The following is a 57,671-nucleotide window of genomic DNA, read 5'->3' on the forward strand; positions in this document are numbered from 1 at the left end:
CCGCCCGTCCTTTCTGGACGGGCGGGACGCCCATCCCACAAATATGTGTAAATTATTTAATTCGCGATCCTAAATTGGGCAATATAGCAATCCTCAATCATTTGCATAATTCTTGTAGGGGCAATCCCACGCCCGGTTGCCCGATAGATAGGGGGTAGGCACGGGGCACTACCCCCACAAATTTATCTGAATCATTTAGGATTGCTATATACTCGCTATTTATATGGTATATTAAATTGAGGCCTACCATCTATATTTTTTGACACCATCTCTGACTGGGATGAAAAGCAAACTGCGGCTGTTAGTATTGGTATTATTGCTATTAGGATTGTTTTTTCGCTTCGTCAACATCGACAAAAAGTTTTATTGGTACGATGAAGCATTTACTTCCCTGCGGATTTCTGGATACACGCAAACAGAAGTTCTTCATGAAATAAGCAGCGGTCAGTTAGTAGCAGCAAAAGATTTGATGAAATATCAGCGCCTCAATGCGACCAAAAATTTTGGCGATACTGTTAAAAGTTTGGCAATAGAAGAACCTCAACTGCCACCACTGTATTTTCTGGCAGTCAAGTGTTGGGCAAAACTATTCGGTGATTCTCCTGCAGCGATCAGAAGTTTCTCAGTTTGGATGAGTTTGTTAGCGTTTCCTGGTCTGTACTGGCTGTGCCGAGAATTGTTTGCACCGCCGGAAGTGGCGTGGATAGCCGTGGGATTGCTAGCAGTTTCTCCCTTGCACGTGCTTTACGCTCAAGAAGCACGTCCCTACAGTTTGTGGCAAGCCCTGATTTTGCTTTCTTGTGCCTCTCTGCTGCGAGCACTGCGGCTGCAAAATAAGCTGAGTTGGAGCATTTACGCAGTAGCAAATATTCTGGGATTTTACACTCATTTATTTAGTCTGTTAGTTGCGTTAGGACACGGAATTTATATCGTAGGAACTCAAGGTTTTACGTCGAATAAAAAGCTAGCGAGTTACTCGATCGCAATTGCCGTGTCGTTGCTAGCATTTCTGCCTTGGATGGTAATTTTACTGGTAAATAAAAGTGCAGCATCCGGGGCGACAAGTTGGGCAAATCTAGAAAGTCAGAGGCTATCTTTAGTTAAGAATTGGGCCGGAAATATCGGTCGCGTTTTTTTTGATTTGGGGCTAACTTCTAATGCTAGATCCATATATCTTATTGGTTTAGTGGCAGCGACTTTAAGTTTATTGACAATCGTAGGGTATGCAGTTTATTTTCTGTGTTCGGAGACGAACAAACAGGTTTGGCTGTTTGTATTGACGGTGATGGCGGTGACAGCACTGGCAGTGGTGCTGCCGGATGTTATATTGGGAGGAATCCGATCGACTAAAGCTCGCTACCTATTTCCGACTTATCTGGGGATGCAAATCGCTGTTGCTTACCTGTTAGCGACTAAAATTACCGCGCTGGGCGTGCCAAGCTGGAAACGGCAAATGTGGAAAGTTCTGACAGTTGTACTGTTAACCGCCGGCTTGCTGTCGAATGCCGTTAGTTCTCAAGCCGAGACTTGGTGGACTAAGGAATGGGGTCGGGAAAATCCCGAAATTGCTCGCAGGATCGATCGTGCCCCAAAGCCGCTGCTTGTCAGTGATATCTCGGAAGTCAGTCTGGGAAATATACTGTCAATGAGTCATTTGTTAGAACCGAAAGTGCGGCTGCAATTGGTGTTGCTTGACCCGAAAGCGCGCAGTCGGGCTCAGTTGTTTGACAAACCAACTATACCCAAAATTCCTAGCGGTTTTAGCGATGTTTTTGTCTACGGCCGATCGCAGAATTTTAGTGCTAAGCTGGCGAAAATGCAAAACTTGAAAATCGAGCTGCTGTCAGAACAAAAAACCGAAACGCTGTGGCTAGGCAAGTTAGTAAAAAAGTGAGGGTTTATGGAAGATTTTGGTATTATTATTGCCTGCTGCGACCAGGATTATCTGTTTGCTAAGGGTTGCTGTGCTAGCATCCGATATTTTCTGGGAGATGTGCCGATTTGTCTGTTGATTGACGGTACGTTTTCTGTGAGTGCTTTGGAAAAGTCCTACGGGGTGCGAGTTATCGATCGCACAACCGTTTCTGAAGAGGTTCTCAGAAAAAGAAGTTTTGGTTGGGGCAAAACTAAAATGATTGCTTTCTGGGAAAGTCCTTGGTCAAATTTTATGGTTTTGGATGCCGATACGATCGTTTGGGGCGATGTTCTCAAGTTGGCTAATTTTCAAGACTTTGATTTTATTGTAGACCAACCTTGTCAGGAAAATTCGGATGCAGATGTTTCAAAATTTTTCTTTGACATTCCGGGCGTTGAGAAGCATTTCCCCACTTTTAACTGGTCGAAATATCGAGCCAATTATTTCTGCACCGGTACTTTTTTTGCAAAGCGCGGCGTTTTTAGCTTGGAAGAATACGTAGAAATTTTAGATTTTACAGCGGCAAATCCGGGGATATTTAAGTACGGAGAAATGGGGTTTTTGAACTTTATGATTTTCCGGGCGGCCGGGGAAAATCGGCTGCGGGTGCAGAGTGTGGATATGCAGTTGTTGGTGCCGGATTTTGACCGGGATTTCGTGAGAAAGCGGTTTCCGGTGGAGTCTAGCGGGCCTGCGGCCGCGAGCACTCAGGCGACTGTGATTCACTGGTGCGGGCCGAAGCCAAGTTTATCGAGTGGGAAAGTTTACTCGGAACCGATGAATTTTTGCCGCCGCAAGTGTCAGGAGGATGTTTGGAACCGCACCGGTTTGGCGGCCGAAATGTCGCTGCAAGTTGAGGATTGGCAGCGATCGATCTACGTGTATAAGAATAAGTTTAAGAAGAAGTTTCGCCAGTTGGCGGGGAAGTAAGTAAGCTGTTGTGCACCTAGATTGTTTATGGTATTAGAGGGGGAGAAGGGGAGAGGGGGAGAGGATTTGACGAGTTTTGATATGGGATCGAAATATGCAATTTAAGTGCACAACAACTTAGAATTTTTTAACCGCAGATGTCAGCGGATGAACGCGGATGCACGCGGATTTGGGCTTACCTATCCAGGGGTAAAGTTGGCCCGGCTGGGGGTAAAACTTGGCGGTGAACGCTTACTTTGTGACTTTCCCGCTGAGTTTGCATTTCGACGGCGATCGCCTCAAATTCGACTTCCATGCAGCCGTAGGGAATCTCTAACTCGATACTTGCTCGGACGTTTCCCAACCCGTTAGATTTAAATTCGGTAATCCAGCGCGGGCCGTCGAGAATCAGGTAGGTTTGCCGATCGTACACCCAAACTTTCACATAAATCCGGGGCATTAATTCCGGGAGTTGCACTTGCACTTTTACGGGCCCGCCGGCGAGGATTTCGGCGCGCGGCAATTCCAAAATCGGCATCGGTACTAACTCGTCTTCTGGCAAAACGTAGGGAATCGGGGGAGTGTCTTCTGCTGCGACAGTTGCGGTTTTTTGAGCAACTTGTTTCGGCTGCGGGGGTTCGTCAAAGACGACAAATTCTCTGGCTTCCGGGCTAGTGGATTTGGGGTCGGAAATTGTTTCGCTGGTTTCCGGTTGCTGTTGGGTGGGGCTGCTTTCTTCGACAACGGCAATTGCGTCGCTGCTATTGGCGGTGGTTTTTGCAGTGGGCGACAGGGTGGTTGCTTTCAGCCAGTCGGGGGATTCGCCGTTGCTGGCTAAGGAACTCAGCCGCGACCAAAATCGACTTTCGACGTTTAAGGTTTGAAATGCCTGTTTTGTGGGTGCTGGATGGGTTTCTGGGGCGGTTGTTTCTAATTCTGGGCTGTTTTCTGGTTTTTGGTCGATCGCTCCGATTTCCGCTGTTTTAGGGGAAGTTGGGATGTCTGAGGGTTTGGTTTGTGGGTCGATCGACTCTGCGGCTGTTCGAGGCGAATTGGAGATTTCCGACAGCAATTGCGATCGGCTGCTGTCGGGCAGTTTGTTACCGAATGCGGGCAGTTCTAGCCCGCCTGCACTTGGAGTCTGACGGGAACTCAGTTGAGGGGGTAGGGCTTCAGCGGTTGGGGTTTCGGCGGGGGATGGAGGGTCTAAAGATTTTTCTACTAGCTTGAGGAAGGATACATTTTTGGCGCTGCGAGGCGGTTTTGAGGCTGTTGGGGAGGGTTCGGCTTGATGCTTTTCTTCGATGAAATTGTCTTTAATTTCCTCTAGAAGATGCTCTAAACGGGCTGTAATTGTGAATAGTTTGGTGGCTAGGGTAATGCTGCCGCTGGTGAGAATTGCTTCTCCTAAAATTAGGCGGCTTTTGCACTCGGTTGGGATGTAGGTGACGCAGGCAAAGAGGCTGGGGGGAACTTGTTCTGGCATCGGCTGCTGGATTTCTGCGAGAATTTGTGAGGTTTGGGGGTCGCGCAGGTAAATTTGCAGTTGTGCTGAACCGATGAGTTGCTTGAGTTCTAGCGCTTCGGATTCGGGGATGAGAGTTGCTGTTTTTCTGGTTTTTTGGGGGGGTTGGGGAATGTCGATTTTGCCGGAAATGATTAAGGGGCGACCGAGTTGGGTGACGAAGGTTTCTCGATCGAGGACGAGTTCGAGTTTGACGTGGGGTTTAGGTTGGGGGGTTTGGGGAATGGGAAATTGGTAGATTTTGGTCTGCTGCGGTGCTGAATCGGCTGGTGGGATTTGGGTTGGTGCGGGGCGATCGACCGGTGCGGCGATTTTTGGTGCTGCGGCGGCAGTTGCGGCGATTTTTGGTGCTGCGGCGGCAGTTGCGGGTTCGGTTTGGTCGATCGGCGGTAGGGGTTCGGAAGTTTCCGATTCTGCGGGCAATACTTCCAACTGAACGCCGTACTGCCAAGGTTTTAGTGGTGTTGATTTGGGATCTGGCAAGCAGGAGAGTTCCCACAGTCCGGGTTTGAGCCTGGTGTAGGGAATGATCACGACTAATCCTTCGGGGTTGGTGCGGGCCGATCGGCTTTGGACTTTCCGCTGCGCCCCTTCGTCGAAGGAAGTATGGGTAACGCGAATTTCGATGTCGGTGTTGGGGTGCTGAATCCGAGCAACCACACGGTATTTGCCTTCTAGAATTTCCACGTCTGAGGTTTCTAGGGGCAACCAGGCGCGATCGCCTTCTTTCTGTAGCAAAAATTCTAATTTTTTCATCTTTCTTTCCCCTTGAAGGCTCCCGCTTGATTCGTCACAGGTTGGTGGTGGTTTGTTGAGCGACAGCTACAGATATTAAATTACTTATGTTTTATAGCCTATCACCACTGTCGGTCAAGAGGCCCACTTACCAAGGACTGCCAATAATGCTGAAAGCTGCCCAATAATACGGATGGGATAAATCTTTGCTGTCGAGTTTGGGGATGGACGGGGGCAAGGGAGTTTCGCCTCGGGAACTTCGCAGTTGACCGCCTTCGATCGTCACTTTGCCTTCGATCGCGGCAATTTGTGCTTGCCTGAGAGCTTCCGCTTTAATCATTGGAGGGTCTTTTGGCCTGCTGATTTTTAACTGTTGGTAAAACTCACTCATCAGCGCGAGAGTCCCCGCATCGCTGACGTACCACAAGCTGGCGAGGGCTGATTTTGCTCCGGATTGCAGTGCTAAACCGGCAAATCCGAGTTCTGCTTCTTTGTCTCCCAAGGCGGTTCTGCAGGCGCTTAATACTAACAGTTCAAGGGGCGGATTGTTCCATTTTAAATCTCTCATTTGATCTAGTCTAAGTTGCGTGTCCCAAAATTGAATGTAGGAGTTATTTGGGGTTCCGGGGCGGAATTCCGCGTGGGTGGCGAGGTGGATGATTCCGTATTTTTGTTGCAGTCGCTGGGATTGCAAGTTTACTATAGTGAAATCTTCGTTGAGAAAGGATTGACCGGGCCACTGTCGGGCGATCGCGCTCAATTCAAACGGCACGGCAGGCAGCGGTTCTTTGTTCGCCGTTTCTGAAAAATTTGATGCTCCCATTGCTAGGACTTGGGTGTTTGTGAGGTCGGTGTAATTGCTGTCTGTGAATTTGAAGGCGGGGATACGGGCGAGGCTGTATTTTTGGATCAGAAATTGCTGTCCGTCGTGCATTGCTGCTAGGGGTACGGTTCGCAAACCTGCGCCGACGCAGAACAGCAAGGTTTCAATTTTTGCTGTTTGCAAATCTGTTTCTAGGGGTGCAATTATCCATTTGTATAGTTGTTGGGCTGGTTCTAGATAGCTGGTGGTGTTGAGTTTTACGGGGTTGGTGATTTCGCTGCCGAATTCTTGGACTGCTGAGAGCAGTTTCTCTTGTTTGGCTTCCGGGACGCTGCGGTTAATGGGCGGGCGATCGGGCAATATTAAGATTAATTCTAGTTGGTCGGTACGCGGGATCGCGTAAATTAAAGCTGGTTTTTTCTTTGTTTGAACTGCTAGGCGGGAGAGAGTTTTTGATATTGCTTGGGCGGTTTTCGCACGGGCCATAAAGTCTTGTTCAAAGTATTTTTGATAGTCTTCTTCCCAATCTTCTTCGATTCTGGTTAAGGCTTCGGTGAGGTTTCCCCGATCGAGCAAATTTCTCATTTCTTGCCCGTTAAGTCCGCCCTCGCCTGTGTTTTGGGCAATTGTAGCGAGGTTCGCGGTGCTCCAGCAGAAAAATATTGCTATCAAGCAGTAAAAAATAGCTTTTTTAATTTTTTTATGAGTCGCGTATTTTTGGCGTTGCTGCGGGGATTGATAGTGCATGGTTTTGGGGCGGTTCAGGGCGCAGTTGGCGGCAGCAGTTGGCAAAAGTTGGGCTGTGGCTGAGAATATTTGACTGTGCTGGCGATCGCGGCACGATTTTAGCATTCAAGACCAACCGCAAATATCTACCGTAGGGCGTGGATACCAGCACCAACCGACTCCCCGCACCAAGAAATTCACCATTTATGTAAACTTTTGTACATTAAGCAGAAGTTTTGCGTAAACAGGACTTAGGCAAAAAGCCGGTTTATTCATGTAAGTCCTGTTTTTTACATAGCAGCTAGGTGCATTTAACTGAGATGTTGCACCATTCTCAATAATCATTTTATGAACAGGCTTTCCGCCCTGTTCCACAAAAAAATCATCTTTTGTGGAACGGGCCGGAGAGCCCGTTCTTAAGAATGGTGCAAGATGTGAGTTTAACCGGCATTACCTCTACGGGCGTCTTTGACTTTTTGCGGCACATCCGCACTTCTCAGGTTGAATCGGGTTTTGTCTTGGTGTTGAGTGAGGAATATCATGAATCGAGCGACCATATATTGAGTAATATTAGCAAATATATTCTCTGTATTTACTTGTTTTTAAAATAATTAGGTTTTTTCGCACCAACTTATATCGTTTCTGGTTGCACTCCTTACGATCTAGAGGACACGGCAGTGCCGTTTCCCTACCCGAATTAATTGTAGGGACACGGCACTGCCGTGTCGAAAGCTGTCGGTAATATTAATTGCGATGCTACCGGATTTGATATTACTTAAAGCTCGACTGATTAATTGTTTTGCCTCGGATACCTGCCCGGTTATTTCGTACAATTCGCAGAGACTGATTTTGACCTAAGATTTTGCCTGCAAATCTCCTAATTTTTTAGTATCATTGGCGGCGGTTGCCAAGAGTTGAGCAACATAAATTAATGCGGGTTGTTCGATTTTTTTGCATGGCACGATCGTTCGGCGGTTAAAAACTCTAAAATTTATCGCACTTTTCCCGATCCAATAAGTGTGGCATATATCACTCACACCCCTAAGTTATCAATAAAAACACCTAATTATTTAGAGGATTTTACGCTATGCTGTCGATCGCTTTTTCCTTGTTGATTCTTGGTTCTCTCGCGACGATAACTGAAGCCTGCTTCCTTCCGCTATACATTGTGTGCGATCGCACTTGGCAGCGTGCGATCGGACGGGGAAATGTGTCTTAGTATTTCTTCACATATCCTGCTTTCGGTCTATGATATATGCCTTATGGCGTATTTGTGTTTAAAGCCCGTTACCGCGTACCGCTGATGAGTCAATCAACCAATTCACCGCTATCCCAACCATTTTCTCGAAGAACCGCCCTGAAATTCCTCGGAGTCGGTGCCGCCGGCGGGCTGCTGGGCTACTCTCGATTTTCCAAGCCAGAGCCCGCCGTTTTTGTGCAAGATTCTCTTGACTTGCCGCGAATGCTGAATCAGCGCAAAACCGTTGCAGTTGTCGGGGCAGGCTTGGCCGGGCTCGCCTGTGCTTACGAACTCTCCCAGCGGGGTTTCGCCGTAATATTGCTAGAGAAATCGCCCCAACTCGGCGGCAAAATTGCTAGTTGGCCGATTCAAGTCGGGAACGAAACTTTTATGATGGAACACGGTTTCCACGGTTTTTTTCCGCAATACTACAACCTCAAAAGTGTGGTTGAAGAACTAGAAATTACCGATAACTTTGTATCTTTAGAATCCTACGCCGTTCTGTTTCGAGACGGCAAATACAAACCCGAAGTTTTCCGTCCGAACCATTCAGCTTTCCCCTGGAATATAGTTGACTTGGGGATATCTTCTCCCAATCGGCTCAAGTGGGGAATCAATCTGACAAAACCCGCTCACTGGCAAGTGTTTCGGGAAATCGGCGGTTTTCAAACTCAAAAAACTTTCGATCGCCTCGACAATATCTCAGTTGCCGACTGGGTAAAAGGTGAATTCCCGCGCGGGCTTTATGACTTGTATTTTCTGCCTTTTGCCAAGTCCAGCCTCAACGCTCCCGACGAATTGAGCGCGGGAGAATTAATGCAATTCTTCCACTTTTACTTTTTTGGAAATCCAGAGGGTTTGGCATTCAACGGCACGCGGCAAGATATGGGCACGAGTTTGGTGCAGCCTATTGCCAAAGCCATTGAAAGCAAAGGCGGCAAAGTATTGACAGATGTCGCAGTCAGTGACATTCGCTGGGAAAACGGTCAGATTGATTCTTTGACTTACCAGTCGGCAGACGTGCAAACTAAAATACCTTTTTGGGTAAAGCGAAACGCGCTGTTAACTGACAGCAACTCTACCGAATATTTCGGCGCTGGGGACAGCGTATTTGCCGCCGCACCGTCGGGTAAAGAGGCAATTTCTCTGAGCTGCACTCACCAAGGCTGCACAGTTCAGAAACAGAAAGACGGTCAATTTCACTGTCCTTGTCACGGTGCCGTTTTTGATGCCGAAGGACGAGTTGTCAGCGGGCCTGCTCAGCGGGATTTGCCTCGATTTAAGGTAGTCGATGAAAAAGCAGATGAGGTACAGTTGGTTTCCGCCGCGAACAATTCCCAGACGCAGAATTTTGCGGAAACTTTGAAGGCTGATTATTATGTTTTTGCGGCAGATGTTCCGGGGATGCAGCATTTGTTTAGTTTGGCCAGCGGTGAGGTAAATCCGCAGGTGCACAGCCGGATCGAGAGCTTAAAAATAGCCGATCCGTTTGCGGTGGGCCGTTTTTGGTTCGATCGCGATTTTCCCTGGGATCACAGCAATTTCAGTTCGCTTTCCGGCTACAAACTGACTGACAGCATTACGCTTTACCACCGAATTCAGGATCGGTTCATCGAGTGGAATCAGAAAACTGGCGGTAGTGTTGTGGAACTGCACGCTTATTGTTACAAGGAGAACGAATTTCCAAACCAGGAAGTTTTGCTGGCGACTTTTGAGCAAGAATTGTACGAAATTGTACCGGAATTAAAAGAGGCAAATATGCTGCACCGGGAATTGGTAAATCAAAAGAATTTCTCTGGATATCCGCCCGGTAGTTATGCGGAAAGACCAGAAACTTGCTGCGCTGTTCCCAATCTGTTGTTTGCGGGAGATTGGGTAAAAATGCCGTTTCCTTGCGGTTTAATGGAAAGGGCGGTTAGCAGCGGTTTGTTGGCAGCTAATGCTATTTTATATCAGGAGGGTTTGCAGAGGCGATCGCTCTTGACGGTGAATCCCGAAGGCGTCTTAAAAATCTAAGGTTTGCAGCGGGGCGGGTTTTATCAATCGTCAATTATTGGCTGCTATTCTCGGTGAAACCCGCCCCCAGCCATACCATTTGAGATTTGAGATTTGAGATTTGAGATTTTAATAATTGCGAATGACCCGCCCCAAAATGGATACCGTGCCACGTACTCCTGTCGTGGAGAGATAAAAATTTGCTATCCTACTTCAACCTCCCAGATTCATTTGTGGAGTAAATCTAAAATCTCAAATCTCAAATCTAAAATCGACTGACTGATTCAATCAGGGTTGGGAGGTTTGCTACAGTTGCATTCTTTTTTTAAGATAAGTTATGGTTTGTGGGTGTGGTTTCGGTGAGAATAAAAAGCAGAGCTTGCAAAAAAAATATCTGCGTTGAGCTGGGTGCATCTGCGGTTAAAATAGTCAATAAGTATAAAGCAATAATAGATGCTGAAGAATAACTGCAAAATTCGCAATAAATCTGTAATGTTTGATGCTTTTGCAACAGAATACGATTTCGCCGCCACTTTGCAAAGCCAGAATGATTTCTTTATTAAAAACCTATCGACTAGCAAAGGTGCAGCATTAGATATTGGCTGCGGCTCTGGAATTCTGGCTTTTGAATTAGCCCAGTATTACGATAATGTAGTCGCCGTCGATTTATCAGCAAAACTGCTGGCTATAGCCAGTCAAAAACGCTCAGCTCCTAATATCGAATACATCCAAATGGATGCCAGTAAATTAGTGTTAGACCGCAAATTTGATTTAATAGTTAGTGCTGCCACTTTCCACCACTTGCACAATCTCCCCGCCGCCCTCTCTGCAATTAAAAAAATGTTAAATCCGCACGGAAAAATCGTCTTTTTAGATAATATATCGGAAGTCGAAACACCTGCTACAATAGGCTACATATTAGGTGCAGCGAGAGATTTTATTCCTGACTGTTCCAAATACGGATTTCGCAATGCTTCAAGATTATTAAGATTTCGATTGTCGCCTGGGTGGTTGAAGCATTTAGCTAGCGACAGGTATTTGTCAGAACGGAGATTTAGAAAAATTTACGGTCGTTGCTTTCCGGGCTGTTATTTTGTAAAATTGGGTTGTTTTATGGGCGTAATTTGGGAACATTTGTAATGCAAAACAACGCGATAAAATCCGAATCTGCAAGGGGACAAAAAACTCACATCCGCCAGTTGGCCATTAATCTCGATCGCTGGTATGCGATCGCCCGCAGCACCGAGGTGCAAACTCAGCCGCTAGCTGCGAAAATCTGGAATCGGGCGATCGTACTTTTCCGCGACAGTGCAGGCAAAATCAATGCTTTAGAAGATAGATGTCCGCACCGACAAGTTAAACTCAGCCACGGCCAAGTTAAAGGCGATTTAATCGAATGTGCTTACCACGGATGGCGGTTAAATGCAAGGGGAGAATGCGCCGAAGTCGATTATTTAGCAGAAAATCAAAAGCTACCTAACTGCAAAATTCGCTCCTATCCAATCCAGGAAAAAAACGGTTTTATCTGGCTGTTTCCCGGGGACGAAACCAAAGCCGAAAAAATAGATTTATTAGATTTATCAGAGTGGGAACATCTCAATTATATTGCCACAGTTTCAGTCATCGACTGTCAGGCACACTATTCATTTTTAATTGAAAACTTGATGGATATGTACCACGGACACTTGCACGATGATTGGCAAGCTTGGGCAAATCCGGTGTTAGATACTTTAGAAGAAAACGAGCATCAAGTAACTGCTCGCTATCAGGCACAAAGTTATTACAAAATAGATAAAATTTGGTCAATTTCTCAGTTATTTTTTAAATCTCTGCGCCGACTGCACCCGGAACCGTTAGAGGTGAGCTACGTTTACCCGCACTGGGTTTCAACTTTGGGGAGCGACTTTAAGATTTACTGCTTGGTTTGTCCGGTTAGCGAGACAGCAACTCGCGCTTATTTAATTCATTTTACCTCATTAAATGCGTTTTGGCGGCTGCACAAATTGCCTGTTTGGTTTCGCAAGTTTATTAAAGATATTTGTTTCGGTGCTGCTCAAAAGTTATTAGATGGTTTGGTGCGGCAGGATGTGTTAATGATTGAAGAAGAACAGCAGGCTTTTTTGCAGAATTCAGAAAGAAAGAATTATGAATTAAATCGGGCTTTAAACAGCGTGCAAAGGTTGATGAGAAGTCAGGCAGAAAATGAATAATTCAGTCTCAGATTGAAGCCTGCACAGGCTAATATGTATATTTCACAAAAATCAGAGAAGTATAACCGAGGGAAATTCGGCTATTCCTGAACGCAGAAATTGTATTTGGATGCGTTAGGATTTAGGCTAACAGTTACATTAAAAGAAGATGAATTGGCGATCGGATAATAAAAGCAATCGCAATTCATCTACGTTAATCTGCGTTAATCTGCCCCTATCTGCGGTCAAAAAATCTAAATTCCGCCAGCACAAACTTTACTTTTTAGGCCGCTGCTGCTGGTAAACGCTGATAACTTTATCGGCATAAGTAGCAGTTGCGCCACTTTTACAAGCTGCGGAGTCCCCAGTCATCCACCAGCAAGCGGCGCGGCGTACAGCGGTTAATTCATTGTTGCTGCTAGCTTTGTATTCGTCGCGCAGCAAATCGCCCACGATACAGGTAACAATTGATTTGGCTTTTGTCGCGTCGGCCTCAAATTGTTGGGGTGTTAAATCTTGTTTGGTACAGAATTTTGCCCAGCGGGAAATATTGTTCGGTAAAACTTGCCACTGACTGTACATTCCGTCATTTGCGGCTTGTGGCGGGGCGGCTTGTCGCAGCGCTTCTACGAGGGCGGAAACTTGCGCGTCGGTGACTGCTTGCGCTGCTGCTGGAAGTGATTGCAATCCGAGGCTAATTATCAGGCTGCCGAATAGTAGATTGGTTTTTGCGATCGATTTAAAATTCATTCACAATGCCCTGTTTAATTTAAACTTTGTTCCCTCAAACAAGGTTTACTATTTTGTCGCTCGAATACCTCTGTCTTAAGTATGATTTGGTGGTTGAATGGACTGTCGATCGCCCTTACGATAGAAATTGTTAATCAAGTACGATAAAATCATGGAAGTACAACCGAGAGAAATTAGACGTTACACTACAGCAGAGGGTAGGGCACCATTCACCGAGTGGCTTGATACCATCCGCGATCGGAATGTTAGAGTTAGAATCAAATCTAGGCTTGACCGAGTTGAGCAAGGTAATCTCGGAGATTTCAAGTCAGTGGGACAAGGAGTTTTTGAACTCATAATTAATTATGGCCCGGGCTACCGCGTCTACTTCGGACAAGTCGGCTTGACAATTGTGGTAATCCTCATAGCTGGGGATAAAAGCACCCAAGAACAGGACATTCGACAAGCTATAGAATACTGGACAGATTATGAAAAACGTGAAAGCACCGACAAGTGATAGCTACCGCGAGTACCTAATTGAATCTCTCAAAGAGCCGGAAGAAGCTGCTGGTTTTATCGGGGCTATATTGGAAGAAAAAGACCCTGAACCCGCACTTTTGAGAAATGCCATCAGAAAGGTAATTGAGGCTCGAATCAGGATGAATGCTCTTTCGGAGTCAGCAAAAGAACATCACGAAAAACTTGACAAGATGTTGACCGAAAGCGGCGGTTTGAAAATTTACAGCTTTGTAGAATTGCTCGAAGCATTAGGATTTAAATTAGAAATTACTGTCGCAGATACTGAGTTGTCGGCTGAGTCGGAATCAACGGATTTTGGGGAATCATAATTATCGCCCGAACCAGCTAATTTATAGCAGATTGCAGATTCATTTCGATCTAAATAAAGGTTGATGTTGGTTATCTGTTGTGTGGGGGCGGGTTTATATAGATTGTTTGCGGGTATTAAATATTATTCGTGAAACCCGACCCTACATATCATCACAAAATCTAACAATCGGTGAGCCATTTCTAGCTTGCTGCAAGGTGCAATTTCTACTTGCTTGCCGGCGGCATTAATTAATATTGCTTGATTGGTATTGCTGCCGAAACCTGCACCTATTCGATCGATCGGGTTTGCGGCAATTACATCCAGTTTCTTCGCCCGCAATTTCTCCAAAGCTGGCTTGACAATATCTCCAGTTTGTGCTGCAAACCCGATTAATTTTTGGTGCGGCTGTTTCAATTTTCCCAACTCTGCCACAATATCCGCTACCGGTGTCAAAGGCAAACAATTCGGGAGCGATCGCTTCGGCAATTTTTCACTGCTGTACTCAGCCGGCTTCACATCCGCTACCGCCGCCGCCATCACCGTCAAATCCGCCTCTTGAAAGCATTGCAGCATCGCCTGCCGCATTTCTCGTGCACTGGTAACTGCGATCGCCCGCACACCTGAGAGCGGCAATTCGCCAGTTATACTGTGTACCAGCGTCACTGTAGCGCCGCGGTGCTGTGCAGCTTGCGCCAAAGCTATACCCATTTTGCCAGTGGAAGGATTGCCGATAAACCGCACCGGATCGAGGTGTTCCCGCGTTCCTCCCGCACCGATCAACACCCGAATGCCCGCTAAATCTCGATCGCCCTTCGCATACAACAGCGATTCAATATGAGGCAAAATCTCATAAGGTTCTGCCATCCGGCCGACACCCGCGCGATCGCACGCCAGCATACCCGCCCCCGGATTCGCAGCATGATACCGCCGATAACTCAAAACTTCCCGCCAATTCCGCTGCACCGTCGGCTGTTCCCACATATCCGTATTCATCGCCGGTGCCAGCAAAATTGGGCAAGTAGAAGCTAAGACAGTATTAGTCAACAAATTATCAGCAAAACCCCCCGCCAACTTAGCCAAAGTATTAGCTGTCAAAGGAGCAATAACAAAAACTTCCGCCCATTCTCCCAGTTGAATGTGCAAAGGGCGGCCGTGACTTGCTTGCCAAAAATCTTTGTCCGTAAAAGCAGGATGGCGGCAAAGAGTAGCAAAAGTCAAAGGCGTTACAAACTCCTCAGCCGCATCAGTAAGAATAGCTTTAACTTCCGCTCCCGCTTTCGCTAAAGTTGAAACTACTTCGCAAACTTTGTAAGCCGCAATCCCGCCACTAACGCCGATTAAAATTCGTCTGCCTTTCATGATTTTTGGTAATACAGCAACCTTCGAGGTTATGAGAACTTGATGAATTCCTGAAACCAGTGCGAATAATTGCCCGATCGCATCTCCTCATTCTTTCTTCCTTCTTCCTTCTTCCTCATTCTTTCTTCCTTCTTCCTTCTTCCTTCTTCCTTCAGCCATAAAAAAGAATCAAGAAAGAAATTAAGATAAAAACAGACTAAAATCCCTAATTCATCTGTTTAATCCGCAACAAAATATGGTGCTAACTTCTTCCTCAATTCTGTCGAAAATTTTAAGCTAGATTTTTAAGTCTATGCTTCGTCGTAGGCTTCCATATCCAGAAGGTGGAGATAAGGTTCAACCAGCTCCGGCCGCTGAAAAGCAAGCGATCGCAACAAATGCCAATCATTCAATCCCTCAAAAGGATCTGTATAATCGTCAACTTCCAAACGGACAGCCAATTCTGCCACGTCCTGAGAAGTAAGTACAGCAATATCGCGCGATGCTTTGGTTAAAGTTTTCATTTTTTTCCCCTGCCCGAGACTTCCGCCATACTATATACTAAACCTTTAATCAGATTTCGACACAGTTTCTACAACAAAACTTCGCATTACCTCTATAACTTCCGGCAGAATCTCGTGTCCCATGTTAAATTCTTGATACTGCACCGCAGCTTCCCAAGCCGTCAAACTCTCGCGCGATCGCACACCAGCACTAACGGGAACAATAGTATCTTGAGTACCGTGCACGATTAAAACAGGTGGCAAAGCACTGCCCGCAACTGGCGAAATCGACGGGTGTAAATAACCGCTCAGACAAATTAAACCGGCTGCGGGCAAAGTCAATCCCACATCTAGAGTCATCGCTCCACCTTGAGAAAAACCACCTAAAATTGTCCGAGACAAAGGCACGCCCGTGCTGCTTTCCAAAGACAGCAAAAATTCCCTCAGCAATTGTCGGCTTTCTACCAATCCCTGAGCGTCTTTGTTTTGAAGGTCATACCACATTTTGCCGCCCATTACATGGGGATGAGGAAACGGGGCATCGGGAAACACAAACTGATAATCCGGCAGATTGAAAGCCGGTGCTAAGGAAGTCAAATCCCGAGCATTAGCACCCCATCCGTGCAAAGCGACAATCAAAGCGACAGGTTTGCGATCGGTTTGTGGCGGAATGCTAATAAATTGTAAAGACATCGTAGTTAGTAATTGGTAATCTGGCATTGCTAAAATTATAAATTGTAGCGGCGGCTAAAACCCCAGATATTTGTTTTGGTGAGCTTTGACTAGAAATTAGCACGCGCTTGCCAATAACTATAACCGTTGACTGTTGACTGTTGACTGTTGACTGTTGAAAGTAGAGTGGGAAATCCGAAACTTTCCCAGGTAGAGTTCGGATAATTCACATTTTATAAACAGGAATTAGGGAGCCTCTCATCTTTGTAAAAACACTTCTTCTGGCTCCTTCTTTCTGACTCTTTCCTCCTGCCTCGGGCCCCGCAGCCTCGGGCCTCGGGCCTCCAAACTCCTATTTCTAGCTGGGCTACTTTCATTGAGATGTTCCCAGTAAGACTCAGCTAAAACCGAGATTTCTCCCGCTCATTCAAATTGACACCTACCGCAGGTGAAACCTTAGAAACAGATTGCTCGAACTGTTGCCGTATGGGTATCTCAATCCAGAATTCAGTTCCCTCTCCCGGAGCCGATACGCACCTGAGCGAACCGCGATGTTTTTCCACTATTTGATAGCCGATAGACAATCCCAATCCAGTACCTTTCCCTACAGGTTTGGTAGTAAAAAACGGCTCAAACAAACGTTTTTTTACATTTTCCGTCATGCCCGCTCCATTGTCAGCGATTCGCACGCACACACAATTAGAATTTAAAATTTCAGTGCGAATCCGAATAGTAGGTAAAAATGCCGAAGTCGATGGATTTTCCACGATGTAAAAATAATGATTTGTTTCGTCATATAAAACATCAATGGCATTAGTCAAAACATTCATAAATACCTGATTTAATTGTCCCGCCCAGCACTCCACCAAGGGCAAATTTCCGTATTCTTTGATGACCTGGATGCCCGGAAAATCAGCTTTAGGTTTCAGCCGACTATCCAAAATCATCAAGGTGCTGTCAATGCCTTGGTGAATGTCAACCGACTTCATTTCAGCTTCATCCAAGCGCGAAAAATTCCGCAGAGAAAGCACGATTTGACGGATGCGTTCAGCTCCCAAGTTCATAGATTTTAGGATTTTAGGCAAGTCTTGACTGATAAAATCCAATTCTATCTCTTTTAGTTTCGCTTGCACTTCGGGCGTTGGGTTCGGATATTGCTGCTGGTATATTTCTACAAGTTCCAGCAAGTTTTGAGTATATTCGCCTGTATGGATCAGGTTGCCAGAAATGAAGTTGACAGGATTGTTAATTTCGTGGGCAACTCCAGCCACCAACTGCCCCAAGCTGGACATTTTTTCAGTTTGGATTAGTTTAAATTGAGCTGCCTGCAAATTTTTTAGTGCTGTTTCTAGTTCAGCGGTGCGGTGTTTTAGTTGAATTGTACGATCGTACACTTGCTGTTCTACTTTTGCGGTACGTTCTACAGACATCAACAGGTAAATCGTCAAGCTGCCAGTCATCAATAGCCCGATCGCGCCAATTGCCAGCGAACCCTGATGAGTCCTCAGACTTTTGTACCCCTTTCCAGGCAAAACTAGCAGCATCCACTGGCGGTCTGCTACGTTAAATAGGCGAATGCAAGCACTCGGATATTGACAGATTGTTCCCCGCAAATTAGCTAACTCTGACTTTTCGTGTTTTGGGCGATCTATCAACTGCTTAGCTTGTGAGTCGTATCGCACCAGAAAGCGTTCTTTCTCTATAGCAGAGTTGTCATAGAGGTAAAAATTAATGTTGTCTAAATTTAGCGATTCTAAAGAGTAATCGACCATATTGGTAATCTGAAACAGACCCGCAATAACTCCCATGAGGTTTTGGCGGCTGTTGACCGAGTTATCTGCAGAATTTGTGCGGCGGGGTACTGGTAGAAATACTTGCAATCCCGGTTGATTGTTGCTGACTAATCTAATCCGCCCGGAAGCCGCTATTTTCCCGGTATTCACCGATTTCTCTAAAGCTGCTTTGCGCTCGGGGTTGGAGGCAACATCAAAACCGAGCAGTTTGTTATCTTCTTCTAGTGCTTCTCTGTAGGTAATTGGAAAATATTCCGATCGCACTTTTGCTTCGATCGGCTGTTGGTCAGGAGCTCGCTCGTAAATTTGAAATGCCGGAAAACCTTCGGCTCGAATTGTCCGTTCGTAAGCTGCTTTTTGGGCAGCAGGCACGCGCCGAATCCAGTTAACAGAATGTATAGCAGAATTTCGGGAAAGTGCAGGTTGAGCGAATTGCTTAAAATCTTGTCTGGTAACTTCAGTAGATCCCCTGTAGAATGCTTCAAGTGAGTACAGAAATTCTAAATTTTTATTGATGCTTTGCTGCAATGCCACATTCAGGCGATCGGCTTGCTGATGAAATTCAGCTTGCATTCGTTGGTTTTCCCCATGCCAAACGACCGCTGCGGCTGCCAAGGACAAGCTTGTACCGGTGCAAAGAGTCAGCGCTGCTGGAATGTAGCGACGGTGAGACAGTAAAATTTCCGTCAGCGAATTAAACCAATTGCTCGCAACATTCATATTCCCAAACCTTCTGCCACCGGAGTGTAATTCGTTTAAATACTTGTGAAATTCCTTGATAGCACGAAGGGCAGCGCAGAAACTAAATTGTCTAAAAACTTATAATCGCACGAATAGGACTTACCCTGAGAAAGCCGAGTTATACCAAAATATTGGTGTGATAACGAAAAAGCTGGGAAGAAAGCGGTTTCTTACGAATAGTGCATCCACGACTGAGGAATTGAAACCAATTGTAACTAAGTGTAACGAAGCGAGTTCCTATCTGGGCGTTCCCCAACTTCGTGTCCCGCAATAACCCAGGAACGAGAAAAATTATTTAAAATTTTGTAGGGCGGACACTCCTGGCCCGCCCTACAAAGCAAAGTTACAGCATATTCCATGTAGATTTAGATCGCGAGAAACCGGGTTTCTAGCAACAGAATCAGTAATGATGCGAGAACTGCAAAGAAACCCGGTTTCTGGGCTGTACTTCATAAACCTGGAATAGGCTGTAAATCTAGAACAGCTTACAAAACAGTCCCTATTTCCTTCAAATAAACCCGCGTAAACGGTTCATCATCGCCCAGAGTATACTGTTCGATCAATCCCTGGCGGCGAATAGAAATACTATTTCCTTCCCTCACCACCACAGTATCTTCATCAGTGCTTTCTCTGACCAAAATCATCTCCGTTTCCCCCGGATTGTCCAGCACCACCATATTGCTGCCCCGATAAAACATTCCCTCAGCTTCCAAAATATCTTCGGGATATTCAGCAATTAACAAATCGAGCTTGGGATGCCGCAGCAAACTTTGCACGTTAAGATGGTAATTTTTATTCAAAACTTTTTCAGAACGGTTGACAAAAAGTCCACCGCGACAAACAGCACCGATTGTCCAATCGGGATGCTGCAACAGAATGTGGTCGATGGTTTCTTGCAGTTCGTGCACCGAAATTCGGTTGAAAGTAATAATCGGAATTCTGGCGGATTTTCCCGATTGAAAGAAAGTTTCGATAATATGCGAAGGCACATCAACACCTTCGCCGACAGCCGGGTTGAGGTGCATGAAAATTCCCGGCGCGGCATTGATCTCGATAATCCCAAAATTGCCTGTTTTCCAAGATTTGGTGAGAGTTTCTGTTACCACATCAATCCCCAAACAAGTTAACCGAAAATGTAGGGCGATATCTTGAGCCAAAACAATGTTATCGGGGTGAATAGTGCGGGTAGCGTCGATGCTGACGCCGCCTGCGGAAAGATTAGCGACTTTGCGCAGAGACACAGTGCGATCGCCCTCTAGCACACTATCCAATGACAGCCCTTGTTCTTCCAGATACATTTCCATCGCTTCGTCGGACTGAATTTTGCTCATTGCCGAAGTTGGCGTATCCAAACGTTCTGGTTTGCGGTTTTCACGGCGGATCAATTCGCGAATTGTTGAGTCGCCATCACCTGTTACCCAAGCCGGCCGGCGTTCAGTTGCAGACACAAACTTGCCGTCAACGCACAGCAGCCTAAAATCCGATCCTTTGATGCTGTTTTCCACAATTACTCGCACCGGGTCTGTTTCGGGAATTGCCTTAACTGCTCTTTTAAAAGCTGCCTGCAATTCCTCACCATCTCGGACATCTGCTGTTACGCCAATTCCTTTATGACCGACTACTGGTTTGATAGCAACTGGGTAGCCAATTTCTCTAGCAACTGCCAGAGCTCCGTTTTCTGTGGAGACGATATCGCCTTTGGGAACAGGGAATCCTAATGTAGCGAGAAAAGCTTTACAGTCGTCTTTGCGCGTGGTAAAATCTGAGTCTAAGTGGCTGTCAGAATCAAAGGTAGTTGCAGAGCCGCGAACCAGTTTTTTGCCGTACCCGTATTGCATTAGTCCTTCATCCCACAAATAAAATGCGGGAATGCCTTTTTGGGATGCCGATCGCATTAATGAATAAACTGTCGGGCCTCCGTAAACAGACTGCCGGAACATATTTTGCAGCGCGCCCATTTGTGCTTCCAAGGGAAAGTCTTGATTTTGATTGATGGCTTCAAACCAATCCCAAACAGCGTAAACGACTGCTCTGGCGCTGCGGGCGTGCAGCGCTTCTATGCTGATTCTGTTAAACTGAGAAAACGGCTTGACGTTCCAGTGTTGGAAATGCAAACCCATGTCGAGTTTTGCTACTTCTGAGGCGGTACGGGCGAACAGTTGGGCGTGGTTCGAGAAAGTTTCTTGCAGGAGTTGCGGGTAGCGATCGCCAATAATTTCCTGGTAATGTGCGATCGGCAACGGTTCCCTCGCGCCCGTCACCGCTAAATCAAAAACTAAAGCCGCAGTGTCTAAATAAGGGTTTGGCCCGATATAGTGTTTGAAGTTGAAAACATCAAAAATATCGGTTTTTCGAGCATTGACGCGGGCTGTTTCGGTGCTTTTTTCTTGCAGCATTTTCTAACCTCCTTTGAGCTAAATTTTTACGGTAAGTCTCTTGTCGGTTCATGGGATACTACCTGCGGGCATAGATATTGCAGCAGTGAGACAAATACTGCGAGCAATTCTGTCTTGAGCATAGCGGGAGAGGAGGAATGGGAGAGTGGGAGAGTGGGGGAATGGGGAGAGGGGGAGAGTGGGAAAATATTCCTTCTTCCTTCAACATCTAACTAAGCAGTGATGACTGAGCACTTATGGCTAATGACTGCTTTCTTCCCAGTTCACAAAAAAAACCTATAACTTTTGAGAGGTGCAGCGCCCGCTTAAATTGTTTATCACTGTGAAAGAGAATTTAAGAGGCAGCAAATCATGAAGATAGCACAAACTGCTCTCAGGGATAAAGTTCACGACTTAGCTGAGGAAGCATTTCACCGGAAGCTGATTTCTGGCTACGGCGACGGTCAAAACAGCAACGAATATCAGATTGTGTGGAACGGCAAACCCAGACACCTACCTTTAGAACGGGCGCGTACAATCTTGAGCAATTTGATCGAACGCTCGCACTAAGGGGCGATCGGACTAATTTAGGACTGACGCTCATCAACCCGGTTTCTACGAGGAAGAAGAGGTTTATGGCGGAAACATCCAGTCAGAAATCGAGTTTATGACCCGATCGCGCGTAAGTCCCGATCGGCAGTTGCGGGATTTAAATTCTCTGTCAAAAAACAATAAAACTCTTGTGGGGTGGGCGTCCCGCCCGCTCTGAACAGGCAATTTAAATGCGCGACAGCTTACAGCGTCTTCCAGGTTTATGAAGTAGGGACACGGCGAGAGCAAGAGTGTCCCTACGGCGGGATAGATCGATAGGCGGGTGTCCTTCCTAAACGTGGAATCGGGTGTAAATTCAACTGATTTTTTGACCCACCTCTATCCTGTTAGGGTAGGGGGGGTAGGTTTTTTTTAGCAAAAACATCTTTACAGCCCGGGGCCAGAGCAAACAAACCCCAGAACCCTTGAGTTTTGTGCGTCCAGGAATCATCAAATGCAGATAATTTTGTGTATCTATCTATACCTTTTGGCAGTTTTCAGAAAAAAGAATTTTGTGTTTTAGTGAAATTTAATAAATTAAAAGTGGAGATAATATGGCCAGCAACGAAAATCAGGGGAAGTTGCTAATTATTGGGGGCGCAGAAGACAAAGAGGGGGAGTGTAAAATTCTGCGGGAATTCTTGCGGTGCGCCGGAGGCACTAAAGCCCGCATTGTAGTGATGACGGCTGCGACCAGCCTGCCGGGAGAAGTAGGAGATAATTATATCCGAGTGTTTGAGCGACTCGGCGCTGAAGACGTGCGAGTTGTTGACACCCAGAGACCCGAAGATGCCAACAATCCAGAGTATTTAGAAGCGATCGAACAAGCGACAGGCATATTCTTTACCGGCGGAGATCAAGCGCGGATTATTAGCTGCTTGAAAGACACCAAACTCGACGAAGCTATGCACAAACGCTACTCGGAAGGGATTATCATTGGTGGCACGAGTGCCGGCGCGGCGATGATGCCAGACATGATGATTATTGAAGGAGACTCCGAGACAAATCCGCGCGTTGATGCGGTAGCAATGGGCCCGGGAATGGGTTTCCTTCCGGGAGTTGTCATCGACCAGCATTTCGCCCAGCGAGGTCGTCTGGGACGGTTAGTTACCGCACTCTTGCTGCAACCGGCCGTGTTGGGATTTGGTATTGACGAAAATACAGCTATTTTAGTCAGCGGTGACGAGTTAGAAGTTATTGGCGAAAGCGCTGTAACAATCATCGACGAGTCGGAAAAACTCCACGACAATATAGATGGACGGTTGAAGGATGAGGGTTTAGCGATTTGCGGCGCCAAGTTGCACATCCTCCCCCACGGATACCGGTTTAACTTGAAAACTCACCAGCCGGTGTTGGATAGCGTAGCAACTACAGCAGATAGAGTAACGGCGATCGCCTAATTTACTTGGCAACTGGCAAACATCTCAAAATTATCTAGGGCGGGCAGTACGCACTTTACCGCTGCAACGAAGTATGATGGTTGACAACCCAGTTTCTGCATCCAAAATTAATAAAAAGAAGAGGATTTTACCTCTTCTTTTTTCTGGCGGTTTCTGTTTCTTTAAGCACTTTTCTGTTCACCAAAAATCGACTGCTGCCCTTCTTCAGTCGAGATTAAATTCCACCCTTGAGTTTTCAGCTTCTGAAATGTTGCCCATCCCTTAGAACCGCCAGGTTCCCGGTAGTCGGATGCAGCGAACTGCGGAAAAGCTGTGTAAGGCCGCCACGCTTGACGGGCTTCGGTGCGCAAGTGCAATATCTTTTCTCCATTGCCTCCCAATCTGGGCAACCAACACATTTGTTTTAACATTTTTAACACTCCAGAGTTTTACAGTAACGGTAATTCGCCAACATCCCACATTAAACTTTTAGAGCCTTAGACCCACTGCTCGAAATATCTAACGGGTAACAGGGACGGATGAGATTTTCACCGATTACCAATTACTGAGGTAGCAGCAGTCGTTAAAGCTGATTTGGGCTCTACAAAGTTGGCAAGTGAAAGACTACTAAACAAGTCCTCCCAAGGCATAAGCAAAAATAATCATTGCTATTCTCGGCTCAAACTTGACTTAAAGTCGATCGCGCGAAAATCCAGTTGCATAAAGCATTCATTTTTCTGGTTTCCCTTGCCTGATAATTACAAGCCGATCCTCGCCCTTTCCGCCTAAAATGACATCTTTCTACAGTATTAGCTCTGTCAGCTAAAAAATGTTCCTTTAGTTACAATTATTAAATATTTGTCACGATTTATCTAGTTATCAAAAGTTAAATTAATTTTCACAAACAGCGCTTAATAATTTTTAGTGACTTTAACTACATTTTAGATTTAAATCTGACCTCCGGGTGCTTGTAGGCGCATCTTACTAAATCCTGCGGGTGCCCCCATAAGCACCTTACAACATAAGAGTTACAGGTTTAACTCTTAAGAACGATGGCGACAGATTTGCAAAATTGTAAAAATGAATACTAATCACAGCTATAAGTTCTGCAAATAAGATATTCATGGCCGCTGCAATTGAATTTAAACTCTTCGCTCCCAACAACAAAGCAGCTACACGGATCGGCTCATTTTCCAAATGGGATGAAATTCCCTTACAAAAAAATGATAAAGGTTATTTCCGCACTAAAATTCAGTTAGAAGACGGTATTTATCAATACAAATTCCTAGTTCAATCGCAAAGTCCCTATTTTGAGCTGGACGAATGGGTAGAAGTCAACGATCCCTGCGCGACTGAAATTAACCGCACTACTCATACAAGTTCAGTTCGCATCAAAGCCGGGGAACGAATTATTGATAGCTATGTTTGGCAGCACGATGACAAAGAACTCCCACCAAATGAAGAATTAGTTATTTACGAACTGCACGTTGCTGATTTTTCCGGCGCAGATGGTTCCGAAAGTGGCGGTAAATTCCAGCAGGTTGTCGAGAAATTACATTATCTGTGCGATTTCGGGATAAATGCGATCGAACTAATGCCAGTTAATGAATATCCGGGCGATGATAGCTGGGGCTACAAAGTCCGCGATTTCTTTGCCGTAGAGTCAATCGATTTTAGATTTTAGATTTTAGATTTTAGATTGACTTGCGCGAGATAAATGCTCTTTCTTGAGGATTTTCGATTTTCGATTTTCGATTGATTCCACGGATAAATCACGTGGCGGGTACCACCTTTGAAATTCTTGGTCAAGCTACGGTGGAACCGCAGATTTGAAGCGATTGATTGACGACTGCCAAAGTTTTCGCATTTTTGCCAGAGAAAATTTCGCGGGGAAGACTTTCGATATCGAAAAGCTCAAGCAAGTTCTGGATGGCAAACAACAAGGCTATCAAAACACAACTAATGCGATCGATTATTTAGCCAATCACGACCGCGACCGCTTGCTAGCGGAAGCAAGCTTTGGGATTCTCGACCGAGAAACTGCTTTTAAACGCGCTAAATTGCGAGCGCTTTTGTTAGTAACAGCAGTAGGAATACCGATGCTGTGGATGCGGGAAGAGTTGGGACAGTCCACTCGGGAAACTCCCAACCAGCCGAATAAACTGCAATGGTCTTTGTTGAAAAATCAGCCCAATCATGAGTTCTTGGAATACGACAAACACGTGATTCGGCTGCGGCGAAATTGGCGGTATTTTATAGCGAAAATATTGAATTTATCCACGAAAATCCCGAAGCCGAAGTGCTGGCTTACTACCGCTGGAGCGATGAGGGAACGCGAGCTGTGGTTGCAGCCAATTTTTCGGATACTTATCTATCTGGTAACAGCCTTCCTAACTTTCCGGCGGGAACTTGGCACGAGTGGATGTACAACAAAATCGTAGAAGTTGGGGAAGAAGGCTTTAAGTTTGATTTGCCGGAATGGTCAGCACCGGTATTTGTTTGAAAGCCGGAGAATTTATGTCTCCAGGCAGATGAGAAGCACAGTTGTACAACATTAAATGGTAGTTAGGACTGGCGAACCAAATTCAAGAAACCGGGTTTTTCTACCCTGGCGGATGGCTGGAACGATACTTTTTTGTAGAAAAATCCGGCTTCTGCGTCAACGCCGTGCGATCGTAATTCCTGGTATTGAAAATAACAATTGCACGGGGACGTGCCAACTGTCAATTAACACAAACTTTGTGGGAGGATAAACTCTATGGGCTGGTTAAAAAGACTGTTTGGTTTAGAAAAACTAGAAAATCAAGAAACTGTTGACGCTCCTGCTTACCAAGCACCTGTAGCTCAAGCTCAATCTCAAGCTCAACCTGCTGCGAGCGCTCAGACAATTCCGCCGGAACGCATGGGATTGAATGGAGAATACGATCAAAGCGGTTTAGCTAAACGGGTGGCTCAGGCTTTCGATGCAAATCCTGATGTTGCGGATATTGACACTGTTTATGTCGCTCAACATGGCTCTACGGTGGTTCTCAAAGGAACAGTTCCCAGTCAGGAAATTGTCAACAGGTTGGTGACAATTGCTAAAGGTGTTAAGGGTGCAACTGGGGTGGAAACTAATCAAGTTTCTGTCGGCTAGCCCGACGGTTGTTGATAACGGTTAACGGTTAATTTTTACAGGACTTACGCATTCCGACGCCTAGAAACCTGGTTTTGTAGCGAGTCGGCGGGCGGGAACGAAATATTTTCATAAACAACCCGGTGGCTGATTCCCTATGCGTAAGTCCTATTTTCGCTGTTAACGGTTATAAGCTGTTGGGCATCTTGCGTTGTATTGACTGTAAAATTCAGATGGGCCGGGGCTTAGCAACCGCCCTGACGATTATGACGTTCTTAATTGCACTTTGCCCATGGGGTCGATTGCAACTTCTGTCTTCCTTCTTGCTTCTTCTATAACTATTTTTTTGACTGCTCTTGCTTTACGTAAAAAAATATGACCGGGGAAACATTACAACCTACTCGCGGAAAATTAGAAAGGACTATTGCCCAGGGAATTCAAGCTTTGTACCGCTCTCAACTCGGACACCAAACGAGTCAGGCGCTGTGCAATCTTTTCGATAACAAATTGATAATTGTGATCGAAAATGCGATTACTCAACCTGAAAAACTTCTGGCTCAGAACGGTCAGGAAGATTTGGCTTCGCAGGTGCGAGTACAACTAGAATCGGTACTAGAATTGCAACTGAAAGACTTAATCAAAGAGGTTTTGGGCGTGCGAGTGACTGATTTGCTCACCGATGCGACTTTGGAGACTGGCCGCACAGCAACGATCGCAATTTTGGAGTTTGCACCTAAAGTTCGCGATTCTAATTATAAGTCTAAAACTCAACCAAAAACGGCTGAAAGTTGAGGTGGTAGCGGATAATTGCTTCTAAATCCTTGATGTTAAAAGGTTTGGAAAGGTATGCAACGCACCCGGCTTCGAGAATCCGATCGCGGTCTTCTGCTTTTGCTAGTGCTGTGATAGCAACAATCGGAATATGTCTGATATCGGGATTTTGTTGGATGTGGCTTACTAATTCTATACCGTCTATATCTGGCAGGCAAATGTCTAGTACGATTAGGTCGGGATGTCGCTCGACTGCTGCTGAAAGAGCTGCGTACCCGTCAACTGCGCCCACGCATTCGCAGCCGAATAAATCGAGTATTTGTGTCAGAAGCTCTAAGTTGTCGTGATTGTCGTCTACCGCCAAAACTAAAGGACGGTTGTCAACCGCCTGTAGACCGCTATTGAATGACGAGGGTTCCAAGTTATTCTTCCAAGTAGGGTAGTTCATAAATGCCGATCGAATGTAGTTCGATCAAAAAAGTTTTCCCCGAGGCATTCCTCAAGTGGCGCTCCGGCACTTGAAACAGATTGGCTCGTATTTGTAGCTCTCACAGGGCTAGTCTTCTGTCTAGCTCGATTGTACAATATCCATGCAAGCTGGTGCACAGGCTGCACCAGTCGATCGATGGCATAGCATTTCCCTATTTTTACCTATCCCAGCGCAAATTACCAGCTTAAGCCCATACAGGTGCGTCAGCCTTGGTAACAAAACGGGATAAATACGAAAAATCTTATTAAGAAATAATGCTAGCTTAATTGCTTGCAAGAGTGGCGGGATATTTTGTAGGATACTATCAAAAGTAGACCCCGATGGTCTTAGGTGAATCTATCTCAAGGAAGATTAGAACGGAAACTTAATTTAAAAAAATTCCACCTGCTGAGAGATACTTGTTTGTCTGGTTTATACTTCAATCTTTTTAAGTAGTAATTATCGCAATTTTAGCAAGTAAAAATATCAGTTTTTACTTGGTTTAACCGATTTTAATTTAGGAGATTTTGATGACAATTACAATCAGAGACGACCTGACTTACATTTTGCTGAAAAAAATTGGCAGCGGCAACGGCAGCGGAGAGTCGGAAATTAGGAACGCAGTCGAGGAGTATGTCGGTAGAAAGGTGGCAGAAGCAGAATTGCTCGGTCATTTGGACTACCTCAACCAAAGGGAATTTATCAAAGCGGAGTTTAGTGGAGAGCCTTACGGAGGAGCTGAGTTATTGCCACCTTTAGTGGCATTTCAAGAAGCTGATTTAACAGAAAAAGGCCAGAAACTGTTACTGAAAATGGAGACGAATCCTCCCAAGTCTCTCCACCAAGAAGGGTCGGCAGTTCCTATAGCTTCTAAGGATATGCCGTTTTTGGAAAAAGTGATGCTAAAAGGTCACTTGGAGGATATTTTGGATGCCCGCGACATTACCGAATTAGTGTACCGCACAATGCGCGATGTGATGACAACAGAAGCTAGCGATCGCGTGGAATCTGAACTGCACAAAGAAGTTTTGCCTGCGGATGACAGAACCCTGCAACAAGAAATAGCAGACCTCTGGAAAGATACCAATCCGCTGGTGGGATTGCTCAGCCGGGTGCGTCAACCTTTGACAAGCGAATTTCAAAGGTGGTACCCGCCACGCGATCGATCTCGCGCAAGTCAATCCAAAATCTAAAATCTAAAATCCTCAAGCCCCCGAATTTATCTCGCGCAAGTCAATCCAAAATCTAAAATCTAAAATCTAAAATCGAATGACCGGCGAGCCTGCACCTTTGGGAATCGATGGCAATTTGTTTGCACGGAGGGTGGAACAAGAAGGCGCACTTCCCTCGGGAGTCAAACCGGAAACTGCGATCGCGGCTGTATTTTCTGCCACGAAGGATGAGTTGTCCCAGGAGCGAATTCAGGAAATAGCGGGCTTTTTGCCGGACAGAATTCGGGAAATTTGGGAGTAGGCTTAACCGGATTTTTCCTGGTATAAATACTTACAAGCCGGGTTGACGAACCAGCATTCTGCGCTTTTGAGCCAGAAGCTTTTCTCATCAACCCGGTTTCTGTATACCTCTTGTCTTGTAACTCTGCAATTGTTGTGTAGTGATGATTTGAGTCCAGATCGAACTCGCTCGGACTTGAGTCCTCGCTACTTGTTCGATCGCTCGTTTCTTGCCTTGTAATTGCTGTGAGAAACCCGGTTTCAAACCGAAATTGTGGGGAAACCAGAAACATCCTCAGAAACTGAGTTTGTCGCTCTCGGGTTGGTTCAAGCCCATAGATGCCACAAAAGTGTTGTAATCTATAATACATGGCGAGTTAACACCGTGGCTCGCAAAAATGCTGTTAACAGCCGTGGAGATCAAAAGGGATGGCCCGCACCAAAGTTAGACAAATGTCACGATCGACTCTAGAACAAGAGATTTTACTCAATCGAATTACCAATCGCATCCGCAACTCTCTAGAACTGCAAGAGATTTTGACGACAACTACCAGAGAAATCCGCAGTTTTTTAGCCAGCGATCGGGTAAAAGTTTATCGCTTTGAGGCAGACGCTAGCGGTGAGGTCATTGCTGAGTCCATCAACGGTGACAACTTGCCATCTCTTTTGGGTTTGCGCTTTCCAGCAAGCGACATTCCCAATAGTGCTCGCGAAATGTTTGTCAAAGCGCGGCAGCGAGTGATTGTAGATGTGGAATTAAAGCATCAAACAATTAATCGGTTAGATTGTCCCGAAACCGGCAAAGCTTTAGCAGTTGAAGATATTCGCTATTGTCCCGTAGACCCCTGTCACGCTGAATATCTGAAGGCTATGGGGACCCGTTCTTCTTTGACGGTGCCGATTTTGCATCAAAATCAGCTTTGGGGGCTGTTGGTGTGTCACCACAGCCAACCGAAACGGTTTAGCGATCGAGAATTGAAAATGGTGCAGTTGCTTGTGGATCAACTTTCAATTGCGATCGCCCAATCTTTTCTACTCAGTCAAGCTAGACAGCAAGCGCGCGACGAAGCCGTGATCAACCAAATTACCAGTTTGCTGCATTCTCCTCTGGAACTAAACGAAATTCGGAAAGCAGTTCTGGAACAAACAGTCAAGCATTTGCATGGTTCGGGAGGGCGACTGTACATTGCAGCCGAGTTTGGCGATCGGCCGGCTTTACTTTATACCTGCGGTCAGCAGCCCCCGGAGATCGACCTTGAACTCAGCCCGTTTTGGCAGCAAATCATGGGGTTTGCCAACCAAGGCGATCGAGCAAAAAGTGCCGATCGTAGCAGCCAATTAGGTACTTTTCAAAATCTATATTCCCAGCATTACACTTCATTTGACACAAATATTTCCAGTTTAATAGTACCCCGCTTGTACGCGATTTCTGATATTTCTCAAGAACCTCAACTCAAATCTGTATCTGCCAATTTTTTCGCAGCCTCGATTCGATCGTTTTTAGCAGTACCGCTGCAATACGGCCAACAGTGCATCGGCTGTCTCACCGTTTTTCGCAGCCCGATAGAAACCGAAATTTTGTGGGCGGGTCCTTGCACTTCCGACGCCCGGAACGATCGTCCCCGAAAGTCTTTTGCAGCTTGGAAAGAAATCAAAACCGGCGAAGCTCTCAATTGGAGCAGCGAGGAACAGAAGCTAGCAAAATCTTTAGGAACTCACCTGTACATGGCTGCAATGCAGAGGCGCGTCGAGGCGATGATCAGACATCAAGCTTCTCACGACCAATTAACCGGTTTACCTAATAGATTGCTGTTTAATGAAAGGCTGTCTTTAGCTTTAGCTACCGCGCACCAAAACGCAGAAATGCTGGCGGTGATTTTTCTAGATTTGGATAGATTTAAAAATGTTAATGATACTCTCGGCCACCCCGTGGGCGATTTGTTGCTGCAAGCTGTATCTCAGCGTTTGACTAGCTGTTTGCGCGTGGGGGATTCGATTGCCCGTTGGGGCGGGGATGAATTTACTGTGCTGCTGTACAACCTCAACAGCCGTGAGGAAGCAACTAAGATTTGCCAGCTAATTATCCAGAGTTTAAGCAGTCCTTTTGATTTTGAAGGTCTGGAACTTTATACCAAAGCTAGCTTGGGAATTGCTTTGGCTCCTTACGACGGAGAAGATGCAGAAACGTTGCTGAAAAATGCTGATGCTGCAATGTACAAAGCTAAACAGAAAGGTCGCAATAATTATCAGTTTTACACGCGGGCGATCGGCAGTAAAGTCTCCGAGGATCTTAACTTAGAAAATCATCTTTACAAAGCTCTGAAAAAATCCGAGTTTGTGCTGCACTATCAACCGCAAATAAACTTAAAGACTGGCAAAATAGTCGGCATGGAAGCTCTGATTCGCTGGCAGCATCCCGAGCGCGGTTTGATTTCTCCCGATCGCTTTATTCCCTTAGCTGAGGAAACAGGATTCATCTGCGAAATTGACGAATGGGTGATGCGGACTGCTTGCTTGCAAAATCGAGCGTGGCAGTTACTGGGATTGCCGCCGATGCGGATAGCTGTGAATTTATCAGCCCGCCAGTTTCTGCAAGCTAACACGGTAAAAACCATCGCTGCAATATTGTCAGAAACCGAATTAAATCCCGAGTATTTAGAAATAGAAATTACCGAGAGCATTGCCATGACAGATGTGAATTTTACGGTGTCGGTATTGCAGCAGTTGCAGCAATTGGGAATTCAAATTTCTCTGGACGATTTTGGCACCGGTTATTCTTCGCTTTGGTCTCTGAAAAACTTTCCGCTCAATAATTTAAAAATAGACAAATCCTTTGTGGCCGATTTGGTGAACGGCAGCAGCGGTGCTACTATTGTGAAAGTGGCGATCGCCTTGGGACAGGGCCTGAATTTACAGGTGATTGCTGAGGGAGTAGAAACAGCAGAACAGTTGGCATTTTTGCAGTCGCTTCAGTGCGATATGGGTCAGGGTTACTTCTTTAGCAAACCAATACCCGCGGCTGCCGTAACTCAATTGTACCTAGAAAATCGAACGGGCAACAAAAAAAACCTTCTATTTTGAGCGGTATCTTTAGGGACAAAGCTTTCGCCGTTTCCGGCGCGGGAGTAGGACACGGCATTGCCGTTTCCCTACGGCTGGCTTTTAATAATTGGTATAAGATTGAGGACTAAAGTCATCATCAAAATAGGAAGAGTTTAGTCCTCAGTACAAACACCTTGATTAGGGATAATTAACCTGATTCGATCTTATATCGTTTGCGGTTGCATCGGAATGATAGTTCGGACACGGCGAGTGCCTTAGTCCCTACCACAATTAATTGTAGGGACTAAGGCACTCGCCGTGTCCTGACTGTGGGTAATATTAATTCTGATGCTACCGGAGTTGATATTACTGCCAAACAAACACTTTCGCTTCGTATTCCGGCAAGTCAATTATAATGTTGTCATCGCCGGATTCCACATCATAATTGCCCGTCCATTCGTGCCAAGTTCCGTTTGCCGGAAAGTGCGGAACGCTATAACCTGCCAGATAATTTTCCGACCAATTCACCACTACTACAACTCTCGAACCTTCATCGTTCCAGCGAGTGTAAGCAAAAACTTTCGAGTCGGGGTCTTCGTGGAAAAACTCGATGTTTTCTGTGTAAAGTGCTTGGTTATTTTTGCGCAGGTGAATCAAGCCTTTGTAGTATTCCCACAAACCTTTATTCAGGTCATTTCCTAGCAGCGTCCAGTCAATTTTAGCTTGCTCAATTGTTTTGGCTTTGTATTCGCCAAATTCTTCGCCCATCCAAATCAGCGGCACGCCAACTGCTGTCATTAATACCACCGTTCCCAACTTCGCCCGCTTGAATGCGGCTTCATCCAAAATCCCGCGCGAACCCAATTCGGCAAAAACGCGATCGTGGTCGTGATTGCTCAGATAATTGACTACATTGGTAGCACCCAAGTAACCTTGCCGCTTGCAGTCGATTACCTCTTTGAGCCGTTCTAAATCAAAATTGTCGCCGCAGAGTTGTGGAATTATGCAGTGATAGAAACTGTCGTGCCAGCAGCCGTCCATCGGCCCGTCTAGATTCGTGATGCTGGGATCGTCGGGAATGTATTCGGCAACGGTGTAAAACGGTTTGGGGCCGGCAACACTTTTGGCTTCTTGAACTATCCAGTGCATGAAATCGTAGTTAGCAATTTGTCGCGCCGCGTCGAAACGAATGCCGTCGAGATGATATTCTTGAACCCAATAGCGGACTGTCTCGCCAATAAATTTGCGCGCCGGATATGTTCCTAAGTTTTCGTCGTAGAATTCGTAGTTAAATTCCGGGCCCCAATTGTTATCTGGATCGCGCGGGGCGTGGTGATACCAATAATCGTGATCGATTTGAGTGAGGGGGCTCGATGATTCCGAGTGGTTGTAAATCCCGTCGATGATGACGCGAATGCCGCGCCCGTGACACTCGTCTATCAGGTTTTTGAGTTCTTCTGTGGTTCCGTAGCTGGACTCGGTAGCGAAGAAATAGCGGGGGTTGTAGCCCCAACTGTAGTCGCCCGGGTATTCTTTGAGGGGCATGAGTTCGATCGCGTTGATGCCGAGTTCGACTAGGTAATCGAGTTTTTCAATGACGTGCTCGTACTTGCCGCGGGCGAGGGGATCGGCTTCGCCGCCGGAAAAGTCGGCAACGTGCATTTCGTAAATCACTAATTCCCGATCGGCCGGTAGAGGTTTGTCGTCGTGTTTCCAGACGTAGGTATCGACAATGCGATCGCCCTCTTTGATCCGAACCACGGCGTTTTGAGTGGGATTGTCGATGTCAGTCGCGTAGGGATCGACCACATCTACCCACTGATCCGCTTCCAGAAACCAGCTTTTCGACTGAACGCGAAATTTGTATTGATAAACGCCATCCTCCAACTCAACTCGCGTGCGAAAATAACCTTCTTCGTCCTTTTCCATCGGGATCTCTTCCCAATTAGAAAAAGAGCCAATCAAGGCAGCTCCTTTGTTGTAAGGAGCAAATAACTTGAATTCAATTGGAGCGGTCATAATACCTCTTTCTAAAATATTTCAGTAGCAGTTGATACTTTTAATCTCCCAAATTTAAGCGAACTCAGGCATCACTCCGCAGATATAATTTTTTTAACGCTTAACTATTCCTAAAAGTATGGTAATCTTGTCACGGTCAGCGCATTTTTTGAATTGACATAGCGCAATATCGGCAGTGCGAGCGAAATTTATCTAACTTGCGATGCTCAACCCTAAGTATTAGTAGCATGAGATGTTTTTTAGCATCTATCTTAAGGTTAATTTACTTATAAAAATCTTATTTAAAATATCTGCACTGGGATAGATGCGGATTTAAACTATAGCTTTTTTAAACCGAAAACACTTCGCCAACTGGTGCGCAGTGCGCACCCTACTTTTTCGGCAAAAATTAGTCAGCCCGTGGCAGTACGCACCCTACTTTTTCGGCTGTAAGGTGCGCATTGCGCACCCTACTTTTAACTTGATTTTGCCTGATGATAACGCTTCATCCAACCAAGCCAGAACGCAGGGCGAGAACGGCTGCCTGAGTGCGGTCATCAGCGCACAGCTTGTTCAAAATATTGCGGACGTGAGTCTTGACTGTACCGACAGTAATGTAAAGCTTTTCGGCTATTGCAGCATTGCTGTAACCCTGGACGATCAGTTCTAAAACCTCTAATTCCCGTTCGGTTAAAGGGTAAGTCTCAATGATGTGACTGAACTCGGGTTCGGCAGCCTTAATTGTGACTCTTTTGCCCTCAGCCTTCGGTTCTTCCGGTGCAGGTTCCTTAGTGCGAGCTTGTTTCAGGACGATGCGGGCGATCGCCGGATCGATCCAAGAGTTACCTTCGTGAGTTACTTTTACTACATCTAATAACTGATCGAAGCTAATATCTTTCATGCAGTAAGAGTCAGCTCCGGCGGCAAAAGCTGCCAGAACTTCTTCTTCATTGTCCTGAAAAGTCAGGATCAAAATTTTTGTATCTGGATCTGACTCCGCTACCGATTTTTTGAACTTTTGTGTAAGTTCAATGCCATCAAAATCCGGCAAGCCAATGTCTACAATTGCCACGTCAGGTTTTGAAGACTGAAGCAGTTTCAATCCGTCTGTAGCGTTAGCTGCATCGCCGACAACTTCTATCGTGTCACGCTGTTGTAAAGCTGTGCGGATGCCGACTCTTGTCAAGTCATGGTCTTCTATCAAAGCAACGCGAATTTTACTCATCTTTCTTCCAATAGTCCGCTAAACTTTTAAAATATCGTCAACTGACTCAGCTAAACTGAGTAAATTTGAGAATGTGTCCTGATTTATGGTTTTACAGGCTGCACATCATTTTTAAGCATACTCATGCAGCCGCCAAGAATGCAAGTTAATTTTTAAGTTATTTTGCGGCGATGCCTGCACGCTCCTTCCTCGGGACAGGTAAGCTCTGAATGTTTTAACAGTTTAACTGAATTATCTCATTGTCCGCCCCTTGATAGAGGTAAAGATACCACTACCCGGATAAATTTAAAGTATAAAAAATTTTGATGCACTTGGGCCGTCAAAATAAATAAAGCTAGCAGCACGAGTCTTTAGCCGGTGTTAGGGCTCAAGTTCACTGCTTATTTATAAAACCTGTTATGACTCAGTATCACGGCAATAACTCTTTTCGCTCGGACTTTTCCGATGCGGAAATATTACACAAAGTATCTGAAATAACATCCCCCCAACCGCAAGTTTGCGACCGCGAAACTCAGGACGATCGCCTGTCGTCGGCAACTCCTGACATAATTTGGAAAGCCTATCCCGACGGCTGGGTGACTTATTTAGGTCAGCGCTGGGAGGAATACACGGGGGTACCAGCAGCAGCAGCTTTGGGTTTCGGATATCTGGCGCAGGTTCATCCAGAAGACCGTCCTCGTCTGTTGGCGAGGTCGCGCACTTGTGAGTTCCCGCCACCAAGTTACGAAATTATATTTCGTCTGCGGACGCGAGAGGGCACTTACCGCTGGAATCTGGCCAGAGGAACGCCGGCTAATCCAGACAGTCAGGAAGTTTTGGAGTGGGTGGGAACTTACACAGATATGGACGCGATCGCAAAAACTCAAACCGATCCCCAAGCAGAACTAGAATTTTGGCCGCATCAAGGGCGCTCGGAAGCCAACTTCAGAGCAGAAAATGTGTGCGAAGCCGGGACGGTAAGGGACGCGGGGCGGGATTATTTGCACGCGCTCGAGCGATTTACAAATCTGTTGAGCCAGCGCGCGGGTAACTTGTGCCAGTTGTTGCAAGCTATCGCGGACGCGACTGTAGAGGCGATCGCCGGAGCGGAATTTTGCCTGGTTGCTCTCCTGGAGTGCGATTGCAGCGGCCTCAAACTCACCGCTGTCGGGGGCTCGGAAAACTTTAGTGGGGGCAAAACCCCGCACGTGCAAAACAAGCTGCTGTGGGAAGCATTTGCGACGGGAGAGTCTGTACTGTGGCGGTCGGAGCACCACACAGGCTTGCTGCCGGCGGCGGCCTGTGCAGCGGCGATCGAGTCGGAGGAAACCGGGCGTTTGGGCGTGTTGGCGATCGGCAACGGGAAAGACAGCACGGCGATTGACGGGGAAACTCAGCAACTGCTGGCGGTTATGGGGAAACAAGCTGCGATGGCGATTAACAGCGCGCGGGCGATCGAAATATTAAAAAAGCAGGAACAGCTTTTAGACTTGCAAAACGAGCTGCTAATTCGCCAGCAGGAAGAACTGGAAAATCAGGGCCGGCGCATTCAACAGCAAAAATTGCAACTGCTAGAAGCAGCCAAGTTAAAATCGCAATTTTTGGGCACCATCTCCCACGAATTGCGAACTCCCATGAATTCGATTATTGGCTTTTCCCAAGTGCTGCTGCGCCAGCACAAACAACTGCTGAGCGCGCAGCAAACAGAGATGGTGGGGCGCATTTTACATAACGGCAAAAACCTGCTACTGCTGATTAACGATATCCTCGACCTCTCCAAAATCGAGAGTGGCCGCACAGAACTAGAAACTGAAGAATTTGATTTAGCGCATTTAGTAATGGATGTCGCCATGCAATTTGGAAATCAAGCCACCGAAAAGAATGTGGCAATGTCCGTCAGCGTGTGCTTGCAGAATCAGTTTACAGTTAATGACAAGTTGCGCCTGCGGCAAGTGTTGGTCAATCTCATTTCCAACGCGGTTAAATTCACCCATCAGGGCAGCATTTGCATTCAGGTGCGGGAATTAAATTGCGATCGGCTAATTATCACCGTTCAGGATACAGGAATCGGCATCTGTGAAACCGATATTCCCCACATTTTCGACAAATTCCATCAAGCCGACCAAAGCACAACCCGCCAATATCCAGGTACCGGTTTAGGACTAGCCATTAGTGCCTCTTTAGTCAAAATGATGTACGGCAAAATTACGGTCGAAAGTCAACCCAAAAAAGGTTCGACATTTCGGATAGAATTTTTGCGAAATATTAAGCCTAATAAACTCCTGTCCTGACCGCAAACATTTTTTTATCTATTTTTAGATATAAAATAAGGGAATAAAACAGATATGATAACAATTCTTTTTTCACTCTACCAAACACTAAATAATCAACAGAATTAATATCGATTCCGGTTCAAGCAGAAGGATTTTTTACTCTTGAATGTGAGCCAAAAAACAGAAAATTGTGCTTGTATTTGGTGGCATATTGAAGGAGAATTAGACAAAAAAATGGTTTGACTCCCGAATTATAGCGGTAAGATGCGCCGAAGAGAACCCTACATATACAGGAGTCAACCAAAAAAAGGTTTAAGCTGCGAATAATAGCGATAAGTTACGAAATTTAGTCCGCAGAGGCGGACTTTGTTTGAGTCCATGCAGCGGTTTGAAGCGCCGAGTTTTATCTAAAGACTAGAAGTTTTCCCTACTTGAGCCTGATTAGCAATTGGTTTAACATCGGTGTAGCCCATATTGTTAGCTACGTCGCGCAGTACCGAAATTTGCTGTTCAAAATCAAGACCTTCAATTTGACCTAAAACGCCATTAACAGCCTCAGTTGCCTCATATCCTTCGGGGATATCGACAATTTTTTTTCCCATACCAACAGCCCAAGCATACCAAACCAACAACTGATTGTTAGCAGTTAAAGCTCCGTAAGCGTGAGAATACGGGGTGTCGTCGCGGTTGACAATACCTCGCATTATATTCAATTGTTCGTCGTGGGAAAGGTTGTAAAAATCATCTAGCAGCACGGGAGCTAATTGTGGTTCGGCGGCGGCGGGAGCGGCCGGTGTAATTGACTCTCCCATTTTTTCATAAACAAAGTAGAGCAGCGCCAGTTTTTCATCTGTACCCAACCCGTTGATTGTCTGAACCATGTTTTGAGTGTCGTTGGAGAGAGAGTGGGGATTCGTCGCGGCGGGTGAGTTCATAAATAAAGTTCCTTAAAAATGCTTCCAGAATATATAAATATCAACATTTGTAAGTACAAGTCACCCTCCCCGAGAGGTAATACGATTTTAGATTTTAAATTTTAGATTTTAGATTAAAGAATTGGGAATGACAGATGATGTATGGGTTTGGAGCTTGCATATAGTTGCGTTAGTTTCGGAAAGTCGCGTAATGTTGACCAGCCACATTAGAATAAATCAGCCTTGAGATAGAAGCCGGCGATACATCTAGGGGTAGATGAAAAAGCAACGGAATTGAATAACAATAAATAAGTGAATTGTTAAATAAAACTAGAAAGGAGTCGGCGATGTCTGAAATAAATACAGAATCAAATAACGAGCAAACATTTGACGCTCAGCAGATAACTGAAAGCGTGGAAGCGGGAGAACAAAAGTTGCCGACGGTTGATGTATCCGCCGATTACGAAGCTTCAAAAGAATTTAGTGTTAGTGAAATCGATCGCACGGCTGCCGGTGCCCAAGCTGCTGCCACCGCAACAGCACCTAAATTTAATGTTCCCAGTCCTAAAGAGATCGCAAAGCCTGCAGATTCCAGCGGCAATCCCAAGGATTATCGTTCGATGGCTCAGGAAGTTAATCCCGCAGGTACACCTGGCAATGTTACCGACGATTTGATGGAGAAAGCGCTCGATCTTGGTACTCCCGGCAGTTAATTTAGCAATTCTCCACCCTCGATGCACAACCTCTATATTGTAGGGTGCTGATGGCGCGTCTTATTCCTATAATTGGCGCGTCAAACCACTTTTTGGCACGATCCCTGAATTCTCAATTGATTGCACGATAAGCTGCAATACCGTAGGGACACAACATTGTTATGTCCTTAAAGGCTGCAATACTTAAAGGGTTAATTTTAAGTCTCCCTAATTGCTTAATTTTAAGTCGATCGCCCGACAAATTTTGCCGACAGTGCGATCGCCCAAAATTTCAATTACTAAATCCACGCCATCGCCGCCCTCCACCATCGACTTAATAAATAACTCGGGATGCAGCGCTTTCCAAAAATATTCGACAAACCGATTAATTTCGGCCTCTGTCATTCCCGACTTTCCTGCGGCCATCATTTCTCGTTCCGCCTGATTGCGCCAAACTTGAGAAATGCGATAATCTTGGGGATACAAAACCATCAACCGATCTAATCGTTTCCACAGCGGCAGATAGTCGTGCAGTTTCGCATTCATATCGCGCGCAAACTGACAGTCGCCCTCTGTGGAAATCGGAAACGGTGCACCCGCCAAAAACTCGTTTAATTTGGCATCAACTACCGGATTCACGCCGACAAACCAACCTTCAAAAAGTACAATATCTGCACCGGAAATAATTTCGGGTTGACTTCTATCTCCTGCACCTCCCCAGGCTGATTTGTCAAACCTGGGAATTTCTATATTTTTATTAATTAAATCCGGTTTGATGGCATCAGATTTGGGATTGTCAACTGCTGCTAAATTGTGAGTTAGAGAACCGCGCAACTTGTCTAAAACTGCTATTCCTAAATCAATATCGTGAGTGCCGGGGGGGCCGCGCCAAATTAAACGCGGGTCTGCTTTTTGGAGTTTTTGGCGATCGGCATAAGTCTTATAAATATCGTCTAAAGAAAGGCTGACAGTAGAATATCCCAATTTTCCCAGAATCAGCCTCAAAATTTGGCATAAAGTAGTTTTTCCCGTTCCTTGCCCTCCTAAAATTCCTTGAATTAGAGGACGGTTTAAACTTTGTTTTGCAGTCGATAATTGCATTGCCAGCGGCAGCCAAAGATTCCACAAAGTTTCCAGAAAAACAGTTGACTTTAGAGGGAAAGTATGCAGTTCGCCAACAAGAGAAAAGAATAAATCCGTTTTGCAGCGGACAACATCGGCTACAGTGTCAGGAGTAATGCCAAAAGCGCGCGTAAGCGTTGCCCTCGAAGAGGATCGCGCATCATCCGCAAGTTCCCAAAAAGCCAGGTGCTCGAAGTCGGGAGCGATCGGGCGATCGCCCGCTTGCCACCGGTGTAAAATTTCAACAGGGGTTACAGTCGATCGATCCATATTCTCAAAACTCTCTATGCGGGGGCGGGTTTTGTACAAATACTATCTGCAACCGACACATATTTGACCCTAAACCCGCCGCTACAAGCCCCTATAATCCCCTACAAGCGACTAATAACTAAGGACTAATTACCACTTGAGCAAATTAAATTCTTCCATGTCTACGGTATTGCGGTTGCGGTAAATTGCCAAAACAATCGCCAAACCCACCGCTGCTTCAGCAGCCGCTACTGTAACTACAAACACCGTAAATACTTGACCTTTAATCTGTACGGGGTCAAGATAGTTAGAAAAACCCATCAGGTTGAGATTGACTGCATTCAGCATCAACTCGATCGACATCAACACTCGCACTGCATTTCGGCTGGTAATTAAACCGTAAATGCCAATACAGAACAGTGCAGCAGCTAATAACAGGAAATACTGGAGTTGCAGTTGCATAAATTTTTTGAGTTTCTCTCAGTCAAAATTACTACAAAACAGGCAGATAGAGGAATTACCAACAGAAACCAGGTTTTTCGCCTGAGGTGCGCACTGCGCACCCTACGGTTACTGCTGTTACTTGGTGTCGGGTGAAGAAACATCACCTGCAGAAACCAATTCCCGCGGCCGTTCTGGCAAACTCAAAGCGGGTGTTTCTGATAGCTTCTTTGACAGTTCATCAGGGAAGAAATCGCGGCGTGCCAAGACAATTGCCCCTACCATTGCCATCAACAAAAACACTGATGCTAACTCGAAAGGCAACAAAAAGTCGGTAAAGAAATGTTTGGCGATCGTCACGATCGAACTTTCTGCAGGTGCTCCCGCAGTCGCCACAATAGCCCAAGGAGTAGACACCACCATCGTACCCAAAAGCCCAAATAAACCAGCACAAACCAGTGCAGTTGCTCCTTGGCGCACCCAAGCGTTGGGAATTGTGCGGAAGTCTTCTCGTTTGTTTACTAGCATGATGGCAAACAAAATCAAGACGTTAACAGCACCAACATAAATCAACACCTGCGCTGCAGCGACAAAATCAGCATTCAGCAACAGGTACATACCCGCAATGCTGGTAAATACGCCGCACAGCAAAAATGCTGAGTAAACGATATTGGAGAACAGCACTACTCCTAATGCTCCTCCAATCATCATTAGGGACAGTATGCCAAATGAAACAATTTGAACGCCTTCGGCTAGATTCACAATTTTTAATCCTTTGTTAGTTGCTAATTGGTAATTGGCCAAACAGGGCGTGGGGCATTGACCAAACAGGGCATTGGGCATTTGTTATTTGTTATTTGTTATTAGTGGAAAAACTACTAACAAGTAACCACTAACCACTAACTATTCCCCATGCCCTGTTTGCCCCATGCCCTGTTTGCCCCATGCCCCATTACTTACTTTTCGATAATTTCCTCTGGACGGAGACCGGCGCGGCGATCGGTGTAGGAAACTTCATGAGGGTCGATCGCACCTTTCGGCAAATAAGCGAATTCCCGCATCGGTGTCACCATCGGGTCATCTGTAACCTTGTAGGGCAAACGTCCCAGGGCCACGTTGTCAAAATTCAATTCGTGGCGTTCGTAGGCGGCTAACTCGTATTCTTCTGTCATGGACAAACAATTAGTCGGACAATATTCTACGCAGTTGCCGCAGAAGATACAAACACCGAAATCGATACTGTAGTGCTTGAGTTGTTTCTTCTTACTGTCTTTGTTAAATTCCCAATCCACTACAGGTAAGTTGATCGGGCATACCCGAACGCAAACTTCGCAGGAGATGCACTTGTCAAATTCAAAGTGAATTCTGCCCCGGAAACGTTCCGAAGGAATTAATTTTTCGTAAGGATACTGCACCGTAATCGGCCGGCGTCTCATGTGGTCAAAAGTAACAGATAGCCCTTGACCGATATACTTAGCAGCTTGAAAACTTTCTTTGGCGTATTCGCCTACTTGATTGAGGAATTTTAGCATCGTGTTCTCTCTCTGTACTTGAGTTTTTGGTAATTGCTAATTGATAATAGGTAATGAGAGTTGACAGCTATTTTTTTTATTCCGGTAGGGACAAGGCAATGCCGTGTCCCTACAGCCATCTGCTGTATTTCATCCGCTTGAAAACTGCTATATTACCCTTTACCTATTATCAATTAACCGCCAAAAGCAAAAGGAAAGGCAAGCTTCAAAGCTGCGGTCAATAGCAAATTAACTAAAGCAACGGGCAGCAAAAACTTCCATCCCAAATCTAGCAATTGGTCGATCCGAACTCGCGGCAGAGTCCAGCGGAGCAGAACTGCCAGAAACAGGAAAAAGTAGGCTTTCAGCATGGTCATCGTAATGCCCAGCGTGCCGGTAATTACCTGCAACCAAGGAGTCGTCTCGCTCAATCCCAAGGCATTTGTCAGCACTCCGACAGGAATCGGGCATTCCCAGCCGCCGAGGTACAAAACTGCTACTAGCAGGCAAGAAAGGACGAGGTTAACGTAGGAAGCGATGTAGTACAAAGCAAATTTCATGCCTGTGTACTCAGTCTGATATCCTGCTACCAATTCTTCTTCTGCTTCCGGGAGGTCAAAGGGCAACCGTTCGCATTCTGCTAGTGCTGCAATCCAGAAAATCAGGAAACCTGCGGGTTGCCGCCAGATATTCCAGCCGAGAATGCCGTAGCCGGCTTGCTGGTGTACGATGTCGATCGTACTGAGGCTGTTGGACATCATCACAACTGCCAATACTGCCAAAGCTAGGGGAATTTCGTAGCTGAGGGATTGAGCAGCGGCCCTGAGTCCCCCGAGGAGGGCGTATTTGTTGTTAGAAGCATAGCCCGACATCAGCAAGCCGATCGGCTGAATGCTAGAAAGAGCAATCCACAGAAATATCGCTGTCCCGATATCGGCGATCAGCATATGCTCTCCGAAGGGCACGATTAAGTAGGACAGAAAAACTGGAATCACCACAATTACCGGGCCTAAGGTGAACAGCAGCGCGTCAGCTTTAGCCGGCACAATGTCTTCTTTGAATACCAACTTCAGCCCGTCGGCAACGGGTGCTAGGACTCCCAGAGGGCCAATAAATTCCGGGCCTATCCGCTGTTGAGCGGCGGCGGAAATTTTCCGTTCCAGCCAGACGCTAGTGAGTACCCCGAAAACGGCAGCGACAATCATCAGCAACATCGGCAGCGGTAGCCAAAGCACTTGGGCGATGTCCGCCGGTAAGCCCAAATTCATGAGGGCTTCTACGAAACTTCCTTGTAAGTCAATTCCTGGGTTCATTTGTCCAGCTTTTGAGCGATCAGCATATAATTTTTCACCCGTCCTTTGTAGGAGTAGGCTTAGAAATCGGGGTCTTTGTAAAGATTTTTAATGCTTTACCGCCTAATAGTATATCGCCCGACAGGCTCCAAGAACGCACAGACAGGGTGAAGTTCTAATTATATGAGCCCGCAGCGTAGCTAATAGGTTGGTAATTTATGGTTGACTGTTGACTGTTGACTGTTGGCTGTTGACTGTTGGCTGTTGACTGACTACCCGTGGTTGTTTAGTCCTAGACGCATAAATACCAAAGAAACCGGGTTTTTATGCGTTTCTGCGTGCTGTAACGAAGTTTTCTCGCAAAAACCCGGTTTCTGACTACCCGTGCGTCCAGGGACATATAGCCCAAACAAAAGGGCCCAGAGTTAACTCTGGGCCCTTTTAATGCTTTAAAGTAACTTTCAAATGGCTAAAACCATTGATTTTACGTTACTTTTTTTATGGAACTGGGCAGAATCGAACTGCCGTCCAAAGCGGGTATTTACCTTCCGATCGTTCACAGGTTTATCCCTTCTAATCCTCAGGGCGGGAACCATCTTTATCCCAAATGGGGGGATTTTCTAGTGATTGCTTTCCTAGCTAGCCGACTAGAAACGTTTAGCTAGGGCATCCGTTGGGGGTTGTTCTGCTACCGTTAACGGAGTTAGGTGGCAGACGCTCTAAACTGGGCTTAAGAAGTTTTTAGGCTACAGCAACAGTTTTGTTTACACGAGCGAAAGGAACGATGTTGTTCGCATTTACTTTTTTGTTTGAGCCGGTATTAGCGAGAGGAGACTCACTCTCGACCTGCATCACGGAGCAGCTTTCGCCACCCTGTCGAAACCATTACAGCCCCTCGTGCGTTCTTTAATCATAGACAATATTTCGTGTTGCGTCAACTAGATTTGAGATTTGAGATTTTGGATTGGGGATTGGGGATTAAAGAAACCGGGTTTTTTGCGGTTAATGCCGGCTGTAACGAAAGTATCTGGCAAAAAAACCCGGTTTCTGACCACCCGTGCGTAATTCCTAATTAATGCAAGTTCTCGTCCCAGACGCCGATATAAATCCGATCGTCAAGTCGATTTGAGATTTTGGATTTGAGATTTTCGATTGGGGATTAAACGGAACTTACCCCTGCAGGGGGTAGTTTCGGTGGCTGTATTCTTTGAGCCGTATTCGTTTTAGCTATTTGGCAGTTCCAATTTTGTAGCCATGTATTTAAGATTTTCTTAATATTTATAACCAAAGTATTGCTGTATCATAAAATTAACTCAAACCCGCTCCACATAAGGGTTGTAAAAAGTTGTAGTCATGTACTTGATTTTCCCGCTCCAGGAAAGTCTTGCCCTGTAATGGTTTCAGAAGAAATGAATCTTATGTGCGGGGTAAGTTCCGATTAAAGAAACCGGGTTTTTGGCGGTTAATGCCGGCTGTAACGAAGTATCTGGCAAAAAAACCCGGTTTCTGACCACCCGTGCGTAATTTCTAATTAATGCAAGTTCTCGTCCCAGACGCCGATGTAAATCCGATCGCGCTCATTGCGTTCGATCGTCCCTTCAAGCGAACCTTTCCTAAACGTAAACCGATTAGTCCGGCGCTGCTGCACGTCGCGCAAGCCTTGCAAAATCTCCCGGTTGGCGCCGCCCACCATCCCGTTTAAGGCGGTTCGCACTACCAAATCGTCCACCGACTGGGCAAAAGAACCCTCTGTTTGTACTAGCTGGTCCGAATCGCGATCGTAAATGTAGCCGAGAGTAATCCGGTTCGGCAATATTTCATAAAGTGCGGTGCGAGTATTCGGCCAATAGCCCCGGGCTTGAGAGTCAGTCGGTTCTCCCAATTGGGATAAAATCTGACTTTCCGGCGTACCAACCGCAAATCCGGGGATTGTGGGAGTCTTCTGATAATTGGTTCCCGGTTCTTCGCTGGGTGCGGGCGATCGATCTGGCGGCAACTCTTTGTCAACAAGTTTTTCTGTTGGTGTGGGTTCGGCAGCCTCGGGAGTTGGCGCGGGAGTTGGAGTTTCCGCAGCCGGCGCTGGAGTTTCCGCAGCGGGCGGGGGATTTTCAGCAGCCGGCGGCGGATTTTCAGCAGCGGGCGCTGGAGTTTCCGCAGCAGGCGGCGGAGTTTCTCTGGGAGTCGGGGCTGGCGTTGGTGTCGGCGCGGGAATTGGTGCGGGGTTCACGCGCGCGTCTGGATCTGGGGGGGTCGAAGTGCGATCGTCCTTGGCCACCGGTGCGGGTTCCGAAGACGGCCGGTTGAGGAAAACTCTAGCAATACCGACCAAACCTGCAACAATAAGTGCGATCGCCACCAATCCCAAAATCCACCAAAGCTTGCGGTTGTTGTCCCCAGAAGACACCACAGCAGGAACTGTTCTGGAACCTGCAGGCGACTGAGGCCCGTGTCCCGGAATCACCGCCACCGTCGGCCCGGTGTCCGGCGACGCAGCACCGCCCTGTTGGTGCAGCAGGGACAGCCACTCATCGACGCTAGCAGGGCGATTTTGAGCTTCTACCGTCATCCCCCGCATCACCGCTTGGCTGACAGCCGCACTTAGCTGAGGCTGCAAGTCGCGGGGTGAAGGCATCGGTTGGCTGGTACGCAACAAAATTGCAGCCACCGGCACTTGTCCTGTGAGCAAAGTATAAAGCGTCGCCGCCAGACCGTAAACATCTGTTGCGGGCGTATATTTTCCTTGGGCAAAATACTGTTCTGGGGGCGCGTAGCCGTCGGACACCATATTAGTGTGAGATTGAGTTGCACCCAGAGTAAACTCGCGGGCAATGCCAAAGTCAATCAGCACGACTTCCTGAGTACCTTGGCGCAAAAGAATGTTTTGCGGTTTGACATCTCGGTGCAGCAAGCCCTTTTGATGAACAACTTTTAAAGCAGCGCCAATTTGAGTGATGTAGAGAATAGCGAGTTCTTCTGGCAGCGGTCGATTTGGCAGCACCACATCGCCCAAATTCTGACCGGCTATGTAGTCCATCACCATGTAAGGTTGCCCGTCTTCCACAAAGAAATCGCTGACGCGGACAATATTCGGATGGACGCAGGAAGCCAACCGCCTCGCTTCGTCTTGAAACTTGCGATCGAACTCAGCAAAATTGGGTTGCTGGCGCAGAGATTCGTTGAGGGTTTTAATGACTACAGGCTGTCCTAAATAGCGGTGATTTGCCCTGAAAGTAATCCCAAAGCCGCCGCGTCCCAGTTCTTGTTCGAGGGTGTACTTTCCACCCTGTAAAGTTTTGCCGATTAACGCATCCATATGTCCAGGCGATCGCGTACCAGATAATATCGCTGATTATGGCACGTCTAGTGGGCCAAGTTACCAGTCTAAATGGCGATCGAGAAGTGCGATCGGCGTTGCCATTCCTTCCCGAATTGATTCCCGCATCCCCGGCACTGAGAGAAGATACTGTGTTTCCTGAACATATGCGGAGTCAGATTCAGATAATAACACTGCATTGCTAGTCTGTCCGGCGATCGCGATCGGTTGGTGCGACTCACTCACCGAATCGATCAACTGCTGCAAATGCTGTTGAGCTTCTTTGATTGGGATCATAATTTTCCACTTGTCTAAATACACTTTTCTAATTGATATTGGCTGGCTGTAGACACTGCTACAACTGCCCCAGAAACTTGTCGTAGTCTGCGTGTGAACCAACCCAAAACCAGATTACAGTGTCTCCATCCAACTGACCAACTGCTCGATAGTTTTTGCTAATTCGGGCTGAGTAGATTGGTAAGTCAGGATGCACCTTCTTGAAACGCAGGCTTGGATGACTTGGGTTTTCCTTGAACTGGCGATACGCCCCGCGTGTCTGCTGTTGAACTTGTTCGGGTAAATCAGCAAATAATCTACGGAACTCGGTTGTAGTGCTTGACTTCACAATGTTTCTGGATCGAGTTCTTGGGTTTTGCCTGCACGATACTCAGCCATTGCGGTCGCTGCGAGTTTAGCAAGAGCATCGGGGGAACGGGAGAATGCTCGATCCCAGCGCATATCGTCTTCCAGTTCTTCCAGAATCATTGAAGCGAGGGCATCTTGCTCGCTGGCAGACAATGTTTTCAACTTGGCGATCGCACGTTCGAGTAACTCAGTCATGGCTACCACACTTTTACAATTAAAATGGCATCCTATCCATTATCCATTGTTTCAGGCAAGTTGAGGGTAGGTCGAACAAATGGCAGGCTAATTATCATCATTAATAACTACGAAGGTTCAATCATCAAGGTTGGCAAATGTCGGTGCTAAAGCCAGTGAAAGCCGAGCTTGCCAATCCTTTGCCTCCCCTTCAACCCCAGGATACTCTAGCTTGAAGTTGTCCCAATCTAGATATGCTGAACATTGTGATTCTGTCCAAGGAAATCCCGATTTCCATGAAAATCCTGGTTTTGTAGCCTGATTCTTCCAATCTTCACTTGACTGAAGAACTTGATAAAGAATGTCAAAGGACAATGAAGTTTGCTCTGCTAAGAGTGTTGCATCATACAAATCTTTGCCTTGTGGATACATATCGGTTTCTAACCACAGCAATTTCCATGCCAATGACAGTTCTTTAGAAGCTGCCCACACTAACCTATTTTCACCACTTGACGAAGGGATATAGACCTCAATTGGATCGCACAATAGTTCTTCATTAAAAACCACATCCATATGCAAATCTCCTGAAGGAAAACCGTCTGCTTTCCAAGGAAAAATAATGCGCCTACCTGATGCACGTTCATAAGTCCAAATCTCTGTTATGGAGATTTTTTCAACGTCAATAATCGCATGACCTACATGAGGATTATCTGAAACTATCTGAATTAATCCATTGAACAATTCTCTAGATAAAGGGGAATTGACGCTAATATCGTGAGGTCTAAAAACCCAGTCTATATCACCGGGTTCTCTCGCCACATCCCCTAACCATGCTTTCAGTAATAAACTACCTCGTAAGACAAGGCGATCTTTCCAGATTGAACAACTAATAATTTGCAGCAGATAATCCATCACTTGCCGACGAATATTCAGCCATTGAGTTCTAATTTCTGGATCTTCAAATATTGGATCTCCCAGACGAAATGCTCCCCGAAGATGCTTCTGGGGAATTAGTGCCGGCTCGAAAACTGTTGGGCGTTCAATTTCCTGACCTTGTTCTGAAACAATGATGTATGTCTTCGGATCGTATTTCATTAATCCTCCTTTATATTATGCTTGATAGTTATTCATGTGAAATTGGTGGATTTTTCCCTATTATACATCCTATCCTCGGATTTTATATTCTGGTTGATAATTATCCATGTGGAATTGGTGATTTTTTCCCTGTTATTCGTGCTATCCTCGGATTTTATATTCTGCTTGATAATTATCCCTGTAAAATTGGTGATTCTTTCTCTTGAATCCAACCTGCGTCAAGGTCAAGATTACTATCATAGACAACAAATTCTGCTTCGACATCGATCACTACATATCTCAAAGTAGCGATCGCTTTTAAGAGAGTTTGAAGTTGTTGTTGAGCTTCAACACGACCAACAGAGATACAACGCTGAGTGACAAATCGCTCGTGATATTGGTCACTCCGAGTCTGGAAGAGATTACGAGAGAGATGAGCAGAATGTCTTTCGGCCAGGTCAATCAGAGGCAGGATATCAGCAGAAGGTTCAAGCAACAGTTTGATATGATGCTCAAAGTAGCGATCGCCTGGATGGTTTAGTGCTTCGGCATTAGACTGCGGAACACTGTGGTTCCACTGTGGCACCTCAATTTTGATGCGTGTTACCGTGAAGCCTTCAGCATTTAGAGATTGGCTTGAATCAAATGCCGTTTTTAACTCGTTTGTCAGGCTACCTTCCCCATGCCGCGTCAACATTAGTTGAGATACAGTAACCCCACGGTCTAGAACTATATGGAGAAGTTTTAGACCGTGATGAATGCCCCATTGTTCAAGCGCCTCTACTCTGTCCAAGTCCTTGAGGCAAACGGTAATGTGAGTTTCAAATTTTCCAGTGAATTCCATGAATTCTTCCTAATAGGTCTGCTCACCACAGCCGCAGTACAATGCACTATCGAAATGCTGTTCTCGGAACCCTGGCGAGTTGGTAAGCTCCCCGACTGTCCAACAATTGATATTGATTTGGCTGCAATCCTAATTGCACAAATTTCTCTGGATATCCCAGCAACAAAACAGAGGGAGAAGTTGGGTTTTTAGATTCCTTAATGTAGTCGATCGCCTTTGTGACAGCTCGGTAGTAAGTCACCGGCCCTTCGGTATAAAAAACTAGACTGGGTTTCCAGAAACCAACCATCATCAACTCTTCCCCTGGCAGTTTTTGTTGAACCGCAACCTGCGCTAACTATTGCCTCTTCTGCCATTAGTTGGTCTGCCTTCTTCTTCTCTAAGAAATTTTCCATACGCTCTTGCAGCGATTCACTAAATTTGAACAACTTCCACCGATCGACTTTTTCAATGCAAATCTCATGGATTAACGACGAGGGTTTGTTGAGAATTGAAACCATTGTAGGCTCCGAGCTTCGGGTTTTAGGTAGTGACTGGATTATAGCTTTTATTCAATCTGGCAGATTTAATGCTCCAACCTAGAACCTTCAAATTACCGCCAAAACCAGTGGCTTAAACAGCGAAACGGCTTTACAGTTCAAGTCGGATGATATTCATCCCTGCTTATTTGCCATCGCCATATCTTGCCTTCTTCAGGATCGTCCACCTCTGCAATGAACTTCATTCCCACTTTTTGCAACACCCTATTCGAGGCATTTTTTTCTGCTAAAGTGTGAGCGATGACTGCTTTCACCTCCTCGTGAGCGAAAGCATAATCGATCATTCCCTGTGCCACCTCAGTTGCAAACCCGCGATTCCAATATTCGGAAGCAATTTCATAACCTATCTCTATAGTCCCCGACTCATCAGGTGAGCCTTTGAAACCTCCGTTGCCGACAAGCACTTGATTTTTTGGATGAATAAAGAAGTAGTTGCGCCAGTCAGTTGGAGGCGGATTGGATTCGCAAGATTCGTCAGCAGGGAGGGAAAATGCTTCCGGGAAATGAGGCCAGCTATTAGGCACGATGACATTTAAAATTGCTGCAAGCTCGCTTTTACTTCGTAAGAAAGCTTCTATGTGAATCCTTGCGACGGGAAGTAGTTGAAGATTGTTAGTTTTAATCATTTTTCTACCTTGTTCAACAAGTATCAAATCGCACTATAGGCACTAGCGAAACGCTGTTCTCGGAACCCTGGCGAGTTGGTAAGCGCCCCGACTGTCCAACAATTGATATTGATTTGGCTGCAATCCTAATTGCACAAATTTCTCTGGATATCCCAGCAACAAAACAGAGGGAGAAGTTGGGTTTTTAGATTCCTTAATGTAGTCGATCGCCTTTGTGACAGCTCGGTAGTAAGTCACCGGCCCTTGGGTATAAAAAACCAGACTGGGTTTCCAGAAACCAACCATAATAAACTCTTCCCCCGGCAGTTTTTGTTGAACCGCAACCTGTGCTAACTGTCTTAGAGGTAACTGGCGGTTGATATCGACCGCTTTGTAGGCGGGAGTAAGACCAAAGATGATAAATGCTACTAACCCGATGAAATTAGCAACCAAAATCCAGCGCTGTTGCCGTTGCCAAAGTAAAAGTGCGATCGCCACGGCTGTAATTATCCAAATCGTACCGCCGACAATCAGCAATCCCGACTGCTGAATTGCTTGGGGAAAATTGGGCATTGCCGGGTCGTCTCCCAGCCAGTTGTAGCTGTAGAAAGTTGCTCCGGCTACAATTAATAAAAATATGACATTGAAAATGTATGTAACTAACAGCCCTCGCGGTAAAAAATCAGGTTTTATTTCTAACTTTGCCCGCCTGTTTTTTGGTTCGTTGCCTGCAATAATATCGCTCCACAGCAGCGTTACCAAAATCGCAGCGGCGGGGATTAAAGGCAATACATAACTGGGCAATTTAGTCACGGCGATCGTGAAAAAGCCAAAGATGCAGCCGAACCAAAATAGGGCAAATAAACTCAACTGAGCCGATCGCGGTTGACGGCGCCAGTAACTGCGCTGCCAAAAACGGGTGCGGGCGATCGCCACCGGCAAATAAATCGACCAAGGTGCAAAACCAACTAGCACTACAAAAAAGTAAAAATACCAAGGCGCCGAGTGCTTGTTGACTACTCCAGTAAAACGCTGGAAATTGTGATAGCCGAAAAAACTGTCAATATAAGTTTGACCGTTGGCTAAAATAACCAAAATGTACCACGGCAGGGCGATCGCCAGAATAATCAAGATTCCCGACACCGGACGCATTTCGCGCCAAAGTTGCCGAAAATTTCCCAAATAAAGCCCGAAGCTGCCAACAATCAGCGCTGGCACGACAATTCCCACAGGCCCCTTAGCCAGAATTGCTAAGGCAATTAGTACGTAAAAAGTCAGATACCACTTATTGGGAAATCGGGAAGCGGAAACGGTAGAAAATTCTGCTTGTTCTCTCTGTTCTTCGAGGGTGTAACCGAGGAAAAATGCGAGCAGTGCCGAACACATACAACCGACTAATAGCATATCGGAAACGCCAGTCCGTCCCCAGGCAATAGTTTGGGGATTTAAAGCTATTAGGGCAGCACCAATCCAAGGAGTAGAAAGAAAGAGGGGGAGAGGGGGAGAGGGGGGGAGTGGGAGAGGGGGGGAGTGGGAGAGGGGGGGAGTGGGAGAGGGGGGGAGTGGGAGAGGGGGGAAGTGGGAGAGGGGGGGAGTGGGAGAGGGGGAGATTGGGGGAGTGGAGGAGAGTGGGGAAGGGGGAGTGGGGGAGAATTTTGCTTCTTCCTCATTCTCTCTTCTCTCTTCCTCATTGCCTCTTTTCTCTTCCTTCTTTCTTCTTCCTTCTTCGTTTTTCCTTATGAAACTTTCTGTCTTCGATAAGGTATAGAATCCGAGGCAAGTCAGACCGATCGCGCACAAGGCCGAGGGAAGACGCACGGCCCATTCGTTAACGCCCAGAGTGCGGTAAGCGACCGCCATCAGCCAGTAAATCAACGGCGGCTTGTCAAACCTGGTTTCGCCGTTGAAATAAGGAGTGATCCAATCCCCTGTCACCGTCATTTGACGGGCGGCTTCGGCAAACAGCGGTTCGGTTTCGTCAACTAAACCGATGTTGCCGAGATTCCACAAAAAAGCCACCGAGGCGATCGCGCACAGCCACAACAGCGACAGCAGCTTTGGCGCGATCCTCTTCGTTGGCGTAGCCCCCGTAGGGGCGGGCTTTCCTTCGGATCGCAACGCTTTCGCTAACGGGCGATTCCTAAACTCTGACAAATTTTTAATAACTTCCTTCACCCAAACTTCCTGCGATTTTAGATTTAAAATTGTAGCTCGCATAGAGAGTCTACCGAAAGATTCGCATTCTCGAAACTCCCAATTCGATCGAATGCGGTTCAACCGAGATGTTGTACCCTTCTCAACAAGGCTTTTACGGGCGGGCATCCTGCCCGCCCCACAAGAAAATTCATTTTAAAGAACAGGCATCTTGCCTGTTCTTTAAAATGATGCCGCGATGTGAGTTTAACCGGAACTTACCCCGCACATAAGATTCATTTCTTCTGAAACCATTACAGGGCAAGACTTTCCTGGAGCGGGAAAATCAAGTACATGACTACAACTTTTTACAACCCTTATGTGGAGCGGGTTTGAGTTAATTTTATGATACAGCAATACTTTGGTTCTAAATATTAAGAAAATCTTAAATACATGGCTACAAAATTGGAACTGCCAAATAGCTAAAACGAATACGGCTCAAAGAATACAGCCACCGAAACTACCCCCTGCAGGGGTAAGTTCCGTTTAACCTCGCATCGCGGCACCGTTCTCAACAAGACCGTATCAACCGGGTTTCTCGACCAAAATCTCGGCACTTGCAGCTAAGGGTTCAATGCTGCAAAATTAATTGCCATTCTCTGGCTGTGCGGTTCCAAGCGGGCGAGGGTGTCTCCCCGGCGACGTAAGGCCCCCAGTAGCGGCGAGAACCGTCCTGAGCAAAAACCACCAGAATGTCTCCCCGTTTGACTTGTAACTTGCCCTCCGGCAGCGATAGCATCAATCCCTTGTCGCCTCCTTCTCCCGGCGCAAAATCCCAGTGCGCCGGTTTGCCGTAGGATTTATCGGCTTGCCGTTTCGACAGCAGGGCCACTCGCACTGGGTGTTCGCTGCGGTTGCTGACGCGCAGACTGCCGGAGGCTTTAGCATTTACAGGGATTGAGGAAACCAATTCCTCCTCTGACTGTGGGGGGGTTGCTATTGAGTCGGGTTTGGGTTCGCTGGCGGTGCCTGCAGAAGCTGTGGCGACTGGGGAAATGGGGGGTGTGGGGGGGAGTGCGGTGGCTTGTGAGGGCCAATCGCTCGACCGATTTGAACCGTTGGAGATAGTGATTTCAAAACGTCCTAGAAACATTCCTGTAATTAGGACGATCGTCACTCCAATTACGCTCTGGTAAATTTTAAGCTTCATAAATTTTATGCTTAAAGGATAGACTGCACACCCGCAATTATTCATAACTATCCTTAATGTAGAACCCGGGGCTGCGGTGCCACAAGATACAGCTACACTTAACTACCTGACTGTTCAGGACTATAACTTGGCGATCGCTCAATACCATCTTAGATGTTAAATTTTAGATTTTAGATGGTGGCGTACTAACCCCGGCCAAGATTTGGAGTTGGTCTGAAGCAGCATTTTTTGACTCCAGAGTATAACTTTTAATACCAGTTTAAAAAAAGATGCAACTATAGGCCCGTGCTCCAAACCCCGATCGTCATCAGTCATTCCCAATTCTTTAATCTAAAATCTACAATGGTATAACTTCTATGCAGAATACCCGAATTAACAGATTGATTGATGTTCTGGGCGAGCAATTCGGACGCTGGCTGAGCAATCCTTGGCGGCGGATTTCGATCCTGATAATTAGCCTGCTGTCGGGCACTTTTTTGGGAACAGCTATTTCGACGATTGCCGGACAATCCGCTGATTGGGATATTGTCGCGGCCGGGCTGTTGGTGTTGTTGACGGAGTTGACGAACCGACTGGTTTACGGCGGCAAGAGGCCCGCAGCCGGTTATTTGTGGGTGGAGGTGCTCAATTCTCTGAAAATTGGCCTGACTTACAATTTATTTGTGGAAGCTTTCAAACTGGGATCTTAAAAAATTTTGAATCTATAGGGGCGGGTTGAGTGAGGCTATCTGCAATCAAGCAAGTTTACCATTACCCAAACCCGCCCTCGCCACGCTAAGAATATAGACTAATTACTTCGGGTAATTTCTAGAGTAATTCTGCCGCCGAAGTCAGGGATGGGAGCGGCCGGTTTTGAGAGCTGTATCTTGACTTTTTCGACTAAAGGCAGTTGTAAAAGTGCTTGGGCGATCGCATCTGCTAGCCGTTCGATTAATACAAACTTCGAGTTTTTGACTAGCTGTTGAACCAGAGTAATTGCACTCCGGTAATCAAGGGTATGTTCGATATCATCGCTGTTTCCGGCTGGGGATAAATCTAACCAGAGAGTGACATCCACTTCAAACCACTGCCCCAATACCTGCTCCTCTGGCAGATACCCAGTGTAGCCGTAGCAGCGAATTCCTGTAAGTTGAATTGAATCCATTTTGAAATAAACTAAAACTGCATTGCATATACCAATTTACATTGAACCCGCTCAAATTCTAATTCTCTTTTCTCTCTTTACTCTGCTCCCTCTGGGTCCTTCGCGGTTCAATCACTCTTATTCTCTTTTAAATTTCAAAACTGCTCTCCCTTCTCCAACCTATCCAAAAAATTCTCAGCGACTTGATACCATTTCTTTCTAATTTCTGCATCTTCGGGCTTGTCTGTCAATGTACGACCTTGTAATTCTGGATATTTGTTGTAAAATAATTGATCGACTTTATTATAAAAAATATCCGGCTCGATATTGAGATTTTTGCGACGCTTGCCAATGTTCTCTTGCCTAGCTATTTCTGCATCTAAAGACTTATCTGGAAAATTCGGAAGTTCGGGAAGTTTTGGCAGTTCAGGTAACTTTGGGAGAGTAAAACCTGATTTGACTGCACTAAAAGCTAGAATTCCCGGCAATAAAACCACACTTAAAGTCCCTAGGGTTTTCCAAGGAATTAGCTTAATTTTGCTAGTGTTGCGGTTAACAATTTGAGGGTTCTGCCCCACAGGAGTATTGTTATTCGTAGCAGTTTGAGTGCTGTGTTTGAATGGGCGGCCGACAAAGTTCATTGTCACCATTTGGGAAATTATACTGCCAATTTGAGATAGTTTGGGATCTTTGAGTGCTTCCCGGACTTCTTTTGCGGACTGGTAGCGATCGCCCGGTTGTTCTGCTAACATCCGATCCAATACCGTAGCTAAATTAGGGCTGACACTGACGTGCGATCGCCAATCCCAAGTTTTATGATTGATATCGTACAATTTTTGAGGCTTTTTCCCAGTTAGCAGTACCAAAGCCGTGACGGCTAAAGCGTATAAATCGCTAGCGGCAGAAACTTTCCCCAGCCGCATTTGTTCGGCTGGCGAATAACCCTGTTTGCCGATCGCCGTATCCGATTGTCCGTTAAACTGAAGTACGGCATTGGCTGCGATTTGCTTCACAGAACCGAAATCAATTAAAAAGGGTAGTTTGTCAGCATCATGCTGAATAATATTATCCGGAGAAATATCGCGGTGAATTAAATTTTTCGAGTGGATGTATTCTAAAATTGGTAAAAGCTGAAATAGCAGTTGAGTCACTTCAACTTCGGTAAAATTTTTACCTTGCTGCTGGCGCGATATCAATATTTCTTCGTAGGTTTGACCCTTGATATAATCTTGGACTAAAAATAAAGATGGATTCCCGCCCAAATCGGTTCGCAGGAGTTCTCGAAAGCGGGGAATTTGCGGGTGTTGGAGGTTGTAAAGCATACTCGCTTCGCGATCGAACAATTCGACAGCTTTCGGGCTGTGAACTACCGGAGAAAACTCTTTGAGCACGCAGTGTTCGCCGTAGCGGTTGATATCTTCTGCGAGGTAAGTGCGCCCGAAGCCACCGCGGCCCAATTCGCGGAGGATGCGGTAGCGTTTTTCGAGAGTCGAACCTGGGGTGAGGAGGGAGGAGTTAGACATAAACCACGGCAAATTGTTCGATTGGGGGAGTCGCCGAGCACAGTATAGCTTATTGTAGCTAAGTTTGTTTGAATGCGAGGGAAGGAAGGGCGATCGCCCCAGCAATATCAATCCTCTACTCAATAGCTTTACCGATCGTTTGATGATGTAGACTCTCCCTCATCATTATCAAAAAAATGACTAACCTAAGCGCTATTTCTGGACTAGCTTTTAACTAGAATTGCTTCTCATCCTGATGGTGTCGTCAAATCGAGGTGAAGTCAACTGGCAGCGCATATTCTGCACAATTGTATCCCATTAGGTGATTCAGCTTTTCCGGAGATGCCTAATGTTTCTGCTCCCCATGACAACTTGAGTAAGTTTACTGAATTCTGTCTGCTCGGGAAATAGCGATCGCCTCTAGGGACACTTATACAAAATATAAATACTTTGTCAATGCGTAAGTTCTAGAAGTTAAGATGCTAGAAAGCGGTATTTTCTGAGGTTTGGCAACACTTCTATATATAAATTGTTAAAAAATGTATTACTCTATGGTCTATAACAATAGAATATTTACCAAAGGTAGGAGTCTTCCGTAGAGAAGAGGATTGAATAGTTATAGGACTAGAGTCTGTTACATTACATTAATTTTTATGTACTGTAATAAAGATGACATTAATTAGCATCTTCTTTCAACTAGAATAGATACTCAGCAAAAGACAGCGTAATATTGATATTAGTCAGGTACCTGCTGGGCAAATTCTAAAAAAGTCTCAATCATTTACTGCATGACGGTAACTCCCAAAATTCCATTAGGTCTGATCTTGGTTCGGCCTTTTATCCTAAATATTTTTGTCGGTGTAGCAATAACGGGGTATGTCTCTTTACATAATGAACAAACAGCTACTAAGGAAATTGTCAAATTCTACCATGAGGTTAGAGCGCAGATTGACAATCA

50 protein-coding genes, 1 other RNA gene and 1 pseudogene are annotated in these 57,671 nt (G+C 46.0%); 21 read left to right on the plus strand and 31 right to left on the minus strand.

Annotated features, from left to right (window positions below; all coding sequences use genetic code 11):
• Positions 1-280: 280 nt before the first annotated feature.
• Positions 281-1,894: a glycosyltransferase family 39 protein gene (locus QUA99_RS06235; protein ID WP_333240354.1), complete on the plus strand. Its 1,614-nt coding sequence runs from the start codon at positions 281-283 to the stop codon at positions 1,892-1,894.
• Positions 1,895-1,900: 6 nt separating this feature from the next.
• Positions 1,901-2,845 carry a hypothetical protein gene (locus QUA99_RS06240; RefSeq protein ID WP_333240356.1) on the plus strand — a complete coding sequence of 315 codons (945 nt, stop codon included), beginning with the start codon at positions 1,901-1,903 and terminating at the stop codon, positions 2,843-2,845.
• 175 nt (positions 2,846-3,020) lie between these two features.
• On the opposite strand, the gene QUA99_RS06245 is transcribed toward QUA99_RS06240, so the two are convergent.
• Together QUA99_RS06245 and QUA99_RS06250 are read right to left on the minus strand one after the other, a co-directional pair.
• Positions 3,021-5,105 carry a hypothetical protein gene (locus tag QUA99_RS06245; RefSeq protein WP_333240358.1) on the minus strand — a complete coding sequence of 695 codons (2,085 nt, stop codon included), beginning with the start codon at positions 5,103-5,105 and terminating at the stop codon, positions 3,021-3,023.
• Between the two features lie 127 nt (positions 5,106-5,232).
• Entirely contained in the window at positions 5,233-6,759 is a 1,527-nt protein-coding gene (locus QUA99_RS06250; RefSeq protein ID WP_333240360.1) for a CHAT domain-containing protein, read from the minus strand.
• 296 nt (positions 6,760-7,055) lie between these two features.
• Here QUA99_RS06250 and QUA99_RS06255 point away from each other — a divergent pair, with 296 nt between their 5' ends.
• From QUA99_RS06255 to QUA99_RS06270, 4 genes are all read left to right on the plus strand, one after another.
• Positions 7,056-7,244, plus strand: a complete 189-nt coding sequence (locus QUA99_RS06255; RefSeq protein WP_333240363.1) for a hypothetical protein — start codon at positions 7,056-7,058, stop codon at positions 7,242-7,244.
• Between the two features lie 644 nt (positions 7,245-7,888).
• Positions 7,889-9,889, plus strand: a complete 2,001-nt coding sequence (locus QUA99_RS06260; protein WP_445250984.1) for an FAD-dependent oxidoreductase — start codon at positions 7,889-7,891, stop codon at positions 9,887-9,889.
• Between the two features lie 432 nt (positions 9,890-10,321).
• Positions 10,322-11,008: a class I SAM-dependent methyltransferase gene (locus tag QUA99_RS06265; RefSeq protein ID WP_333240365.1), complete on the plus strand. Its 687-nt coding sequence runs from the start codon at positions 10,322-10,324 to the stop codon at positions 11,006-11,008.
• Positions 11,008-12,078 (plus strand): aromatic ring-hydroxylating dioxygenase subunit alpha, encoded by a 1,071-nt coding sequence (locus QUA99_RS06270; RefSeq protein WP_333240367.1) that lies wholly within the window; start codon positions 11,008-11,010, stop codon positions 12,076-12,078. Before QUA99_RS06265 ends, QUA99_RS06270 begins: the two co-directional genes overlap by 1 nt.
• 255 nt (positions 12,079-12,333) lie before the next feature.
• Here the strand turns inward: QUA99_RS06270 and QUA99_RS06275 are convergent, their stop codons facing one another.
• Positions 12,334-12,807, minus strand: coding sequence for a hypothetical protein (locus QUA99_RS06275; protein ID WP_333240369.1), 474 nt, complete (start codon positions 12,805-12,807; stop codon positions 12,334-12,336).
• A 151-nt stretch (positions 12,808-12,958) separates the two neighbouring features.
• On the opposite strand from QUA99_RS06275, the gene QUA99_RS06280 reads away from it, so the two are divergent.
• Together QUA99_RS06280 and QUA99_RS06285 are read left to right on the plus strand one after the other, a co-directional pair.
• The gene (locus QUA99_RS06280) at positions 12,959-13,303 is read left to right on the plus strand and encodes a type II toxin-antitoxin system RelE/ParE family toxin (protein ID WP_333240371.1); all 345 of its coding nucleotides are present in this window, start codon (positions 12,959-12,961) and stop codon (positions 13,301-13,303) included.
• Positions 13,275-13,634, plus strand: a complete 360-nt coding sequence (locus QUA99_RS06285) for a transcriptional regulator (RefSeq protein WP_333240373.1) — start codon at positions 13,275-13,277, stop codon at positions 13,632-13,634. Before QUA99_RS06280 ends, QUA99_RS06285 begins: the two co-directional genes overlap by 29 nt.
• Positions 13,635-13,756: 122 nt before the next feature.
• Here QUA99_RS06285 and coaBC read toward each other — a convergent pair whose 3' ends face one another.
• The 5 genes from coaBC to QUA99_RS06310 form a co-directional block, all read right to left on the minus strand.
• The gene (coaBC, locus tag QUA99_RS06290) at positions 13,757-14,974 is read right to left on the minus strand and encodes a bifunctional phosphopantothenoylcysteine decarboxylase/phosphopantothenate--cysteine ligase CoaBC (protein WP_333240375.1); all 1,218 of its coding nucleotides are present in this window, start codon (positions 14,972-14,974) and stop codon (positions 13,757-13,759) included.
• 290 nt (positions 14,975-15,264) lie between these two features.
• Positions 15,265-15,477 (minus strand): protein IsiD, encoded by a 213-nt coding sequence (isiD, locus tag QUA99_RS06295; RefSeq protein ID WP_006632739.1) that lies wholly within the window; start codon positions 15,475-15,477, stop codon positions 15,265-15,267.
• Positions 15,478-15,522: 45 nt separating this feature from the next.
• Positions 15,523-16,149 carry an alpha/beta hydrolase gene (locus QUA99_RS06300; RefSeq protein ID WP_333240442.1) on the minus strand — a complete coding sequence of 209 codons (627 nt, stop codon included), beginning with the start codon at positions 16,147-16,149 and terminating at the stop codon, positions 15,523-15,525.
• Between the two features lie 380 nt (positions 16,150-16,529).
• Positions 16,530-18,641, minus strand: coding sequence for a CHASE domain-containing protein (locus QUA99_RS06305; protein ID WP_333240377.1), 2,112 nt, complete (start codon positions 18,639-18,641; stop codon positions 16,530-16,532).
• A 506-nt stretch (positions 18,642-19,147) separates the two neighbouring features.
• Positions 19,148-21,058, minus strand: coding sequence for an ATP-binding protein (locus QUA99_RS06310; RefSeq protein WP_333240379.1), 1,911 nt, complete (start codon positions 21,056-21,058; stop codon positions 19,148-19,150).
• A 351-nt stretch (positions 21,059-21,409) separates the two neighbouring features.
• Here QUA99_RS06310 and QUA99_RS06315 point away from each other — a divergent pair, with 351 nt between their 5' ends.
• Together QUA99_RS06315 and QUA99_RS06320 are read left to right on the plus strand one after the other, a co-directional pair.
• Positions 21,410-21,607, plus strand: coding sequence for a hypothetical protein (locus QUA99_RS06315; protein WP_333240381.1), 198 nt, complete (start codon positions 21,410-21,412; stop codon positions 21,605-21,607).
• A 575-nt stretch (positions 21,608-22,182) separates the two neighbouring features.
• Positions 22,183-23,028 (plus strand): cyanophycinase, encoded by an 846-nt coding sequence (locus QUA99_RS06320; protein ID WP_333240383.1) that lies wholly within the window; start codon positions 22,183-22,185, stop codon positions 23,026-23,028.
• A 161-nt stretch (positions 23,029-23,189) separates the two neighbouring features.
• Here the strand turns inward: QUA99_RS06320 and QUA99_RS06325 are convergent, their stop codons facing one another.
• On the minus strand, positions 23,190-23,438 hold the full coding sequence (locus QUA99_RS06325) for a hypothetical protein (protein WP_333240385.1): 249 nt from the start codon (positions 23,436-23,438) through the stop codon (positions 23,190-23,192).
• 692 nt (positions 23,439-24,130) lie between these two features.
• Between QUA99_RS06325 and QUA99_RS06330 the strand changes: the two genes are divergently transcribed.
• The 5 genes and pseudogenes from QUA99_RS06330 (at position 24,131) to QUA99_RS06345 (ending at position 26,914) form a co-directional block, all read left to right on the plus strand.
• Positions 24,131-24,691 (plus strand): alpha-amylase family glycosyl hydrolase, encoded by a 561-nt coding sequence (locus tag QUA99_RS06330; RefSeq protein ID WP_333240387.1) that lies wholly within the window; start codon positions 24,131-24,133, stop codon positions 24,689-24,691.
• Positions 24,692-24,845: 154 nt separating this feature from the next.
• Positions 24,846-25,139: pseudogene (locus QUA99_RS33025) on the plus strand (alpha-amylase family glycosyl hydrolase); the annotation flags it as partial.
• 209 nt (positions 25,140-25,348) lie between these two features.
• Positions 25,349-25,510, plus strand: a complete 162-nt coding sequence (locus QUA99_RS33030; RefSeq protein WP_445250985.1) for a hypothetical protein — start codon at positions 25,349-25,351, stop codon at positions 25,508-25,510.
• A 255-nt stretch (positions 25,511-25,765) separates the two neighbouring features.
• The gene (locus tag QUA99_RS06340; protein WP_333240392.1) at positions 25,766-26,143 is read left to right on the plus strand and encodes a BON domain-containing protein; all 378 of its coding nucleotides are present in this window, start codon (positions 25,766-25,768) and stop codon (positions 26,141-26,143) included.
• Positions 26,144-26,497: 354 nt separating this feature from the next.
• Positions 26,498-26,914: a DUF2294 domain-containing protein gene (locus QUA99_RS06345; RefSeq protein ID WP_333240395.1), complete on the plus strand. Its 417-nt coding sequence runs from the start codon at positions 26,498-26,500 to the stop codon at positions 26,912-26,914.
• Here QUA99_RS06345 and QUA99_RS06350 read toward each other — a convergent pair.
• A complete protein-coding gene (locus tag QUA99_RS06350; protein WP_333240398.1) occupies positions 26,883-27,341 on the minus strand; it encodes a response regulator in 459 nt (152 codons plus the stop codon). The genes QUA99_RS06345 and QUA99_RS06350 overlap by 32 nt on opposite strands.
• A gap of 551 nt (positions 27,342-27,892) precedes the next feature.
• Between QUA99_RS06350 and QUA99_RS06355 the strand changes: the two genes are divergently transcribed.
• The 3 genes from QUA99_RS06355 (at position 27,893) to QUA99_RS06365 (ending at position 31,894) form a co-directional block, all read left to right on the plus strand.
• Positions 27,893-28,555 (plus strand): DUF2267 domain-containing protein, encoded by a 663-nt coding sequence (locus QUA99_RS06355; protein WP_333240399.1) that lies wholly within the window; start codon positions 27,893-27,895, stop codon positions 28,553-28,555.
• Between the two features lie 76 nt (positions 28,556-28,631).
• On the plus strand, positions 28,632-28,835 hold the full coding sequence (locus QUA99_RS06360; RefSeq protein ID WP_333240402.1) for a DUF2267 domain-containing protein: 204 nt from the start codon (positions 28,632-28,634) through the stop codon (positions 28,833-28,835).
• 407 nt (positions 28,836-29,242) lie between these two features.
• Positions 29,243-31,894: an EAL domain-containing protein gene (locus tag QUA99_RS06365; RefSeq protein WP_333240405.1), complete on the plus strand. Its 2,652-nt coding sequence runs from the start codon at positions 29,243-29,245 to the stop codon at positions 31,892-31,894.
• Between the two features lie 327 nt (positions 31,895-32,221).
• Here the strand turns inward: QUA99_RS06365 and QUA99_RS06370 are convergent, their stop codons facing one another.
• Complete coding sequence (locus QUA99_RS06370) at positions 32,222-33,874, minus strand: alpha-amylase family glycosyl hydrolase (protein ID WP_333240406.1); 1,653 nt, start codon at positions 33,872-33,874, stop codon at positions 32,222-32,224.
• Between the two features lie 484 nt (positions 33,875-34,358).
• The gene (locus tag QUA99_RS06375) at positions 34,359-35,078 is read right to left on the minus strand and encodes a response regulator transcription factor (RefSeq protein ID WP_333240409.1); all 720 of its coding nucleotides are present in this window, start codon (positions 35,076-35,078) and stop codon (positions 34,359-34,361) included.
• Between the two features lie 398 nt (positions 35,079-35,476).
• On the opposite strand from QUA99_RS06375, the gene QUA99_RS06380 reads away from it, so the two are divergent.
• A complete protein-coding gene (locus QUA99_RS06380) occupies positions 35,477-37,348 on the plus strand; it encodes a PAS domain-containing sensor histidine kinase (protein ID WP_333240411.1) in 1,872 nt (623 codons plus the stop codon).
• 389 nt (positions 37,349-37,737) lie between these two features.
• Here the strand turns inward: QUA99_RS06380 and QUA99_RS06385 are convergent, their stop codons facing one another.
• Positions 37,738-38,265, minus strand: a complete 528-nt coding sequence (locus QUA99_RS06385) for an orange carotenoid protein N-terminal domain-containing protein (RefSeq protein WP_333240413.1) — start codon at positions 38,263-38,265, stop codon at positions 37,738-37,740.
• A 326-nt stretch (positions 38,266-38,591) separates the two neighbouring features.
• On the opposite strand from QUA99_RS06385, the gene QUA99_RS06390 reads away from it, so the two are divergent.
• Positions 38,592-38,957 carry a hypothetical protein gene (locus QUA99_RS06390; RefSeq protein ID WP_333240416.1) on the plus strand — a complete coding sequence of 122 codons (366 nt, stop codon included), beginning with the start codon at positions 38,592-38,594 and terminating at the stop codon, positions 38,955-38,957.
• 207 nt (positions 38,958-39,164) lie between these two features.
• Here the strand turns inward: QUA99_RS06390 and QUA99_RS06395 are convergent, their stop codons facing one another.
• From QUA99_RS06395 to QUA99_RS06470, 16 genes are all read right to left on the minus strand, one after another.
• A complete protein-coding gene (locus QUA99_RS06395; protein ID WP_333240445.1) occupies positions 39,165-40,328 on the minus strand; it encodes a glycerate kinase in 1,164 nt (387 codons plus the stop codon).
• A gap of 129 nt (positions 40,329-40,457) precedes the next feature.
• Positions 40,458-40,763, minus strand: coding sequence for an NADH-quinone oxidoreductase subunit NuoK (gene nuoK, locus QUA99_RS06400; RefSeq protein ID WP_228042566.1), 306 nt, complete (start codon positions 40,761-40,763; stop codon positions 40,458-40,460).
• Between the two features lie 123 nt (positions 40,764-40,886).
• Positions 40,887-41,510 carry an NADH-quinone oxidoreductase subunit J gene (locus tag QUA99_RS06405; RefSeq protein ID WP_333240447.1) on the minus strand — a complete coding sequence of 208 codons (624 nt, stop codon included), beginning with the start codon at positions 41,508-41,510 and terminating at the stop codon, positions 40,887-40,889.
• 194 nt (positions 41,511-41,704) lie between these two features.
• Positions 41,705-42,280 carry an NAD(P)H-quinone oxidoreductase subunit I gene (ndhI, locus tag QUA99_RS06410; protein WP_015175339.1) on the minus strand — a complete coding sequence of 192 codons (576 nt, stop codon included), beginning with the start codon at positions 42,278-42,280 and terminating at the stop codon, positions 41,705-41,707.
• Positions 42,281-42,453: 173 nt separating this feature from the next.
• Positions 42,454-43,572, minus strand: a complete 1,119-nt coding sequence (gene nuoH, locus QUA99_RS06415) for an NADH-quinone oxidoreductase subunit NuoH (protein WP_333240418.1) — start codon at positions 43,570-43,572, stop codon at positions 42,454-42,456.
• 477 nt (positions 43,573-44,049) lie between these two features.
• Positions 44,050-44,446, minus strand: a transfer-messenger RNA (tmRNA) gene (gene ssrA / locus QUA99_RS06420).
• Positions 44,447-45,082: 636 nt separating this feature from the next.
• Positions 45,083-46,864, minus strand: coding sequence for a serine/threonine-protein kinase (locus QUA99_RS06425; protein WP_333240420.1), 1,782 nt, complete (start codon positions 46,862-46,864; stop codon positions 45,083-45,085).
• Positions 46,865-46,924: 60 nt separating this feature from the next.
• Positions 46,925-47,161 (minus strand): type II toxin-antitoxin system Phd/YefM family antitoxin, encoded by a 237-nt coding sequence (locus tag QUA99_RS06430; RefSeq protein WP_333240423.1) that lies wholly within the window; start codon positions 47,159-47,161, stop codon positions 46,925-46,927.
• Between the two features lie 58 nt (positions 47,162-47,219).
• A complete protein-coding gene (locus tag QUA99_RS06435; RefSeq protein WP_333343602.1) occupies positions 47,220-47,489 on the minus strand; it encodes a ParE family toxin-like protein in 270 nt (89 codons plus the stop codon).
• On the minus strand, positions 47,486-47,704 hold the full coding sequence (locus tag QUA99_RS06440) for a hypothetical protein (RefSeq protein ID WP_333240425.1): 219 nt from the start codon (positions 47,702-47,704) through the stop codon (positions 47,486-47,488). The genes QUA99_RS06435 and QUA99_RS06440 overlap by 4 nt, the downstream gene beginning before the upstream one ends.
• 117 nt (positions 47,705-47,821) lie before the next feature.
• A complete protein-coding gene (locus QUA99_RS06445; protein ID WP_333240428.1) occupies positions 47,822-48,778 on the minus strand; it encodes a nucleotidyl transferase AbiEii/AbiGii toxin family protein in 957 nt (318 codons plus the stop codon).
• A gap of 172 nt (positions 48,779-48,950) precedes the next feature.
• On the minus strand, positions 48,951-49,601 hold the full coding sequence (locus QUA99_RS06450) for a hypothetical protein (RefSeq protein WP_333240431.1): 651 nt from the start codon (positions 49,599-49,601) through the stop codon (positions 48,951-48,953).
• A gap of 46 nt (positions 49,602-49,647) precedes the next feature.
• Complete coding sequence (locus QUA99_RS06455; RefSeq protein WP_333381474.1) at positions 49,648-49,893, minus strand: hypothetical protein; 246 nt, start codon at positions 49,891-49,893, stop codon at positions 49,648-49,650.
• A 345-nt stretch (positions 49,894-50,238) separates the two neighbouring features.
• On the minus strand, positions 50,239-50,766 hold the full coding sequence (locus tag QUA99_RS06460; protein WP_333240435.1) for a GNAT family N-acetyltransferase: 528 nt from the start codon (positions 50,764-50,766) through the stop codon (positions 50,239-50,241).
• Positions 50,767-50,808: 42 nt separating this feature from the next.
• Positions 50,809-52,962 (minus strand): glycosyltransferase family 39 protein, encoded by a 2,154-nt coding sequence (locus QUA99_RS06465; protein WP_333460317.1) that lies wholly within the window; start codon positions 52,960-52,962, stop codon positions 50,809-50,811.
• Between the two features lie 547 nt (positions 52,963-53,509).
• A complete protein-coding gene (locus tag QUA99_RS06470; protein WP_333239262.1) occupies positions 53,510-54,088 on the minus strand; it encodes a hypothetical protein in 579 nt (192 codons plus the stop codon).
• A gap of 356 nt (positions 54,089-54,444) precedes the next feature.
• Between QUA99_RS06470 and QUA99_RS06475 the strand changes: the two genes are divergently transcribed.
• Complete coding sequence (locus QUA99_RS06475) at positions 54,445-54,777, plus strand: DUF565 domain-containing protein (protein WP_333239260.1); 333 nt, start codon at positions 54,445-54,447, stop codon at positions 54,775-54,777.
• A 98-nt stretch (positions 54,778-54,875) separates the two neighbouring features.
• Here the strand turns inward: QUA99_RS06475 and folB are convergent, their stop codons facing one another.
• Both folB and QUA99_RS06485 read right to left on the minus strand, forming a co-directional pair.
• Positions 54,876-55,232 (minus strand): dihydroneopterin aldolase, encoded by a 357-nt coding sequence (gene folB / locus QUA99_RS06480; RefSeq protein WP_333239258.1) that lies wholly within the window; start codon positions 55,230-55,232, stop codon positions 54,876-54,878.
• Positions 55,233-55,366: 134 nt separating this feature from the next.
• Positions 55,367-56,734, minus strand: coding sequence for a protein kinase domain-containing protein (locus tag QUA99_RS06485; protein ID WP_333239256.1), 1,368 nt, complete (start codon positions 56,732-56,734; stop codon positions 55,367-55,369).
• Positions 56,735-57,671: the final 937 nt, after the last annotated feature.

Origin of the sequence: Microcoleus sp. F10-B2 (genome assembly GCF_036704965.1) — a bacterium.
GTDB lineage: Bacteria > Cyanobacteriota > Cyanobacteriia > Cyanobacteriales > Microcoleaceae > Microcoleus.

Bases quoted from the DNA above. Each gene is read 5' to 3' on its own strand.
- QUA99_RS06330 (WP_333240387.1), top strand. From the start codon at position 24,131: ATGGCCGCTGCAATTGAATTTAAACTCTTCGCTCCCAACAACAAAGCA.
- QUA99_RS06340 (WP_333240392.1), top strand. From the start codon at position 25,766: ATGGGCTGGTTAAAAAGACTGTTTGGTTTAGAAAAACTAGAAAATCAA.
- QUA99_RS06445 (WP_333240428.1), bottom strand. From the start codon at position 48,778: ATGAAATACGATCCGAAGACATACATCATTGTTTCAGAACAAGGTCAG.
- QUA99_RS06240 (WP_333240356.1), top strand. From the start codon at position 1,901: ATGGAAGATTTTGGTATTATTATTGCCTGCTGCGACCAGGATTATCTG.
- QUA99_RS06450 (WP_333240431.1), bottom strand. From the start codon at position 49,601: ATGGAATTCACTGGAAAATTTGAAACTCACATTACCGTTTGCCTCAAG.
- QUA99_RS06350 (WP_333240398.1), bottom strand. From the start codon at position 27,341: ATGAACTACCCTACTTGGAAGAATAACTTGGAACCCTCGTCATTCAAT.
- QUA99_RS06375 (WP_333240409.1), bottom strand. From the start codon at position 35,078: ATGAGTAAAATTCGCGTTGCTTTGATAGAAGACCATGACTTGACAAGA.
- QUA99_RS06425 (WP_333240420.1), bottom strand. From the start codon at position 46,864: ATGGATGCGTTAATCGGCAAAACTTTACAGGGTGGAAAGTACACCCTC.
- QUA99_RS06440 (WP_333240425.1), bottom strand. From the start codon at position 47,704: ATGACTGAGTTACTCGAACGTGCGATCGCCAAGTTGAAAACATTGTCT.
- QUA99_RS06485 (WP_333239256.1), bottom strand. From the start codon at position 56,734: ATGTCTAACTCCTCCCTCCTCACCCCAGGTTCGACTCTCGAAAAACGC.
- QUA99_RS06455 (WP_333381474.1), bottom strand. From the start codon at position 49,893: ATGATGGTTGGTTTCTGGAAACCCAGTCTAGTTTTTTATACCGAAGGG.
- QUA99_RS06275 (WP_333240369.1), bottom strand. From the start codon at position 12,807: ATGAATTTTAAATCGATCGCAAAAACCAATCTACTATTCGGCAGCCTG.
- folB (WP_333239258.1), bottom strand. From the start codon at position 55,232: ATGGATTCAATTCAACTTACAGGAATTCGCTGCTACGGCTACACTGGG.
- QUA99_RS06300 (WP_333240442.1), bottom strand. From the start codon at position 16,149: ATGTCTTTACAATTTATTAGCATTCCGCCACAAACCGATCGCAAACCT.
- QUA99_RS06390 (WP_333240416.1), top strand. From the start codon at position 38,592: ATGTCTGAAATAAATACAGAATCAAATAACGAGCAAACATTTGACGCT.
- nuoH (WP_333240418.1), bottom strand. From the start codon at position 43,572: ATGAACCCAGGAATTGACTTACAAGGAAGTTTCGTAGAAGCCCTCATG.
- QUA99_RS06270 (WP_333240367.1), top strand. From the start codon at position 11,008: ATGCAAAACAACGCGATAAAATCCGAATCTGCAAGGGGACAAAAAACT.
- QUA99_RS06370 (WP_333240406.1), bottom strand. From the start codon at position 33,874: ATGACCGCTCCAATTGAATTCAAGTTATTTGCTCCTTACAACAAAGGA.
- QUA99_RS06475 (WP_333239260.1), top strand. From the start codon at position 54,445: ATGCAGAATACCCGAATTAACAGATTGATTGATGTTCTGGGCGAGCAA.
- QUA99_RS06385 (WP_333240413.1), bottom strand. From the start codon at position 38,265: ATGAACTCACCCGCCGCGACGAATCCCCACTCTCTCTCCAACGACACT.
- QUA99_RS06250 (WP_333240360.1), bottom strand. From the start codon at position 6,759: ATGCTAAAATCGTGCCGCGATCGCCAGCACAGTCAAATATTCTCAGCC.
- QUA99_RS06460 (WP_333240435.1), bottom strand. From the start codon at position 50,766: ATGATTAAAACTAACAATCTTCAACTACTTCCCGTCGCAAGGATTCAC.
- QUA99_RS06365 (WP_333240405.1), top strand. From the start codon at position 29,243: ATGGCCCGCACCAAAGTTAGACAAATGTCACGATCGACTCTAGAACAA.
- QUA99_RS06355 (WP_333240399.1), top strand. From the start codon at position 27,893: ATGACAATTACAATCAGAGACGACCTGACTTACATTTTGCTGAAAAAA.
- QUA99_RS06320 (WP_333240383.1), top strand. From the start codon at position 22,183: ATGGCCAGCAACGAAAATCAGGGGAAGTTGCTAATTATTGGGGGCGCA.
- QUA99_RS06380 (WP_333240411.1), top strand. From the start codon at position 35,477: ATGACTCAGTATCACGGCAATAACTCTTTTCGCTCGGACTTTTCCGAT.
- QUA99_RS06325 (WP_333240385.1), bottom strand. From the start codon at position 23,438: ATGTTAAAACAAATGTGTTGGTTGCCCAGATTGGGAGGCAATGGAGAA.
- QUA99_RS06305 (WP_333240377.1), bottom strand. From the start codon at position 18,641: ATGAATGTTGCGAGCAATTGGTTTAATTCGCTGACGGAAATTTTACTG.
- QUA99_RS06285 (WP_333240373.1), top strand. From the start codon at position 13,275: ATGAAAAACGTGAAAGCACCGACAAGTGATAGCTACCGCGAGTACCTA.
- QUA99_RS06260 (WP_445250984.1), top strand. From the start codon at position 7,889: ATGCCTTATGGCGTATTTGTGTTTAAAGCCCGTTACCGCGTACCGCTG.
- ndhI (WP_015175339.1), bottom strand. From the start codon at position 42,280: ATGCTAAAATTCCTCAATCAAGTAGGCGAATACGCCAAAGAAAGTTTT.
- coaBC (WP_333240375.1), bottom strand. From the start codon at position 14,974: ATGAAAGGCAGACGAATTTTAATCGGCGTTAGTGGCGGGATTGCGGCT.
- QUA99_RS06255 (WP_333240363.1), top strand. From the start codon at position 7,056: ATGGTGCAAGATGTGAGTTTAACCGGCATTACCTCTACGGGCGTCTTT.
- QUA99_RS06245 (WP_333240358.1), bottom strand. From the start codon at position 5,105: ATGAAAAAATTAGAATTTTTGCTACAGAAAGAAGGCGATCGCGCCTGG.
- QUA99_RS06235 (WP_333240354.1), top strand. From the start codon at position 281: ATGAAAAGCAAACTGCGGCTGTTAGTATTGGTATTATTGCTATTAGGA.
- QUA99_RS06470 (WP_333239262.1), bottom strand. From the start codon at position 54,088: ATGAAGCTTAAAATTTACCAGAGCGTAATTGGAGTGACGATCGTCCTA.
- QUA99_RS06465 (WP_333460317.1), bottom strand. From the start codon at position 52,962: ATGCGAGCTACAATTTTAAATCTAAAATCGCAGGAAGTTTGGGTGAAG.
- QUA99_RS06360 (WP_333240402.1), top strand. From the start codon at position 28,632: ATGACCGGCGAGCCTGCACCTTTGGGAATCGATGGCAATTTGTTTGCA.
- isiD (WP_006632739.1), bottom strand. From the start codon at position 15,477: ATGAAAACTTTAACCAAAGCATCGCGCGATATTGCTGTACTTACTTCT.
- QUA99_RS06395 (WP_333240445.1), bottom strand. From the start codon at position 40,328: ATGGATCGATCGACTGTAACCCCTGTTGAAATTTTACACCGGTGGCAA.
- QUA99_RS06310 (WP_333240379.1), bottom strand. From the start codon at position 21,058: ATGCTGCAAGAAAAAAGCACCGAAACAGCCCGCGTCAATGCTCGAAAA.
- QUA99_RS06265 (WP_333240365.1), top strand. From the start codon at position 10,322: ATGCTGAAGAATAACTGCAAAATTCGCAATAAATCTGTAATGTTTGAT.
- QUA99_RS06315 (WP_333240381.1), top strand. From the start codon at position 21,410: ATGAAGATAGCACAAACTGCTCTCAGGGATAAAGTTCACGACTTAGCT.
- QUA99_RS06430 (WP_333240423.1), bottom strand. From the start codon at position 47,161: ATGATCCCAATCAAAGAAGCTCAACAGCATTTGCAGCAGTTGATCGAT.
- QUA99_RS06345 (WP_333240395.1), top strand. From the start codon at position 26,498: ATGACCGGGGAAACATTACAACCTACTCGCGGAAAATTAGAAAGGACT.
- QUA99_RS06280 (WP_333240371.1), top strand. From the start codon at position 12,959: ATGGAAGTACAACCGAGAGAAATTAGACGTTACACTACAGCAGAGGGT.